This is a genomic window from Kitasatospora sp. NPDC056076 (genome assembly GCF_042266305.1).
Taxonomy (GTDB): Bacteria; Actinomycetota; Actinomycetes; order Streptomycetales; family Streptomycetaceae; genus Kitasatospora.
In genome coordinates this window covers 37,212-82,101 of sequence record NZ_JBHJWG010000042.1, presented here as the reverse complement: position 1 = coordinate 82,101, position 44,890 = coordinate 37,212, and the positions used below count along the sequence as shown (strand labels likewise).

Annotated in this window: 24 protein-coding genes; 8 read left to right on the top strand and 16 right to left on the bottom strand. The window is 76.4% G+C overall.

Annotation, left to right across the window (positions count from 1 at the left end):
- Positions 1–118: 118 nt before the first annotated feature.
- The 7 genes from ACFC1T_RS29115 to ACFC1T_RS29085 all read right to left on the bottom strand — a co-directional run bounded on the left by ACFC1T_RS29115 (position 119) and on the right by ACFC1T_RS29085 (position 9,301).
- Positions 119–826, bottom strand: a complete 708-nt coding sequence (locus ACFC1T_RS29115; RefSeq protein WP_375893206.1) for a hypothetical protein — start codon at positions 824–826, stop codon at positions 119–121.
- A gap of 236 nt (positions 827–1,062) precedes the next feature.
- Positions 1,063–3,972: an AAA family ATPase gene (locus ACFC1T_RS29110; RefSeq protein ID WP_375893204.1), complete on the bottom strand. Its 2,910-nt coding sequence runs from the start codon at positions 3,970–3,972 to the stop codon at positions 1,063–1,065.
- Between the two features lie 92 nt (positions 3,973–4,064).
- A complete protein-coding gene (locus ACFC1T_RS29105) occupies positions 4,065–4,487 on the bottom strand; it encodes a hypothetical protein (protein ID WP_375893203.1) in 423 nt (140 codons plus the stop codon).
- A gap of 164 nt (positions 4,488–4,651) precedes the next feature.
- Positions 4,652–5,953, bottom strand: a complete 1,302-nt coding sequence (locus ACFC1T_RS29100; protein WP_375893201.1) for an MFS transporter — start codon at positions 5,951–5,953, stop codon at positions 4,652–4,654.
- Positions 5,950–7,185 (bottom strand): cytochrome P450, encoded by a 1,236-nt coding sequence (locus ACFC1T_RS29095; protein WP_375893199.1) that lies wholly within the window; start codon positions 7,183–7,185, stop codon positions 5,950–5,952. The genes ACFC1T_RS29100 and ACFC1T_RS29095 overlap by 4 nt, the downstream gene beginning before the upstream one ends.
- The gene (locus ACFC1T_RS29090; protein ID WP_375893197.1) at positions 7,182–7,982 is read right to left on the bottom strand and encodes a class I SAM-dependent methyltransferase; all 801 of its coding nucleotides are present in this window, start codon (positions 7,980–7,982) and stop codon (positions 7,182–7,184) included. Before ACFC1T_RS29090 ends, ACFC1T_RS29095 begins: the two co-directional genes overlap by 4 nt.
- Positions 7,983–8,260: 278 nt before the next feature.
- Positions 8,261–9,301, bottom strand: a complete 1,041-nt coding sequence (locus ACFC1T_RS29085) for a hypothetical protein (RefSeq protein WP_375893195.1) — start codon at positions 9,299–9,301, stop codon at positions 8,261–8,263.
- Positions 9,302–9,736: 435 nt separating this feature from the next.
- Between ACFC1T_RS29085 and ACFC1T_RS29080 the strand changes: the two genes are divergently transcribed.
- Positions 9,737–10,843, top strand: a complete 1,107-nt coding sequence (locus ACFC1T_RS29080; RefSeq protein WP_375893193.1) for a response regulator transcription factor — start codon at positions 9,737–9,739, stop codon at positions 10,841–10,843.
- Between the two features lie 42 nt (positions 10,844–10,885).
- Here ACFC1T_RS29080 and ssuE read toward each other — a convergent pair whose 3' ends face one another.
- The 3 genes from ssuE to ACFC1T_RS29065 all read right to left on the bottom strand — a co-directional run bounded on the left by ssuE (position 10,886) and on the right by ACFC1T_RS29065 (position 13,676).
- Positions 10,886–11,425: an NADPH-dependent FMN reductase gene (gene ssuE / locus ACFC1T_RS29075; RefSeq protein ID WP_375893191.1), complete on the bottom strand. Its 540-nt coding sequence runs from the start codon at positions 11,423–11,425 to the stop codon at positions 10,886–10,888.
- A gap of 116 nt (positions 11,426–11,541) precedes the next feature.
- A complete protein-coding gene (locus tag ACFC1T_RS29070; RefSeq protein ID WP_375893190.1) occupies positions 11,542–11,775 on the bottom strand; it encodes a phosphopantetheine-binding protein in 234 nt (77 codons plus the stop codon).
- Complete coding sequence (locus ACFC1T_RS29065) at positions 11,772–13,676, bottom strand: HAD-IIIC family phosphatase (RefSeq protein ID WP_375893189.1); 1,905 nt, start codon at positions 13,674–13,676, stop codon at positions 11,772–11,774. Before ACFC1T_RS29065 ends, ACFC1T_RS29070 begins: the two co-directional genes overlap by 4 nt.
- A 280-nt stretch (positions 13,677–13,956) precedes the next feature.
- Here ACFC1T_RS29065 and ACFC1T_RS29060 point away from each other — a divergent pair, with 280 nt between their 5' ends.
- The gene (locus tag ACFC1T_RS29060; protein ID WP_375893188.1) at positions 13,957–14,160 is read left to right on the top strand and encodes a DUF6059 family protein; all 204 of its coding nucleotides are present in this window, start codon (positions 13,957–13,959) and stop codon (positions 14,158–14,160) included.
- A 187-nt stretch (positions 14,161–14,347) separates the two neighbouring features.
- Positions 14,348–33,754, top strand: coding sequence for an SDR family NAD(P)-dependent oxidoreductase (locus ACFC1T_RS29055; protein WP_375893187.1), 19,407 nt, complete (start codon positions 14,348–14,350; stop codon positions 33,752–33,754).
- A gap of 48 nt (positions 33,755–33,802) precedes the next feature.
- Here the strand turns inward: ACFC1T_RS29055 and ACFC1T_RS29050 are convergent, their stop codons facing one another.
- A complete protein-coding gene (locus ACFC1T_RS29050; RefSeq protein WP_375893185.1) occupies positions 33,803–34,789 on the bottom strand; it encodes a GlxA family transcriptional regulator in 987 nt (328 codons plus the stop codon).
- A 71-nt stretch (positions 34,790–34,860) separates the two neighbouring features.
- On the opposite strand from ACFC1T_RS29050, the gene ACFC1T_RS29045 reads away from it, so the two are divergent.
- Together ACFC1T_RS29045 and ACFC1T_RS29040 are read left to right on the top strand one after the other, a co-directional pair.
- Entirely contained in the window at positions 34,861–35,535 is a 675-nt protein-coding gene (locus ACFC1T_RS29045) for an HD domain-containing protein (protein WP_375893183.1), read from the top strand.
- Positions 35,536–35,583: 48 nt separating this feature from the next.
- Positions 35,584–36,006, top strand: coding sequence for a RidA family protein (locus ACFC1T_RS29040; protein ID WP_375893181.1), 423 nt, complete (start codon positions 35,584–35,586; stop codon positions 36,004–36,006).
- Positions 36,007–36,062: 56 nt separating this feature from the next.
- On the opposite strand, the gene ACFC1T_RS29035 is transcribed toward ACFC1T_RS29040, so the two are convergent.
- From ACFC1T_RS29035 to ACFC1T_RS29015, 5 genes are all read right to left on the bottom strand, one after another.
- Positions 36,063–36,848 (bottom strand): hypothetical protein, encoded by a 786-nt coding sequence (locus ACFC1T_RS29035; RefSeq protein WP_375893180.1) that lies wholly within the window; start codon positions 36,846–36,848, stop codon positions 36,063–36,065.
- Positions 36,849–37,018: 170 nt separating this feature from the next.
- Entirely contained in the window at positions 37,019–37,822 is an 804-nt protein-coding gene (locus ACFC1T_RS29030) for a thioesterase II family protein (RefSeq protein WP_375893179.1), read from the bottom strand.
- Positions 37,819–38,658 (bottom strand): BTAD domain-containing putative transcriptional regulator, encoded by an 840-nt coding sequence (locus ACFC1T_RS29025; RefSeq protein ID WP_375893178.1) that lies wholly within the window; start codon positions 38,656–38,658, stop codon positions 37,819–37,821. Before ACFC1T_RS29025 ends, ACFC1T_RS29030 begins: the two co-directional genes overlap by 4 nt.
- Positions 38,659–38,766: 108 nt before the next feature.
- Positions 38,767–39,855, bottom strand: coding sequence for an alpha/beta hydrolase (locus ACFC1T_RS29020; protein WP_375893176.1), 1,089 nt, complete (start codon positions 39,853–39,855; stop codon positions 38,767–38,769).
- Positions 39,852–40,718 carry a 2-oxo acid dehydrogenase subunit E2 gene (locus tag ACFC1T_RS29015; protein WP_375893174.1) on the bottom strand — a complete coding sequence of 289 codons (867 nt, stop codon included), beginning with the start codon at positions 40,716–40,718 and terminating at the stop codon, positions 39,852–39,854. The genes ACFC1T_RS29020 and ACFC1T_RS29015 overlap by 4 nt, the downstream gene beginning before the upstream one ends.
- Positions 40,719–41,044: 326 nt before the next feature.
- Here ACFC1T_RS29015 and ACFC1T_RS29010 point away from each other — a divergent pair, with 326 nt between their 5' ends.
- The 3 genes from ACFC1T_RS29010 (at position 41,045) to ACFC1T_RS29000 (ending at position 44,822) form a co-directional block, all read left to right on the top strand.
- The gene (locus ACFC1T_RS29010) at positions 41,045–42,751 is read left to right on the top strand and encodes an AAA family ATPase (RefSeq protein WP_375893172.1); all 1,707 of its coding nucleotides are present in this window, start codon (positions 41,045–41,047) and stop codon (positions 42,749–42,751) included.
- A gap of 155 nt (positions 42,752–42,906) precedes the next feature.
- On the top strand, positions 42,907–43,689 hold the full coding sequence (locus tag ACFC1T_RS29005) for a BTAD domain-containing putative transcriptional regulator (RefSeq protein WP_375893171.1): 783 nt from the start codon (positions 42,907–42,909) through the stop codon (positions 43,687–43,689).
- 140 nt (positions 43,690–43,829) lie between these two features.
- Positions 43,830–44,822 (top strand): aldo/keto reductase, encoded by a 993-nt coding sequence (locus tag ACFC1T_RS29000; RefSeq protein WP_375893169.1) that lies wholly within the window; start codon positions 43,830–43,832, stop codon positions 44,820–44,822.
- Positions 44,823–44,890 lie beyond the last annotated feature (68 nt).

Genomic DNA, 44,890 nt, shown 5'->3' with positions numbered 1-44,890 from the left:
GGCCGGCGGGGTGGCCCCCCCGCCCGGGGCCCCGCCGGCCGGGTTGCCCCCGCCCCCCCCGGGCCCGGTTCGTTACCGCTGTTCGTTACCGCTGTTCGTTGTTCTCGGTTCCGGTCGGTCAGTCGAGGGTGTAGCCGAGGACGCCCTCGGCGTTCTGGCCCTCGCAGTTGAGGTCGTTGGAGTCGAAGTGCTCGCCGTTGACGGTGCAGCGGCGCAGCACGCGGGTCGCCACACCGGCCGGCGGGGCGGTGTAGAGGTACCCGAGCGTGGTGACGAACTGCTGGCCCTCGCAGTTCGAGGCCAGCGAGCTGAACGTGTCCGTGCCGCCCCACGCGCGGCACTCGTACAGCGGGGTGGTGCCGGCGACCTGGCTGCCGGAGATCCAGCCGAGGCTGCCCTCCAGGTAGTAGCCCGCGGGCGCCGCCGAGGTGGTGCTCAGGTGCTCGGGGCCGTTGTACCGGTTGAGGTTGACGGTGCCGGGGGCGGGTTGGGTGGCGCACTGGAGCTGGGCGCTGCCCTCCCAGCTCGTGACCGGCCCGATGACGGCGGACTCGGCCGACTTCGCGCCGCGGGCCGCGAGTTGGTTGTTGTTCGGCCAGGCCTGGGCGGTGCCGACCTGGAGGCACTGGGTGCTGCTGAAACCGGCCGCCCGGGCCTGGGCGAGGGCGTCGTTGAGCGCGCTCTGCTTGGCCTGGGCGGACGTCGAACCGAAGCCGTCGCCCGTGTAGTTGGCCTGGGACGGGGTCGCCGAGGCGGGGATCGCGGCGGCCAGCAGCATGGTGCCGGCGGCTGCGACGATGCCCAGTGCGCGGGGGATTGCCCTCATGGTGTGGCCTTTCGTCGTGGGATCCGGTCGGGCCGGCGCGGGTGGCGGGGCCCGGAGGCGGCGGCCCGGGCCGGGGGTCGAGTTGCGGGTCCCGGCGTCCGGCCCGGCGCCGGAAGGAAAGCTAGCGAGGTCCCGGCCCGTCGTGGATCGGGGGTTTCCGCAGGCTCCCCGAGGGGGTGCCGGCCCCGGGGACTGCGGGAATCCACGATGGGCACGGACGGCGTCCGGCCGCAGGATCAGCCGTGCCGGACCGGGTCCAGGGCGCGCGCCACGGCTGCCCGGCCGCTGATCCCCAACTTCCGGTAGACCGAGGTGAGATGGGACTCCACCGTGCGGACGCTGAGGAACAGCCGGGCGGCGATGGCCTGGTTGGTGAGCCCCTGGGCGGTCAGGTCCGCGATCTCGTGCTCGCGCGCGGAGAGCGACGGCCCCTCGGGCGGGGCCGGTCGGCCCGGCGGGACGGCCGCGTCGGGCACCGTCCTGGCGCCGCTGGCCTCGGCGGCACACCGGCCGGCCCGCCAGGGCAGCTCCGCCCGGGCCAGCAGGGCGTGCGCCCCTGCCCGGCCGAACAGCCGCCGGGCCGCATCGGTCGCGCCCTCGTAGCCGGACCGGTCGCCGTGCTCGGCGGCGATCTCGGCGGCCACCAGCTGGGCCATCCCGGCCCTGACCACGAAGCCGGAGGCGGCCAGTCCGTCCGCGGCCCGGCGGGCCAGTGCCGTCGCCCGGTCCTGCTCCCCGCGCACCCGCAGCAGCCGGGCCGAGGCCAGCGACACCACGGCGCCGGCCGCCGGCAGCCCGGCGCTGCGGGCCGCCCGTCCGGCCAGTTCCACGTGCCGGGCCACCAGGGCGGTGTTGCCCTCCGCCGCGTGCACCGCGGCCATCAGGTCGTGGCCGTGGGCGGGCATCGGGTCGCGCCACCGTCCGTCGCCCAGGTTCAGCAGCCGGGCGGCCTCGGCCGCCGACGGCGGCTGCCCGCAGACCACCGAGGCCTCCACCGCGGCGTGCCGGACGACCGCGCGCCACACCGCCGTCGGCGGCTCCGGCAGGCCGAGCAGCAGCTCCAGCGCGGGGCCCGCGGCGGCCGGTCCGCCCTGCCAGGCCAGCGCCCGGAGCCGGAGCGCCGCCGCGATCGCCAGGGTCTCGGTCGCGCCGAGCTCCCGCGCCAGCTCCAGGGCCCGGTCGGCGGCGGCCCGGGCCGCGTCCAGCGGTCCCGACATCAGCAGCAACGCCGCCCGCACCGCGTGCAGTTGCGGGATGACGTAGTGGTGCTGGTGGCGTTCGGCCAGGGCGATGCCCCGCTCGATGCGCTCGGCGGTGCGCTGCCGGCGCTCCAACAGCACACCGGCCCAGCCGAGTTCGGGCAGCGCGGCGAGGGCCCGGAGCTGCCCGCGGGCGTCCAGCGAGTCGGCGAGGCGCTCGGCCGCGTCCAGCGCCCGGCGGGCGGCGGGCACCGCCCCCTGGCCGATCGCGGCGAGGCTGGTCAGGCCGTGCGCGGTCAGCCGGGTACCGGCCGAGTCGTCGCGGCGTACGGCGGCCTCGATCCGGTGCAGGCTCCGCTCCGTCCGACCGTTCATCACATCCAGTCTGGCGAGCTGGAGTTGATCGCGGGCCCGGCCGCCGCCGTCCCGGTCCAGCAGGCCGTACACCCGGTCCGTGCGGCCGCGCAGCCGTTCCGCGAGGGCGACCGGGCCGGCGGCCCGCTCCCGGTCCGGGGCCGGGCCCGACAGCAGCGGGCCCAGCGCCGCGGTGGCCTCGTCCAGCCGGCCGGTGAGGGTGAGCGCCCGGCCGAGCAGCAGCGTGGCCTCGGTGCGCAGTTCGGCGCAGTCCGCCCGCTCGGGCAGCGCCGCCAGGACGGCGCGCAGCCAGCGGGCGCTGGTCACCGGCTCGGGGTCGAGGACGGTACCGGCCGCCGCGGTGAGCCTCGCCAGCAGCCCCCGGTCCGCGCCCGGCGTGGCGTACGCGGCCTGCCCGGCCCACTCCGCGAGCGGGGCCCCGCAGCGGTCGAGGTGGTCGGCGGCCCGCCGGTGCGCCCCGGCCCGCCAGGCCGACCCGGCGAGCCGGTAGAGGGCGGCGGCCGGCAGCGGCCGGGTGAAGCGGTGGCGGCCGCCGGCCGGGGCGAGGAGGCCGTGCCCGGCCAGTTCGTCGAGTGCTCCGGCCACCGCCCCGATGGGCAGTTCGGCCACGGCCGCCACCAGCGCCGGGTCGAACTCCGGTCCGGCCACGGCGGCGGCGCGCAGCACCGTGCGGGTCCGCTCCGCCAGGGTGGCCAGTTCCCCGCGCAGCTCCGGCCCGGGCTGCCAGTCGGCAGTGGCGGGTGCCGCGGGCTGCGGCCCGAGGACGCGTGGATCGCCCGCGGCCAGCCCGGCCAGCAGGTCGGTGGGCAGTTCCGTGGGCAGTTCGGGCGGCGGCCCGGTGCACGGCCCGGCCGACGGCTCCGTGAGGGCGCGCAGGTACCGGGGGTTGCCGCCACTGGCCCGCGCCAGTAATCGGAGCCGCTCCGGTGCCGCCCCCGGCACCAGCCGGGCGATCGCGGCCGGGCCCAGGGGAGCGAGCTCGATCCACTCCGCGTCGGCATCGGCGAGGGTCCGGGTCAGCCAGGGCGGACAGCCGCCGCTGCGACAGGCCAGGACGACGGTGAACCGCCCGGTCGGCGGGCTCGCGACCAGCCGGTCGAGCAGCAGCAGCGACTCCCGGTCGGCCCACTGGACGTCGTCCAGCAGGAGGACGGGCGGGGCCCCGGCGAGTGCCTCGCGCAGTTTCCGGTGCTGCCGGTGCCCGTGTTCGGGCCCGTCGGCGTTCCCGGTTCCGGTTCCTTTCCCGGTCCCGGTCCCGGTTCCGGCTTCGGCCTGGTCGGCGAAGGCTTCGAGCAGGCTCCGGGCGCCGGTGTCCCAGAGCGCGTCCAGCAGCAGCCCGTACGGCACCGGGCGGCCGTCCCCGGTGGCCCGGGCCCGCGCCGGGGCCACCGGTCGTCCCGATCCGGCTGCCGTGCGCCGCAGTTCGGCCAGCAGGCGGCTCTTGCCGATGCCCGGCGGCCCCTCCAGCACGCCGACCGCCGGCCGTCGGTGGCCGGTCGTCAGCAGCCCGGTGAGCAGGCCCAGTTCGTGGTCACGCCCGGCCAGTACGTCATCGTCCCGAGAAGTCAGCACGAGCTGGGATGAAACCACGTCCGGGCCGCAACGCCCAGGTGTCGCACACGGAAAGCCGCCGGAGACCGCCCTGGATGGGCGGGGCCCGGCGGTCAGCAGTACGGGACGGGATCGGTCTCGCTGGTGATGTCGGTGTCCCGCACGAAGCCGACCGCGCCGTTGTCGGCCGTGGTCAGCAGCCAGCGGGTCGGGTGCGGTCCGCCGACCCAGGCCTGGTTGTCCTCCTTGCAGGAGAACCAGCTGGGGTCGGTGTTCAGGTAGCCGACGACGGTGTTCGGGTCCGGGTAGACGTGGTTGTCGCCGACGGTGCCGAAGACCGGGGCGCCGGGCACGTTGTGGCAGTACCACCGGTTGGCGTCCCCGGGCCAGCAGTTGTCGGCCGCCGAGGCGGACGGCGCGGCCACCACGCCCAGGCCCACGGCGAGGGCGGTGGCGGCGGTGGCGGCGGTGATCCTGGCGGTGATCCGGGCGGTGGCCCTGGCAGTGGTCCTGGCGGTGCGGAACGGGTTGGACATGGCGTGCTCCTGGTGCTGTGCGCGCGGGTCGGTTCGGCGCGCAGCATGCCCGGCGGCTCCGGCGTGTCACACCTCCGGTGGGCGGGGTGGCGGCAAGTGTCCGGTCTTCCGGTGTTCGTGTCCGAACCTCTCCGATTCCGATCGCGCACGCGGCCGTCGGTCGCTCAGTCCCGCCCGGTGGCGCTCCCCGGGAGCCCCGCGGCGAAGGCGGGCAGCCATCGGGAGAACAGCCCCGCGGTGGCCAGCACCAGGACGCCCATGACGGCGACGGAGCGACCGGTCGTCATCGCCTCGGCGATCAGCCCGGCCGCGACCGGGCTGAGGCCCTGGGCCGTCATCAGTCCGGTCGACTGCAGACCGAAGGCCTGCCCCCGGGAGCGCTCCGGAACCGCGGCCAGGAACGGCCGTTGCAGGCCCAGCGAGTAGCAGAACCCCACGCCCACCGCGACCAGCAGCACCCCGCCGAGCGCCACCGGGAGGCCGGGCACCGCGAAGGCCAGGAGCGGCGCGCCGAGCACGGCCAGCAACGGCAGCACCGAACGCTCCACCGTGCCGGCGCGGACGAACCGCCCCAGCACGGTGTTGCCCGCCAGCATGCCGACCGGCAGGCAGGCGAGCAGCACCCCGCCGGTGCCGGTCGACAGCCCCCGGTCCCGTACGTACGGCAGGACCAGGCTCTCCGCCCCGGTGGCGAGGGCCGGCGGGAGCCAGCGCACCAGCAGCAGCCGCCGGACCCGCCGGTCCGCCAGCAGCCGCCGGCCCTCCGCCCAGCTGCCGCCCACGGTCGAGCTCCGCCCGCCCGCGCCGGAGCTCCGCCCGCCCGCCGCGCGGGGCGCCGGATGCGGCAGCGGCAGCGGGCCGAGCCGGGCCGCCACCCACACCCCGGCCGCCAGGTGCGCGAGCGCGGTGACCAGCAGCGCGCGGCGCGCGCCCAGGCCCGCGACCGCCAGGCCGCCGCAGCCCAGCCCCAGCAACTGGGCGCCGGAGGACACCACGTTCAGCAGGGAGCGGCCGGGGACGTACGCGGTGCCCGGCAGCACCTCGGCCACCGCCCGGCCGGTGGCGCCCTGGCTCACCGGCGTGGTGGCGGCCACCGCCGCGACCAGGGCGAGCACGGCCCAGTACGGCATGGCGACCAGCACCAGGACGACGGCGGTGGCGCCCTCCAACAGGTAGCCGAGGCCGATCAGCCGGGCGGGCTGCACCCGGTCCGCGACGTTGCCGAGCAGTCCGGAGCCGATCACCTGGGGGATGAAGGAGATCCCGTAGGCGAGCGCACCGAGCACGGTGGAGCCGGTGGCCGTCAGCACCAGGACGGAGAGGGCGACCGCGCGCAGGCTCTCGGCCACCGTGCCCAGCCCGTAGCCGCACAGCAGCACCCGGTACGGGGCCACCGCCAGCAGCCGCCGGTAGCCGACGCGCTCGGCGGCCGGTGCCGTCGGGGGCGCGCCCGCGGCACGGGTCACGGCCGCGCCCCCGGCCTCCGGCCGCCCGCAGGGTCCCGTTCACCCGCGAGCTGTCGTTCGCCCGCGGGAGCCCGGTCGGCGCCCGTGACCAGCAGTTGCTGGAGGCCGCGCAGGGTCGCGCTGGGCCGCCGCACCGGCTCCCCGACGATCCGCAGCTCCTCGTACCGGTCGCCGAGCGCGTGGAACAGCGCCTGCACGATCCGGACGGCGAGGTGGTTGCCCAGGCAGGCGTGCACGCCCCGGCCGAACCCGAGGTGCGGGTTGGGGTCGCGTCCGAAGTCGGCCCGGCCGGGCTCCGGAAAGACGGCCGGGTCGTGGTCGGCGGCGCCGAACACCGCGAGCACCACCTCGCCCCGGCGCAGGCGCCGGCCGCCCAGGTCGACGTCGGTGTGGACGGCCCGGCCGGCCGCCTGCACCGGACCGTCCAGCCGGAGCAGCTCGTTGACGGTGGCGGAGTCCGTCCTGCGCAGGTCCGCGCCGCTGAGCGCGCCGTGCCGGTCCAGCCCGAGCAGGGCGTTGCCGATCAGGCTGGTGGTGGAGGTGTAGCCGGCGTGGAACAGCGCCCGCGCCGTGTTGACCAGGTGTTCAGCGGGCACCTCGCGCCGGGCGGCGGTGAGCCCGGCCATCATGCCGTCGGTGTACTCGGCCCGGAACCAGCCGTCGACGAGGTCGTTCAGCAGCACGCGGGCGGCCAGGCCCGGTTCGATCCGCTCCGGCGCGAGGCCCCCGTCCATGCTGAGGACCAGGGCGCGGGAGGCCGCGCGGAACTCGGCGTCCTGGACCGGCGGCGGGGCGCCGAACAGCAGGCAGGTGGCGGACAGCGACAGCGGTTCGGCGAGCTCGGTGATCACGTCGGCCGGTTCGTCGCCGAGCCCGGCCACCAACTCCTCGGCCGTGCGCCGGACCTGCTCGGTCCAGCGGTCCAGGTCGACCGAGCGGAGCGCGGCCAGCACCGGCTTGCGCAGCTCGGTGTGCTCGGGCGGGTCGAGGGTCTGCATGCTGAGCCGCTGCCAGGGGACGTCCCGGCCGGCCTTGCGCAGGTCGGAGCCGAAGGTCCCGGTGTCCTTGACCACCCGGAGGCAGTCCTCGTGCCGGGTGAGCACCCACACGCCGAGCTGCTCGTGCCAGTGCACCGGGTCCTCGGCGCGCAGCCGGGCGTAGACCGGGCGCGGGTCGGCCAGCATGGCGGGGCTGAGCGGGGCGAAGAGTTCCCCGCCGGGCTCCGCGGTCACCGGGCCGCCCCCGTCGGCGGACGGTCGACGGCGCCCGGGCCGCCCGAGCGCCGGGCCAGCACGAAGTCCTCCGGCAGGCCGGGCGGCGGGTCCAGGAGCGCGAAGCCCGCCTCGGCGAGCTCCCGGTGCACGGCGGGCCGCGGCACCGTGAACAGCACCCGGGAGACCGTCTCCTGCTGGACGGTCCGGCCGTCCAGGCTCGCCGTGTACTCGGCCCGGCGCCGCATGGTGGAGTCGGTGAGGGCCTCCGAGGAGGTGCGCAGCCGGTACTCGACCCCGGCCACCGTGGTCCGTGCGGCGGTCCGCAGCTCCCAGGTGCTCGGCCGGCCGTCGGTGAGCATGTCGAGGGCGAGCAGCCCGCCCGGCCGGACGGCGCCCGCCAGGTCCGCGAACAGCTTGCGCCGGTCCGGGCCGTCGAGGCACTGCAGCACCCCGGCGCACAGCGCGTAGTCCACCCCGGTGGGCAGGCCGGTCGCGCCGGCCGGGAGCAACACCGTCCGTGCGGCGAGCTCGGGCCGGGCGGACAGCTTGGCGAGGTGGACCGCGCGCATCCCGCGCGAGGGCTCGAAGCAGTGCACGGTGCAGCCGAGTTCGGCCAGCCGCAGGGCCAGGGTGCCGGTGCCGGAGCCGAAGTCGAGCACCACGTCACCGGCGCGCGCCGGCCCGGCGAACGCGTCACCGTTCGGCGAGGTCTGGTGGCCGGCGGCGGAGGCCCGGGCGAAGAGGTCGTAGTAGTAGGCCATGACGTCGTACGGATCCGGTGCGGCGAGCGCGCTGCCGCCGGTGGGCTCTTCCACTCTGCATCAGTTCCTTCGGGAATCGTGGCGGTGCGCAGGCCGGAAAAAGGTGTTGGCCGTCGGCTCATCAGCCGTCGGCCAACACTCGCGCTATTCCTGTGTTCATGGATTCAACAGGTTTACGGGTTTCAGTGGTCGTAGCTCATGTCGAGCCCCCTTTCCGCTGACGACTGCAGAAACTATCCACCGCGTCGAACCGTCGGACAACGCCGGGAATGCGGCAGCAAACTGCATGGCAGCTACTTCCGCCATTTCCGGCGCCGGGCCGACGGGCCTTGCTAGGCGAGCCAGACCGGCCCCCAGGAGAGCGGCTGCGCGCCCAGGATCGGATCCTCGACCACCCTGATGCCCAGCACCCGGAGCCGGCGGGCGGACAGGTAGCACAGCACGTCCTCGGTCAGCCGGTGCAGCGCTCCGTCGGACAGCGCCCCGAGCAGCCCGTCGGCGGACGGCCGCCCGGCCCCGCCGGCCGGCTGCGGGGCCGCCCAGGCCGACCGCTGCGCCCGGGTCACCGCCGCGGCCCGCGCATGGCGCAGGGCCCCGCAGGCGTCGGCGCCCCAGGCCGCCGTCGGCGGCGCGCCGGACGGCCGGTCGAAGAGGCGGACGATCCGCCATCCCCCGGGCAGGCCGGGCACCCGGTGGACCACGAGGCCCCGCCCGTTCCCCGGCGCCCCCGCCCCGACGGCCCGCCGGTCGGCCGCCCGCCGGGACAGCAGGGCGAGGGCGCCGTCGAGCAGCCAGTGCCGCTCGCTCGGCCCCGCCGCGCCGACGCTGGGGCCGCGGGGGGCCGGCCCGCCGCCGGGGTAGGGCGCGGGGGCCAGCGACCGCAGGCCGTCCAGGACGTGGTGGAGGTGCGGGGGCCGGTCGAGCGGGCCCCGGTGGTCCGGCGGCCGGCGGGTCGTGACGAGCAGGCCGCTCCACGGTTCGAGCAGCGGGGCCGCGCCGCGCAGCGGGTCCTCGGGGTCGGCCGGGGTGTCCGTCAGCCGGTCGCCGAGCGCGCGGATCCCGCTCCACCGCGGGCGGCCCGGGCCCGCCAGGGTGACCCGGCTGACCGAGCCGCTCGCCCGGTGCACGACCGCGGCGCTGTCGTGCGGGGAGCGGGCGAGCAGTTCCCTGAGGGTCTCGCGCAGCGCCGTTCCGGCGGTGCCCGGGCCGCCGCCGGGCGGCGCCGGCGGGCTCGGCGCTCCGCCGGCGCGGTGCCACAGCGCGACCCGTCTGACCAGTTCCTCGTGCCGCTCGCCCGGCCGGGCGCCGCCGGGGCCGAGGACGGCGAGGCCGGGCAGCACGGTGACCGGCATCGGCTGCTGCTTGTCGGGCATGCGGCGCGGGGCGTCCTTCATGAGGGGGCGGCGTGCGATCGGCCCCCGCCTCCGACGCTCCGGTGCCCCGCGGCACCGAACGGGGTGCCACGGGTACGGCTTCGACCAAGCTTCGGCCCGGCCACGGTGCCGCGTCCATCGGGGGAGCGCGGCAGGAAGCTGCACGGCAGTCTTGCCCGCGCGGACGGCGGACGGCGGACGGCGGTGGGGGCCGGTGAGGGTGTCCGCGGGTGGGGCGAATTCCCGTACGGCCTGTGGGGGAATGCCGCGCACGGGACCACCGAATCATCAATTTCGGTATCGGCATTCCGTTTCCGTCCGGGCCGGTCCGGAAACGGGTGGCCGGTTTTCCATGCTCATGACGACAGTGCGGGCTAGGGTGTCCCGTGAAGCGTCGCTGTTGTCCGACGGTGAGGCGTGTGGATTGCGGTGGAAATGTCCCAAAAGGATATGACGTACCTGGACGACACCAGTTCCGCGAAGACCGGTTCCGTGCAGCTGAGCCCGATCGCCGTATCGATCTACGGCGCGGCCCTGCGGCGCGGCCGGATCTCCGAGGCGGACCAGCCCGAGCTGCTCGAAGAACTGCGCGCCACCCCCGCCGAGGTCGAGCTCGGGCTCGCCGTCCTCAGGGAGTTGAGGCTGCTCACCCCGGCCCTCGACGACCCCGGCGCACTGACCCCGGCCAGTCCCGACTCGGCCGCCGCCGAACTGGTCACCCCCATCAAGCAGGAGATCGCCGGCCTGGAGCAGTTGGCGTCGGACCTCGAATCCCGGGTGCTCTCGCTCAAGTCGCTCTACTTCGAGAGCCGTCAGCGGCGCAACCGCCGGGAGGCCGTCGACGTCATCGACGGCACGGGCCGCGTCCGCTCGGTGCTGGGCGAGGCCTTCCGCCGCTGCGCGGTCGAGGTCCTCGGCGCCCACCCCGGCGTCATCTCCGAGCAGGACATCGAGGGTTCACTGCCCGAGCAACTGGAGCTGCTGGCCCGCGGCGTCCGCCTGCGCCTGCTCTTCCAGCACCCGGTCAGGACGAGCGCCCGCCGGCGCGAACTGCTCGAACGGCTCACCCGGGCCGGCGGCCGGATCCGCACCTGCGAGGAGATCGCCGACCGGATCGTCATCCTCGACCGCGAGACCGCGTTCATCCCCACCTGCTCCGGCCCCGACGGCGCGGTCGTCCTGCGCGAGCCCTCCACCGTCGACTTCCTCTACCGCTCCCTCGAACAGGCCTGGTCCGCCGCCCTGCCCTTCGAGCCCGACGGCCCGGGCGGTCCCGGCGGCCCCGGCGCGCCCCGCCGTGGCATCGCGGGCGAGGAGATCAAGCGCGCGATCCTGCGGATGCTCGCCGCGGGCGCCAAGGACGACCTGATCTCCCGCCGCCTGAGCATCTCGGTCCGGACCTGCCGCCGCCACATCGCCGAGATGATGGACGAACTGGAGGTCTCCAGCCGCTTCCAGGCCGGGGTCAAGGCGATCGAGGCGGGCCTGATCCGCTGCTCGACGGCCCCGGGCGACCCGGCGTCCCGGGAGGCGGCCTGCTGACCGGTGGTGCGGGTCGGCGCTGCCGGTCGGAGAGCCGGCGGGTCAGCCCACCGGGGTCGGCAGGGCGTCGGCGAACCGGTCGACCACCTCCTCCAGAGCGGTGGCGGCGCCGGGGGAGAGCGCGGTGCTGCCGTCCGGCGCGGTCAGGATGTCGCGGTCGAGGACGAACCAGCCCTGGGTGACGTGCGCGGCCCCCATGCTGGTGAGCACCGGCCGCAGGGCGTAGTCCACCGCCAGGACGTGGGCCGGTGAGCCGCCGGTGGCCAGCGGCAGCACGGTCCGGCCCGCCAGGGCGTACTGCGGCAGCAGGTCCAGCAGGCACTTGAGCAGGCCCGAGTAGGCGGCCTTGTAGACGGGCGTGCCCACCACGACGCCGTCGGACCGCCGCAGCAGCTCGGCGACCTCGACGACGGCGGGGTGGGCGACGTCCGCGCCGGTGAGCACCTCCGCGGGCAGCCGGCGTACCTCCAGCGCGGTGACGTGGTGGCCGCGGGCTTCGAGGCGGTGGGCGGCCGCCCCGAGCAGGCGGGTGGTGCGGGAGACGGGGGACGGGCTGCCGGAGAGGGTGAGGATGCGGGCCATGGGAACCTCGATCGGGCGGTGCGGTGGGCGGGTGGGTCGTGACGCGACGTGCGGGCGGGTCGTCGTACGGCCTGCGGACCTGCGGGCCTGCGGGCCTGCGGGCCTGCGGGCCGGTGTCAGGCGGTGGCGATCCGGTGGATCTCGGCGAGGGTGCGGGCGTCCAGCAGGTCGGGCAGCGACAGCCGGCGGCCGCTGAGGCGTTCCAGGGCGGTGAGCAGGCTCAGCAGGTGGAGCGAGTCCCAGCCGGGGAGGTCGTCGAAGTCGACCTCGGCGTCCTCGGGGCCGAGCGGCAGGCCCAGTTCGGTGGCGGCCACGGTGATCAGTTCGGCGAGGCCGTCGGGGGCGGTCATGCGGGGTGTCCTTCCAGGAGGCCGGCCAGCTCGGCGTCGAGCCGCAGGTGGCCGGGCGGGGGCAGTTCGGTGGCGAGGTCGTGTCGGAAGGCGAGGCCGCCGGCCGCGGCTGCCGGGTCGTCGGCGGGGGCGAAGCCGTACCGGGGGAGGAGGTCCTTGACCGTGCCGTTGCGCGGGCCGGGCCGGTAGTGGCCGGTGACCGCGCGCAGGCCGGTGCCGGCGGCCAGGCCGAGGACGGCGGAGAGCACCGCCTGCTCGATGCCGCGGGAGAACACCCGGCAGCTCAGCAGGAAGTTGTCGATCCGCAGCGCCTCGCCCTCCCGGGTCAGGAAGACCGCGCCGACCAGGCCGTTGTCGCCGAAGCGGTCGGCGGAGCGCACGGTGAGCACCCCGGAGCCCTCGGCGGCCGCGAAGGCCGCCACCTCGGCGGGCTGGAGGCGGCGGGTGGTCAGGTTGAACTGGTTCGTCCGCAGGGTGAGTTGGGAGACCCGGGGGAGTTCCTCGGCGGCCAGCGGGCGCAGCCTGACCTCGACGCCCAGCTCGTCCAGGTACTCGGCGAGCGAGTCGAACCCCTGGAGGAAGTCGCTGCGGGCGACCTCGCCCCGGTAGAGCGCGGCGCGCTCGCGGTCCTCACCGGTCAGCCGGCGGACGTCGAACCAGCCGTCGGACAGCAGCCGTTCGACGTGCAGCGCCGGTTCCTCGTCCAGCGCCACCACCGCGACCTCGGGCAACTCCCGCCTGACCAGGCCGCGTTCGTAGGGCGAGTCGTCGACGAAGACGAAGCCGGAGGTGCCCAGGTTGAGCGCCTCGGCGAGGTCGGTGATCCCGGCCGGCTTGGGGAGCCAGTCGGCCGTCACCCGGACGAAGTCCGCCTCGCGCAGCGTCATCTCCGGGTGGTCCCGCAGGACGGCCAGGACCGGCTCGGGGTCGTTCTTGCTGACGGCGGCGAGCAGCACGCCCTGGGAGCCGAGCTGTTTGACCACCCGCTGGAACCCGCGGAACGCCTCGCCGCGCGGCGTCCCGCCCGCCTCGACGCCCTCCGGGCCGTCGTCGCCGAGGATGCCGCCCCACAGCGTCTGGTCCAGGTCCAGGACGAGCACCTTGCGGGTCAGCCCGGCCAGGTGGCGGGCCAGGTGCCCGGTCTCGCGGGCGTAGGCGGCGAGCAGCGGCTCGGAGAGGTGGGCCTTCGCGTAGACGTCGAGCCGGGCGTCGGTGACCGGGACGCCCTCGGCGAGCAGCGGGTCGAGGTCGAGGACCACCACCGAGGGGTTCTCCTCGCCCAGCCGCAGCAGCCGGGCGTTGGCCTCCCGCCAGAGCGCGCCGAGCCGGGCGCGGGACTGGTGGTCGACCAGCTGGTGGGTCCAACGCCGGGGCAGGGGAATGGTGTTGAGGACCAGGACGCCGCGGGCCGAGGCCGCGAAGCGGGCCGACAGCGCGGTGATCAGCTCGACCTTGCCGTCCAGCACCCGGGCCGCGTCCTCCGGCCGCCAGGGCAGCGGGACCTCGTCGAAGACCACGGCCGGGTCGAGCAGGCAGAGCGTCAGGTCCGGATCGGCGGCGTAGAGCGGGCTGCCGGGGTCGGACAGCTCGAACACCCAGCTGTCGAAGTCGCCCCGGTACGGGCGCAACAGCAGTCCGTGCCGGGCTAGTTCGCCGGTCAGCGGGGCGATCAGCGGGGCCACGGTGCCGTGCCCGAGGACGGCGACGGTGAGCACGGGGGTGTCCGGGTGGGCGGCCAGCACCTCCGCCGGGTCCAGCCCGGCCAGGATCCGGCCCGCGTGCGCCGTCCGGGCCGGGTCGGCCTCGGCGAGCAGGGCCCGGACACCGGGGTACCCGGCGGCGAGGCGGCCCTGACGGCGGAGGTCGAGCAGGGCGTGGGCCGGGTCGGCGGTCGTGTCCATCGGGGGCTCTCCGATCGGTCTTCTCCGGGGCGTGGGGCCGTGGAGCGGTGCCGGGCCATCGTGGCCGGGCGGGCTGAACCGGGCCTGAATCCCGGCCGGGCGAGCGCCGGTTCAGGGCCGGTTCAGGGCCGTTTTCGCGGCACCCCGGAGAGTGGGTGGCTCCCTGCGACCCCGAGACCCCGGGAGGTACCGGGTTGGACGTCCTGCATCCCCGGTCGGCGCGCCGCCGCCGGGCCGCCGCCGGGCCGCCGCCTGGGCACTGCGCCGGATCCTGCTGCCGATGAGGTGGTTCGCCGTCGGCTGGGCGCCGCTGCCGGGCTGCGACGGCTCGGAGTGGGCCGGTCCGTCGGCGCGGCCCCATCCGCAGTCGCCGCCGTTGCCGCCGGTCGGCCCGCCGGCCGGGCACCCCGAGCGGCTGCTGGTCGGGGTGCCGCCCACGCCCGTCGAGCGCGAGCTGTGGGCGGGCCTGACCCGGCCGAGCTGACCGCGCGACGTTCAGGGGTGGTTTAGCCGCCCCGCCGAGCATGACCGCCGGTGCCTCCGCTGCCCCGGCCCGGCGCGTGGCCACCGGCCCTGCCCGTGGCCCAGCCGCCACTCCGTCACCACGCCACCCCCCCTGCTGCAACGCCCCGACGCCCCGCAACGCCTCGACGAGGAGCACACACCCCGCGATGACCGCCAAGCCCGAGACCCCTGCCGCCGTTGCCGCCCGCACCGCCGCCCCCGCCGTCGAGGTGTCGCCCGCCGGCGAGGTGCCGCCCGGCGCCGTCGCCGTGGTGGGCCTGGCCTGCCGGCTCCCCGGTGCGCCCGACCCGGCGGCGTTCTGGGAACTGCTGCGCGAGGGCCGGGACGCCGTCGGCGAGCCCCCCGCCGACCGCTGGCCGGCGGACACCCCCGGTGTGCCGCGCGCGGGCGCCTTCCTGGAGCGGATCGACACCTTCGACGCCGCCTTCTTCGGGATCTCGCCGCGTGAGGCGGCGGCGATGGACCCGCAGCAGCGGCTGGTGCTGGAACTCGGCTGGGAGGTGCTGGAGGACGCCGGCCGGCTGCCCGCCCGGCTGCGCGACAGCCGTACCGGGGTGTTCGTCGGCGCCTTCCTGGACGACTACGCGGCACTGGTGCACCGGCAGGGCCCGGGCTCGGTGGACCGGCACACGCTGACCGGCCTCAACCGGGGCATGATCGCCAACCGGCTCTCCTACCAGCTGGGCCTGCGCGGCCCGAGCCTGACCGTGGACACCGCGCAGTCCTCCTCCCTGGCCGCCGTCCACCTGGCCGCCGAGAGCCTGCGCCGCGGCGAGTCCGACCTCGCCCTCGTCCTCGGGGTGAACCTGATCGCCGCGCCGGACAGCACGCTCGGCGCGGCCCGCTTCGGCGGCCTGTCCCCGCACGGCCGCAGCCGTCCGCTCGACGCGGCCGCCGACGGGTACGCGCGCGGCGAGGGCGGTGTCGCGGTGCTGCTCAGGCCGCTGGCCGCGGCGCTGGCGGACGGCGACCCGGTGTACGGCGTGCTGCTGGGCAGCGCCCTCGGCAACGACGGCGCCACCGACGGCCTGACCGTGCCCGGCGCCGACGGCCAGGCCGAGGTGCTGGCGGCCGCCTACCGCCGGGCCGGGGTGGACCCGGCCGCCGTCCAGTACGTCGAGCTGCACGGCACCGGCACGGCCGTCGGCGACCCGGTGGAGGCCACCGCGCTCGGCCGGGTGCTGGGGGCCGGCCGGGCCGCGGACGCCCCGCTGCTGGTCGGTTCGGCCAAGAGCAACGTCGGCCACCTGGAAGGGGCGGCCGGCCTGGTCGGCCTGGTGAAGACGGTGCTCGCGCTGCACCACGGCGAGCTGCCGCCGACTCTGCACCACCGCACCCCCAACCCGGCCGTCGACCTGACGGAGCTGCGGCTGCGGGTCGCCACCGAGCGCACCCCCTGGCCCGGCGCCGCGACGGCGGCCCGGCTGGCCGGGGTCAGCTCCTTCGGCATGGGCGGCACGGACGTCCACGTCGTGCTGACCGGCGCCCCGCCGGTGCCCGCGCCCGCCCCCCGCCCGGCGCCCCTGCCCGCGCCGGTACTGCTCTCCGGCCGCGGCCGCCCGGCGCTGCGCGGACAGGCCGCCGCCCTGCGCGCGCACCTGGCCGCGCACCCCGCGCTCGGCCCGGCCGAACTCGCCGGCCCGCTCGCCCTCGCCCGGACCTCCTTCGAGGACCGCGCCGTCCTGGTGGCCGAGGACCGGGCCGGGCTGCTCGCCGCGCTGGACGCGCTGGCCGCCGGGCGGGAGGCCCCCGGGGCGGTCACCGGCACAGCGGGCACCGTCGGCGGCACCGCCTTCCTGTTCCCCGGCCAGGGCAGCCAGCGCCCCGGCGTCGGACGCGGACTGTACGCGCGCTTCCCGGCCTTCGCGGCCGCCCTGGACGAGACCCTGGCTGCCCTCGACCCGCACCTCGACCGGCCGCTCGGCAGCCTCCTGTTCGCTGAACCCGGAAGCCCCGAGGGCGAGTTGCTGGACCGCACCGAGTACACCCAGCCGGCGCTGTTCGCGCTCGGCAACGCGCTGCACGCCCTGCTGCGCTCCTGGGGGGTGACCCCGGACGCCGTGGCCGGGCACTCCATCGGCGAGATCGCCGCCGCCCACGCCGCCGGGGTGCTCACCCTGGCCGACGCCGCCGTCCTGATCACCGCCCGGGGCCGGCTGATGGCCGAACTGCCCACGGGCGGTGCGATGGTGGCGGTGGAGGCCGCCGAGGAGGAGGTGCTGGACCGGCTGTCCGGCCGGGAGGGCGAGGTGGGCATCGCCGCCGTCAACGGCCCGCGCGCCGTCGTCCTGTCCGGGGCCGAAGCGGCCGTCCTCGCGGTGGCCGCCGAGCTCGCCGCGCTCGGGCGGCGCACCCGCCGACTGCGGGTCAGTCATGCCTTCCACTCCCCGCTGATGGACCCGGCGCTGGAGCGCTTCCGCGCGGTCGCCGCCCGGCTGTCGTACGCACCGCCCCGGCTGCCGCTGGTCTCCACCCTCACCGGCCGCCCGGTCGCGGCGGACACCCTGGCCGACCCCGAGCACTGGGTGCGGCACGCCCGCGAGGCCGTCCGCTTCGCCGACGCGGTGCGCGCCCTGCACGGCCTCGGCGTGCGCACCCACCTCGAACTCGGCCCGGACGCGGTGCTCACCGCGCTCGTCCGGTCCACGGCGGCGGCCGACGGGCCGGGCGCCGAGGTCGCGGGCGCCGCGCTGCTGCGGCGGGGGCGGTCGGAGCCGGCGAGTGTGCTCGGCGCGGTCGGGCTGCTGCACGCCCGGGGCGGTGAGGTCGACTGGGCGCGGTACTTCGGTCCGGGCGAGGGCGAGGGCGCGGGTGCTGAGGCGGCCCGGGCGGTCGCGCTGCCGACGTACGCGTTCCAGCGGGAGCGGTACTGGCTGGCGGGGGCGGACGCCCTCCCGGGCGGACCGGGCGCGGGCGCCGAGCCCGAGCCCGTGACCGCCGCCGAGCCCGAGCCCGCCGCCGAGCCCGAGCCCGTTCCGGCGGCGCCGGTGCGGCGGCCGGACGGCGAGCTGCTGGACCTCGTCCGGGCCCAGGCCGCCGTGGTGCTGGGCCACCCCACCCCGCACACCCTGGACGGCCGACGGACCTTCAAGGACCTCGGCCTGGACTCGCTGGGCGCCGTCGAACTGGCCGACCGCCTGACCGCCGCCACCGGGTTCGCGCTGTCCGCGTCCGCCGTCTACGACCACCCGACCCCGGAGGCCCTGGCCCGGCACCTGCGTGGTGACGAGCGGGAGGTGTCGGTGGTGCGGGCGGTGGTGGTGGACGAGCCGGTGGCGATCGTGGGGATGGCGTGCCGGTATCCGGGTGGGGTGGGTTCGCCGGAGGAGTTGTGGCGGTTGGTGGTGGAGGGGCGGGATGCGATCTCGTCGTTCCCCTCGGACCGGGGCTGGGACCTCGACGCGCTCTACGACCCGGACCCCGACCACCCGGGCACCAGCTACGCCCGGCACGGCGGATTCCTCACCGGCGCGGGCGGGTTCGACGCGGAGTTCTTCGGGATCTCGCCGCGTGAGGCGGCGGCGATGGACCCGCAGCAGCGGCTGGTCCTGGAGTCGTCCTGGGAGGCGCTGGAGTCGGCCGGGATCGACCCGGCCGACCTGCGCGGCAGCCGCACCGGCGTCTACGTCGGCGCCACCGCGATGGAGTACGGTCCGCGCCTCTCCGAAGGCTCCGACGGCGCGGACGGCTTCGTGCTCACCGGCAGTACGACCAGCGTGATCTCCGGCCGGGTCGCGTACGCCTTCGGCCTGGAGGGTCCGGCGGTGACGGTGGACACCGCGTGCTCCTCCTCGCTGGTCGCACTGCACCAGGCCGCCGCCGCGCTGCGCACCGGGGACTGCGACCTGGCCCTCGCCGGTGGCGTGACGGTGATGTCGAGCCCCGGCATGTTCGTGGAGTTCAGTCGGCAGCGGGGGTTGTCGGTCGATGGTCGGTGCCGGTCGTTCGCGGCGGGTGCGGACGGGACGGGGTGGAGTGAGGGGGTGGGGGTGCTGGTGGTGGAGCGTTTGTCGGATGCGGTGCGTCACGGGCATCGGGTGTTGGCGGTGGTGCGGGGTTCGGCGGTGAATCAGGACGGTGCGTCGAACGGTTTGACGGCGCCGAACGGGCCTTCGCAGGAGCGGGTGATCCGGGCGGCATTGTCGGCGGCCGGGTTGGGTGCGGGGGATGTGGATGTGGTGGAGGCGCACGGGACGGGGACCCGGTTGGGTGATCCGATCGAGGCGCAGGCGTTGCTGGCGACGTACGGTCGGGACCGTTCTGCTGAGCGGCCGTTGTGGTTGGGGTCGTTGAAGTCGAACATCGGGCATGCGCAGGCGGCTGCGGGTGTGGGTGGTGTGATCAAGATGGTGCGGGCTCTGGCGGAGGGGGTGTTGCCGGGGTCGTTGTATGCGGGGGAGCCGTCGCCGTTGGTGGACTGGGCTTCGGGTGGGGTGGAACTGCTGGCTGAGGCGCGGGAGTGGCCGGAGGTGGGGCGTGTGCGTCGGGCGGGGGTGTCCTCGTTCGGGATCAGTGGGACGAACGCGCATGTGATCCTGGAGCAGGCGCCGGAGGTCGCGCTGTCTTCGGAGGAGGTGGTGGAGCCGTCGGCGGTGGTGGCCTGGCCGGTGTCGGCGCGCACCGACACGGCGCTGCGCGCCCAGGCCGTACGACTGCTGGCCTACACCGAGCGGCACCCGGACGTGGACCCGGGTGTGTTGGGTCGGGCCCTGGTCTCCACCCGCTCCGCCTTCGAGCGGCGGGCGGTGGTGCTGGGCTCGGAGCGCTCCGAACTGCTGGACGGCCTCCGGGCGTTGGCGACCGGTACGGATGCCTCCGGCGACTCCGGGCCGGTCACCGGCTCTGCCCGTGACGGTGGTCGTACGGCGTTCGTGTTCACGGGGCAGGGTAGTCAATGGTCGGGTATGGGGCGTGGGTTGTACGGGGCGTTCCCGGTGTTCGCGGCGGCGTTCGACGAGGTGTGCGCGGCGTTCGACCCGTTGCTGGGGCGGTCGTTGCGGAAGGTGGTGTTCGAGGGCGGAGAGCTGCTGGACCGTACGGAGTTCACTCAGCCGGCGTTGTTCGCGGTGGAGGTGGCGCTGTACCGGTTGGTGGTGTCGGCGGGTGTGTCGGCGGATGTGGTGGCCGGGCATTCGATCGGCGGGGTGGTGGCGGCGTTCGTGGCGGGTGCGTTCTCGTTGCACGACGCTGCGGTGTTGGTGGTGGCCCGGGGCCGGTTGATGGGGTCGGCGCGTTCGGGTGGGGCGATGGTGGCGGTGGAGGCCGCGGAGGAGGAGGTGCTGGCCGAACTGGTGGGCCTGGAGGGGTCGGTGTCGTTGGCGGCGGTGAACGGGCCGCGTTCGGTGGTGCTCTCCGGGGACGACGGCGCGGTGTTGGAGGTGGCCGGGCGGTGGCGTGAACGTGGTCGCCGGGTCAAGCAGTTGACGGTCAGTCATGCGTTCCATTCGCCGCACATGGACGGCGTGTTGGAGGAGTTCACGCGGGTGGCGGGCGGGGTGGTGTTCGCGGAGCCGTTGCTGCCGGTGGTCTCCGATCTGACCGGCGCTCTCGCCACGGCGGAGGAACTCGCCGAACCGGCTTACTGGGCGCGGCACATCCGTTCGGCGGTGCGCTTCCACGACGTCGTGCAGACGCTGCACGAGCAGGGCGTCACCCGCTACCTGGAACTGGGCCCCGACGCCGTCCTCACCCCACTCGTCCGGGAGGCGCTGGACCAGGACGCCGACCCCGTCGCCGTCCTCCCGCTCGCCCGTCGCGGCCGTCCGGAGGTCCGCGTCCTGGCGGACGCGCTGGCCCGGCTGTACGCCGCCGGCGCCCCGGCCGAGGTGCTGCGGCCGCTGCTGCCCGGCCCGGCGGTCCCACTGGACCTGCCCACCTACCCGTTCCAGCACACCCACTACTGGTCGGCGCCCCGCCCGGCCACCGACGCCGCCGCCCTCGGGCTGGCCGAGGCCGGCCACCCCCTGCTGGCCGCCGCCGTCGGGACCGCCGAGGACGGCGGACTGCTGCTCACCGGCCGGATCTCCTCGGCCGGGCAGGCCTGGCTCGCGGAGCACGAGATCCTCGGCACCCCGCTGCTGCCCGGCACCGCCTTCCTGGAACTGGCGCTGGCCGCCGCCGCCCGCATCGGTGCCGACGGCGTGGAGGAGCTGACCCTGCACGCGCCGCTGCCGCTGCCCGCCGGCGGCGCCGTCCAACTCCAGCTCGCGGTCGGCCCGTCGGACGGGAACGGGCGTCGGACCCTGGCCGTCCACGCCCGCCCCCAGCGCCCCGGCCAGGAGGACGGCGAGGGCTGGACCAGGCACGCCGAGGGCCTGCTCGCCGAGGGCTCGCTCGCCGACGACTCGCTCACCGAGGCCCTTCCGGGGGCGGCCCCGGCGGCCGCGCCGGAGCTCGCCGCCTGGCCGCCGCCCGGCGCCGAACCGCTGGACCCGGACGCCCTGTACGCCCGGCTGCTCGCCCGGGGGTACGCGTACGGCCCCGCCTTCCAGGGCGTGCGCGCGGCCTGGCGGCTCGGCCCGGAGCTGTTCGCCGAACTCGCGCTGGGCGACGAACAGGCGCTCTCCGCCGAGGCGTTCGGCATCCATCCGGCCCTGCTGGACGCCGCCCTGCACCCGCTGGTGGACGCCGAGAGCGCTGACCGGGCCGCCGGGGGCGGCCTGCCGCTGCCGTTCTCCTTCGGTGTCGTCCGGCTGCACGCCCAGGGAGCGGCCCTGCTGCGGGTCCGCTGGACACCGGGCGCCGAAGGGGCCGCCCTCGCGGCCTTCGACGTCGAGGGCCGGCCCGTGCTGTCCGTCGGCTCGCTCGCCCTGCGCACCGCGACACCCACCGACGCCGCCGACCGGTCCGCCGAGCGCGGGGCGCTGCACCGCCTCGACTGGATCCCCGTGCCGGTCGACGCCCGGCCCGCCCCCGGGCGGACCCTGCTGCTCGGGCCCGCACCGCAGGGCCTGTCCGCGCTGCCCGCCCTCCCGGACCCGGCCGCACTGCGCGCCGCCCTCGACGCGGGGCAGCCCGCCCCCGGGACCGTCCTCGCCGTCCTGCCGGACACCGGCGCCGACCGGCCCGCCGCAGCGCGCGAGCTCACCCGCGAAGCGCTGCGGCTCGCCCAGGACTGGCTGGCCGACGAGCGCTTGGCGGACACCGTCCTCGCCGTCCTCACCCGGCACGCGGTCGCCGCCACCGCCGCCACGGGCGCCACCGCCGCCACGGCCGACGGTCCCGCGCCCGACCCAGCCGCGGCCGCCGTCTGGGGGCTGCTGCGCAGCGCCCAGAGCGAGCACCCCGACCGCTTCCGGCTCGTCGACCTGGACGACGACCCGGCCTCGGCCGCCGCGCTCCCGGCCGCCCTGGCCACCGGCCTGCCCCAACTCGCCCTGCGCGCGGGCGCGGTACTCCGACCAGTGCTCCAGCCCGTGCCGTCACCCCGCCCGGGCCGACCGGCCGACGGCGTCGCGACGGGCCGGACCGACGGCGCTGCACCGGCCCCGACCGACGTCCCCGCGCCGGACCTGACCGGGGGCACCGTCCTGATCACCGGCGGCACCGGCGGCCTGGGCGGCCTGCTCGCCCGCCACCTGGTGGAGCGGCACGGCGTCCGACGGCTGCTGCTGGTCAGCCGCCGTGGCCCGGCGGCCCCCGGAGCGGCCGAGACCGCCGCCGAACTGACCGCCCTGGGCGCGGAGGTGGTCCTCGCCGCCGCCGACACCGGAGACCGGGCCGCGCTGGCCGCCCTCCTCGCCGACCTGCCGACCGACCGTCCGCTGCGCGCGGTCCTCCACCTCGCCGGAATCGTGGACGACGCCACCCTCACCGGACTCGACGCCGACCGGATCGCCCGGGTGCTGCGGCCCAAGGCGGACGCCGCCTGGCACCTGCACGAGCTCACCGCCGACCTCGACCTGGCCGCCTTCGTCCTGTTCTCCTCCGTCTCGGGCATCACCGGCACCGCCGGCCAGGGCGGCTACGCGGCCGCCAACAGCTTCCTGGACGCGCTCGCCCAGCACCGCCGGACACTCGGCCTGCCCGCCCTCTCGCTGGCCTGGTCGCTCTGGGCCGACCAGGACGGCATGGCAGGCGCCCTGGACGCGGAGGCCCTCCGCCGTTGGAGCCGCAGCGGGCTGCCGCCGCTGGACACCACGGCCGCACTGGAGCTGTTCGACGCGGCGCTCGCCGGAACCGCCCCGTTCGCTGGAGCGGAGGCCCTCGCCGAATCCGACCGGTTCGCCGGAGCCGACCCGCTGCTGGTACCGGCCAGGATCGACCGGGCCGCACTGCGCGCCCGCGCCGCCGACGGGCCGCTGCCGGCCCCGCTGCGCGGCCTGGTCCGCACCCCGCTGCGCCGCAGTGCCGCCGCGCGCGCCGGAGGACCGGCGGGCGGCACCGGCTGGGCCGAGCGCACCGCCGCCCTCCCCGAGGCCGAACGCGCCCGGACGGCCGAGGAGTTGGTGCGCGGAGCGGTGGCCGCCGTGCTCGGGCACAGCGGCACGGACACCGTCGACCCGGACCGTGCCTTCAAGGACCTCGGCCTGGACTCGCTGACCGCCGTGGAACTGCGCAACCGCCTCAACACCGCGACGGGCCTGCGACTGCCCGCCACCGTCGTCTTCGACCAGCCCTCCCCGGCCGCCCTGGCCCGGCGCCTGCTCGCCGAGCTGGACGGCACCCGGACCGTGGACCGGGAGGTGTCGGTGGTGCGGGCGGTGGTGGTGGACGAGCCGGTGGCGATCGTGGGGATGGCGTGCCGGTATCCGGGTGGGGTGGGTTCGCCGGAGGAGCTGTGGCGGTTGGTGGTGGAGGGTCGGGATGCGATCTCGTCGTTCCCCTCGGACCGGGGCTGGGACCTCGACGCGCTCTACCACCCCGACCCCGACCACCACGGCACCTCCTACGCCCGCGAGGGCGGCTTCCTGCACCGAGCGGCCGACTTCGACGCGGAGTTCTTCGGGATCTCGCCGCGTGAGGCGGCGGCGATGGACCCGCAGCAGCGGCTGCTGCTGGAGTCGTCCTGGGAGGCGCTGGAGTCGGCCGGGATCGACCCGGCCGACCTGCGCGGCAGCCGGACCGGCGTCTTCGCCGGGGTGATGTACAACGACTACGGCTCCCGGCTCCAGCGCGCCCCCGAGGGCTACGAGGGGTACCTGCTGACCGGCAACACCTCCAGCGTGATCTCCGGCCGGATCGCCTACACCTTCGGGCTGGAGGGCCCGGCGGTGACGGTGGACACGGCCTGCTCCTCCTCGCTGGTCGCGCTCCACCTGGCCGCCCAGGCCCTGCGCAGCGGCGAGGCGGACCTCGCGCTGGCCGGCGGCGTCACCGTGATGGCCCGGCCGGACACCTTCGTGGAGTTCAGTCGGCAGCGGGGGTTGTCGGTGGACGGTCGGTGCCGGTCGTTCGCGGCGGGTGCGGACGGGACGGGGTGGAGTGAGGGGGTGGGGGTGCTGGTGGTGGAGCGTTTGTCGGATGCGTTGCGTCACGGGCATCGTGTGTTGGCGGTGGTGCGGGGTTCGGCGGTGAATCAGGACGGTGCGTCGAACGGTCTGACGGCGCCGAACGGGCCTTCGCAGGAGCGGGTGATCCGGGCGGCGTTGTCGGCTGCGGGGTTGGGTGCGGGGGATGTGGATGTGGTGGAGGCGCACGGGACGGGGACCCGGCTCGGGGATCCGATCGAGGCGCAGGCGCTGCTCGCCACCTACGGTCAGGACCGTTCTGTTGAGCGGCCTTTGTGGTTGGGGTCGTTGAAGTCGAACATCGGGCATGCGCAGGCGGCTGCGGGTGTGGGTGGTGTGATCAAGATGGTGCGGGCACTGGCGGAGGGGGTGTTGCCGGGGTCGTTGTACGCGGGGGAGCCGTCGCCGTTGGTGGACTGGGCTTCGGGTGGGGTGGAGTTGCTGGCTGAGGCGCGAGAGTGGCCGGAGGTGGGGCGTGTGCGTCGGGCGGGGGTGTCCTCGTTCGGGATCAGTGGGACGAACGCGCACGTGATCCTGGAGCAGGCGCCGGAGGTCGCGCCGTCTTCGGAGGAGGTGGTGGAGCCGTCGGGGGTGGTGGCCTGGCCGGTGTCGGCGCGCACCGACACGGCGCTGCGCGCCCAGGCCGTACGACTGCTGGCCTTCGCCCAGGACCGCCCGGAACTGCACCCGGCCCGCCTGGGCCTCGCGCTCGCCCGAACGCGTGGTGCGCTGGAGCGCCGGGCCGTCCTGCTCGGCGCCGACCGTGCCGAACTCCTCGACGCACTGGCGACGTTCGCCTCGGGCGAGGAGAGCGCGGCCGTGCTGCACGGCCGGGTCGCACCCGGTGGTCGTACGGCGTTCGTGTTCACGGGGCAGGGTAGTCAGTGGTCGGGTATGGGGCGTGGGTTGTACGGGGCGTTCCCGGTGTTCGCGGCGGCGTTCGACGAGGTGTGCGCGGCGTTCGACCCGTTGCTGGGGCGGTCGTTGCGGGAGGTGGTGTTCGAGGGCGGGGAGCTGCTGGACCGTACGGAGTTCACTCAGCCGGCGTTGTTCGCGGTGGAGGTGGCGCTGTACCGGTTGGTGGTGTCGGCGGGTGTGTCGGCGGATGTGGTGGCCGGGCATTCGATCGGCGGGGTGGTGGCGGCGTTCGTGGCGGGTGCGTTCTCGCTGCAGGACGCTGCGGTGTTGGTGGTGGCCCGGGGCCGGTTGATGGGGTCGGCGCGTTCGGGTGGGGCGATGGTGGCGGTGGAGGCCGCGGAGGGGGAGGTGCTGGCCGAACTGGTGGGCCTGGAGGGGTCGGTGTCGTTGGCGGCGGTGAACGGTCCGCGTTCGGTGGTGCTCTCCGGTGACGAGGACGCGGTGCTGGAGGTGGCCGGGTGGTGGCGTGAACGGGGGCGCCGGATCAAGCAGTTGACGGTCAGTCATGCGTTCCATTCGCCGCACATGGACGGCGTGTTGGAGGAGTTCACGCGGGTGGCGGGCGGGGTGGTGTTCGCGGAGCCGTTGCTGCCGGTGGTCTCCGATCTGACCGGCGCTCTCGCCACGGCGGAGGAGTTCGCGGACCCGGCTTACTGGGCGCGGCACATCCGTTCGGCGGTGCGCTTCCACGACGTCGTGCAGACGCTGCACGAGCAGGGCGTCACCCGCTACCTGGAACTGGGCCCCGACGCCGTCCTCACCCCGCTGGTCGAGGCGGCCCTCGGCGCGGACGCACCCGTGGCCGCTGCGGCCGCCCTGCGCCGGGACCGACCCGAAGCGCGGGCCGTGGCGACCGCCCTGGCCCGGCTGGCCGTCACCGGGACCGCCGTCGACTGGCCGGCCCTGACCGGGGTGACCGGCCGCATCGCCGACGCGCCGGAGCTGCCCGGCTATCCGTTCGAGCACCGGCGCTACTGGCTCGATGCCGACGCCACCCCGGCGGACCCGCGCGAGGTGGGCCTCGACCAGGCCGACCATCCGCTGCTCGGCGCGGAACTGCAACTCCCGGACAGCGGTGGCCTGGTGCTCACCGGCCGGCTGTCCCCGGCCGCGCTGCCCTGGCTCGCCGACCACGAGATCCTCGGCACCCCACTGCTGCCCGGAGCCGCCCTGGTCGAGCTCGCGCTCCGGGCGGGGCAGCGCGTCGGCGCCCCGCACCTGGCCGAACTGACCCTGGAGTCCCCGCTGCCGCTGCCCGCCGAGGGCGCCCTGCAACTCCAGCTCGCGGTCGGTCCGTCCGAGCCGTCCGACCCGAACGGCCTGCGCGCGCTGGCCGTGCACACCCGGCCGGCCGGGGACGGGGACGCCCCCTGGACCAGGCACGCCACCGGAACCCTCGCCCCGGAGGCCCAGGGAGCAGCAGGGTTCGCCGACTCCGCCGACTTCGCCGCCGTCCGGGTCTGGCCCCCGGTCGGCGCCGCACCCCTGGACACGGACGCCCTGTACCCGGAGCTCGCCGCCGACGGCTACCGCTACGGCCCCGCCTTCCAGGGCCTGCGCTCCGCCTGGCGGGCCGCGGACGGCACGCTCTTCGCGGAGGTCGCGCTGCCCGAGGGCCCGGCGGCCGAGGCCGGTGCGTACGGGCTGCACCCGGCGCTGCTGGACGCCGCCCTCCACCTGCTCGCCCGGTACGGCCGCGCCGCGGGCGCGGAGTCCGCACTGCTGCTGCCCTTCGCCTGGCACGGCGTCTCCGTGCACGCCACGGGCGCCACCACGGCCCGGGTCGCGCTGCGGCCGACCGACGGCGGCTACCGGCTGGTCCTCGCCGACGCCCAGGGCGCGCCGCTGGCCGAGGTCGCCCGGCTCGACCTGCGCCCGGTCACCCGGGAGGCGCTGGCCCGCAGCCTGCGGACCGTCGCCGACCGCTCGCTGTACGCGCTCTCCTGGGAGCCCGTGCCTCCGCCGCCGTCCGTACCGCCCGTCCCGTTCACGGACCCCGCCGCCGCCGCGGTCGCCGTCCTCGTCCCGGCCGGGCAGCGGCCGGACCTCGACCTGCTGCCCGCCGCGACCCCGGTGACCGCGCTCGCCGAGCTCCCGGAGCCGGTGCCGTCGACCGTCCTGCTCCCGTACGCCACCCCGGCCGACGCCGGGTCCCCGGCGGAGGCCGCCCACGCCGCCGTCCGGCTCCTGCTGCCGGTGCTCCAGGAGTGGCTGGCCGAGCCGCGCACCGCCGGCTCCCGGCTGGTCCTGCTCACCCGGGGCGCCGTCACGACCGGCGCCGACGACCCGGTGCGCGACCTGGCCGCCGCCTCGGTGCGGGGCCTGTTCCGTTCGGCGGCGGCCGAACACCCGGGCCGGGTGGCGCTGTTGGACGCCGGGGAGGGCGAACGGGTGACGCCGGACCTCCTCCGGTTCGACGAGGAGCCCGAGCTGACGATCCGTCAGGAAAGGATGCTTCGCCCCAGGCTGACCGGGGCCGAAACCTCCGACCGGCAACCGGACCTCGGGGCGGGAACCGTCCTGCTCACCGGGGCCTCCGGGGCGCTCGGTGCGACGGTGGCCCGCCACCTGGTGCACTCCCACGGCGTCCGGGGCCTGCTCCTGCTCAGCCGCCGCGGCAGCGTGGAGCCGGGCCTGGTCGAGGAGTTGACGGCGGCCGGGGCCGCCGTGGCGACCGTCGCCGCCGACGTCGCCGACCCCCGGGCCGTACGGGCCGCGCTGGACCGGTCGCCGGACGGGCTGCCGGTCACCGCCGTGCTGCACGCGGCCGGCGTGGTCGACGACGGCGTGACCGAGGGCCTCACGGCGGAGCGGGTCGCCGCCGTGCTGCGGCCCAAGGCCGACGGCGCCTGGGCGCTGCACGAGGCGACCGGGGAACTGCCGCTGCACGCCTTCGTGCTGTTCTCCTCGGTCGCCGGACTGCTCGGCACCGCAGGCCAGGGCCCGTACGCGGCCGCCAACTCCTTCCTCGACGCGCTCGCCGCCCACCGGCGCGAACTCGGCCTGCCCGGGCTCTCCTTGGCCTGGGGGCTGTGGGACGGCGACGGCATGGGGAGCCGGCTGTCCACCGCCGACCTGGCCCGGCTGGCCCGGACCGGTATCGCCCCGCTGCCCCCGGCCGAGGCGCTCGCCCTGCTGGACGACGCGCTCGGCTCGCCGCAGCCGCTGCTCGCCCCGGTCCGGCTGGACCTCGCCACGGCCACGGCGAGCGGCACCGTCCTGCCCGCGCCGCTGCGCGGCCTGGCCCGCCCGGACCGCCCGGCCCCGCGCCGCGCGGCGCTCGCCCCGGCGGCAGCCGGGCCGGCCGCGACCCCGCTCGCGGACCGGCTCGCGGCCCTGCCGGAGTCCGAACGCGCCCTGCTGCTGGTCGAGTTGGTCCGTACCGCCACCGCCGCGGTGCTCGGGCACGGCGGACCGCAGGCCGTCGAGCAGGACCGCTCCTTCACCGAGCAGGGCTTCGACTCGCTGGCCGCCGTCGACCTGCGCAACCGGCTGAACGCGACCACCGGCCTGGCACTCTCCAGCACCCTGGTCTTCGACCACCCGAGCCCGGCGGCGCTGGCCGCCCACCTGGGCGACGTGCTGCTGCCGTCGGTCCCCGGCGTCGGCGAGGACCGGCCGGAGGAGTGGGCGGCGAACCGGTCGGCGAACCGGGCGGCGGAGCCGCCGGTCGAGGCCGCCGACGACCCGATCGCCATCGTCGGCATCGGCTGCCGCTACCCCGGCGGGGTGCGCTCCGCCGAGGAGCTGTGGCAGCTGGTCGCCGACCGGGTCGACGCGGTCGGCCCGTTCCCCGAGGACCGGGGCTGGCGCCTGGACCGGCTCTTCCACCCGGACCAGGAGCGGCCCGGCACGTCCGCCGCCCGCGAGGGCGGGTTCCTCTACGACGCCGCCGACTTCGACCCCGCCTTCTTCGGCATGAGCCCGCGCGAGGCGCTGGCCACCGACCCGCAGCAGCGGATCCTGCTGGAGACCGCCTGGGAGGCCGTCGAGCGGGCCGGCATCGACCCGGGGGCGCTGCGCGGCAGCCGGACCGGTGTCTTCGTCGGCGTGATGTACGACGACTACGGCTCCCGGCTCAGCCAGGCGCCCGAGGCGCCGGAGGGCTACGAGGGCTACCTGGTCAGCGGCAGTGCCGGCAGCGTCGCCTCCGGCCGGGTCTCCTACGCGCTCGGACTGGAGGGCCCGGCCGTCACGGTGGACACCGCCTGCTCCTCCTCGCTGGTCGCGCTGCACCTGGCCGCCCAGGCCCTGCGCAGCGGCGAGGCCACCCTCGCCCTGGCCGGCGGCGTCACCGTGATGGCCACCCCCGCCACCTTCGTCGAGTTCAGCCGCCAGCGCGGGCTGGCCCCGGACGGGCGCTGCAAGCCCTTCGCGGCCGGAGCCGACGGCACCGGCTGGGCCGAGGGCGCGGGCGTGCTCGTCCTGGAACGCCTCTCCGACGCCCGTCGCAACGGGCATCCGGTGCTGGCCCTGGTGCGGGGCACGGCCGTCAACCAGGACGGCGCGTCGAACGGCCTGACGGCGCCGAACGGCCCCGCCCAGCAGCGGGTGATCCGGGCCGCGCTGGCCGCCGCCCGGCTGACGGCGGACGGCGTGGACGCGGTCGAGGCGCACGGGACGGGCACCCGCCTCGGCGACCCGATCGAGGCCCAGGCCCTGCTGGCGACGTACGGGCAGGGGCGCCCGGCCGGGCACCCGCTGTGGCTGGGCTCGATCAAGTCGAACATCGGCCACAGCCAGGCGGCGGCGGGCGTGGCGGGCGTGATCAAGATGGTCGAGGCCATCCGGCACGGCCGGCTGCCCGCGACCCTGCACCTGGACGCGCCCTCGCCGCACGTGGACTGGACGGCCGGCGCGGTGGAACTGCTCGCCGAGGCACGGGAGTGGCCGGAGCTCGACCGGCCGCGCCGGGCGGGCGTGTCCTCCTTCGGGATCAGCGGCACCAACGCGCACGTGATCCTGGAGCAGGCGCCGGACGCCACCGCGCCGGCTGGGACCACTGCTACCGCTGCGACCGAGCCCGCCGCGCCGGTGGCCTGGCCGGTGTCGGCGCGCACCGAACCGGCGCTGCGCGACCAGGCGCAGCGGCTGCTGGCCTTCGCCGCCGACCTGCCCGAGGAGCAACTCGCCGCTGCGGGCGCCGCCTTGGCCGCCACCCGGACGGCCTTCGAGCAGCGCGCGGCGGTGGTCGGCGGCTCCCGCGCCGAACTGCTCGACGGGCTGCGGGCGCTGGCCGCCGGGACGGACTCCCCGGGCCTGCTGCGCGGCTCCGCCCAGGGTGGCCGGACGGCCTTCATCTTCACCGGCCAGGGCAGCCAACGCGTGGGCATGGCAGCGGAGTTGTACGCGACCCACGCGGAGTTCGCGGCCGCCCTCGACGAGGTGTGCGCGGCCTTCACCCCGCACCTGGAACGGCCGCTGCGGGAGGTCCTGTTCGAGGACACCGGCCTGCTGGACCGCACCGCCTACACCCAACCCGCACTGTTCGCGGTGGAGTTCGCCCTGGTGCGGCTGCTCGCCCACTGGGGGGTGCGGCCGGACGCCGTACTCGGGCACTCGATCGGTGCCGTCGCCGCGGCCCACACCGCGGGGGTGCTCACCCTGGCGGACGCCGTCGCCCTGGTCGCCGCGCGCAGCCGGCTGATGGACGCGCTGCCCGCTGAGGGCGCCATGCTCTCCTTCCGGGCCGCCGAGCCGGAGGTCCTCGCCGCGCTGGAGGGGTACACCGACCGGGTCTCGGTGGCCGCCGTCAACGGTCCGCGGGCCACCGTCGTCTCCGGCGAGGAGGACGCCGTGCTCGCGGTCGCCGCCCGGCTCGTCGCCGCGGGCGCCAAGGCCCGCCGGCTGACCGTCAGCCACGCCTTCCACTCCCCGCTGATGGACCCGATGCTGGACGACTTCCGGGCCGCCCTCGGCGGTCTCGCCTTCGGCCGTCCGACCGTCCCGTTCGTCTCCGACCTGACCGGCCGCCCGGCTGGTCCGGAGGAGACCGCCTCGCCCGACTACTGGGCCCGCCACGTGCGCGGGACCGTCCGGTTCGCCGACGGCGTCCGGGCGCTGCGCGGGCTCGGCACCGTGCGCTACCTGGAGATCGGGCCGGACACCCTGCTGACCGCCCTGGTCGAGGACGTGCTGGCCGACGGGCCGCAGGCCCCGGAGAGCCCTCGGGATCCGCAGCACCGGCAGGACCCGCAGGACCCGCCCGCCGTGACGGCGGCGGTGCTGCGGCGCGGGCGCGGCGAGGCGGCCACCCTGCTGCGGGCCGTCGCCGCCGTGCACACCGCGGGCGGCAGCGTCGACTGGCCCGCCGTGCTGGGCGCGGCCGGGGCCCCGCACCCCGGCCTGCCGACCTACCCCTTCCAACGCACCCGGCACTGGCTCGACGCCCCGGCCCCTGCCGGCGACGTGCGGGCCGCCGGGCTCAGCACCGCCGGTCACCCCTTCCTCGGCGCCGCTGTCGACCTCGCCGACGGCACCGGGACGGTCCTCACCGGCCGCCTGGACCGGCGCGAGCACCCCTGGCTCGCCGGGCACACCGTGGCCGGCGCGACCGTGCTGCCCGCGACCGCCCTGCTCGACCTCGCCCTGCACGCGGGCCGCACCGCCGGGCTGCCCGTGGTCGCCGCCCTCGACCTGGAGGCCCCGCTGCTGCTGCCGGCCGACGGAGCGCTGCGGCTCCAGGTCGCGCTGGACCGGGCGGACGACGCCGGCGAGCGGGCCGTGCGCATCCACGCCCGGCCCGACGGCGCCGCCGAGGAGCCCTGGACCAGGTACGCCACCGGCGTGCTCGCGCCCGCCCCGACGGCGCCCGCCCCGACGGCGCCGGTTCCGCCCGCGGGCAGCTGGCCGCCGCCCGGCGCCCGGCCGGTCGGCGCCGAGGAGCTGTACGCCGCCCTCGACGCCCACGGCCTCGGCTACGGCGGCGCCTTCCGCACCGTCACCGCCGCCTGGCAGCAGCCCGACGGCACCCTGTGGGCCGCACTCGCGGGCCCCGCCGAAGGAGCCAGGGACGGCGACCGGCGCTTCGCCGTGCCGCCCGCCGCCCTGGACGCCGCCCTCCACCCCTGGGCCCACGCCGGACTGCCGTCCGACGGGCGCACCACCCTGCGACTGCCCGCCGCCTGGCGCGAGGTCCGTTCGTACCGGGCCGTCCCCGCCGGAGCGCTGCGGGCCCGGATCGCGCCGGACGGGGAGCACCGCGCCGCCGTGACCCTCTACGACGCCGACGGCGCCCCGCTGCTGCACGCGGCCGCCCTCGAACTCGCCGAGGTCCCGGCCGGGCGGTTCGGTGCCGCCCGCCCCGCCGACCCGCTGCTCGTCCCCGGCACCCGCCCGCTCGCCCTCCCGGCGGCCCCGCGCCCGGCGGCCCTGGTGGAGAGCCCGGCCGACCTGACCGGCCCGGTGCCGCCGGTCGTCCTGCTGCCCCTGCCGCCGCTCCCGGCGGACCGTCCCGTGCCCGAGCAGGTGGCCCACGCCACCGGCTGGGCCCTGACCGCCCTGCGGACCTGGCTGACCGGGCGCCGGTACGAGGCCTCGCGCCTCGTCGTCGTCCTGCCCGCCGCGGCCGCGGGCGGCCCGGCGGCGCTCGCCGCGGCGGCGGCCGGCGGGCTGGTCCGCTCCGCCGCGGCCGAACACCCCGGCCGCGTCCTGCTGGTGGACACCGACCTCCCGGCCGACCGCCTCGCGGACCTCCCCGCCGTGGCCTGGCCCGAGGACGAACCGCACCTCCTGCTGCGGGCCGGGCGGATCCTGGCCCCGCGCCTGACAGCGGCGGCTGCTGGAGCCGCAGAGGTCGGCGCGACCGGCGCGACCAGCGCGACCAGCGCGACCGGGGCGTTCGGTCCCGGGAGCGTCCTGGTCACCGGCGCGTCCGGCGCGCTGGCGGCGGTCCTGGTGCGGCACCTGGTGGCGGCCCACGGGGTGCGCGGGCTGGTGCTGATGAGCCGGAGCGGGCGGGTGGCGCCCGGGCTGGCGGAGGAACTGGCGGCCCTGGGGGCCGTGGCGGTCCCGGTCGCGGGCGACGTGGCCGATCCGCAGGCCGTACGGGCCGCGCTGGCGCAGGCGCCGGATGGCCTTCCGGTCACCGGGCTGGTGCACGCCGCCGGCGTCCTGGACGACGGGCTGGTCGAGGGCCTGACGGCGGAGCGGGTCGCCGCCGTGCTGCGGCCGAAGGTCGACGGCGCCTGGGCGCTGCACGAGGCGACCGGGGAACTGCCGCTGCACGCCTTCGTGCTGTTCTCCTCGGTCGCCGGAGTGCTCGGGACGGCCGGGCAGGGCTCGTACGCCGCCGCGAACTCCTTCCTCGACGCCCTCGCCGGGCACCGCCACGAACTCGGCCTGCCCGCGCTGTCCCTCCCGTGGGGCCTGTGGGAGGGCGAGGGCATGGGGGAGGCCCTGAGCGCGGCCGACCGGGCCCGGATCGCCCGGACCGGGATCGCCCCGCTGCCCGCCGCGAGCGCCCTCGGGCTGCTGGACGAGGCCCTGGCGGCCGGCCGTCCGGTGGCGGTCGCGGCCCGGCTGGCGGCACCCGGGGCCGGCGGGCCCGGCACCGGACCGGCGGCCGCCCTGCGCGAGCTGCTCGGCTCCCGGCCGACGGGCGCCGCCCCGGGGGCGGACCCCGCCCTTCCGGCTCCCGCCCTTCCGGCTCCCGCCCTGCCGGAAGGCCGGGACGTGCTCGCCGGGCTCCCCCCGCAGGAACGCGGACGGGCCGTCCTGGACCTGGTGCGCCGTTCGGTCGGCGAGGTCCTGGGCCACGCCGACCCGGCCGCCGTACCGGTGGAGCGGGGGCTGCTGGACCTGGGCCTGGACTCGCTGACCGCGGTGGAACTGCGCGGCCGCCTGGGCACCCTGCTCGGGCTGCGACTGCCCAGCACGCTGCTGTTCGACCACCCCACCGCCGCCGCCCTGGCCCGCCACCTCACCGCTCTGGTGGCCCCGGCGGAGGACCGCACCGGGCCGGCCGGTCTCGACCAGGTCGAAGCGACCCTGGCCGAACTGACGGCCGGGGCGGCGGGAGCAGCCGGAGCAGGCGAACTGGACCAGCTGGCGGCCCGGCTCCAAGCAGCCCTCGACCAGGTCCGTGCCGCCCGCGCGGCGAAGCCGGACGCCGACTTCACCGACCGACTGGAGGAGGCCGACGGCGACGCCCTGTTCGACCTGATCGACCGTCAACTCGGCCTGTAGTCAAAGGGGAAGGGCCCGGCGCCGGCCGGCGCCGGGCCCTTCCCGCTCTCATCCCGCAGTCGCGCACGGGGCCGCCGGTGAACCGGCCGGACCGTGCGGGGTCGAGCGGGTGAAGGTGCGGCGGTAGGCGGTGGGGGTGGTGTCCAGGGCGCGCCGGAAGTGCAGCCGCAGGTTGGCCGCCGTGCCCAGCCCGCAGTCCCGCGCCACCTGGTCCATCGAGCGTTCCGTGGTCTCCAGCATTTCCCGTGCCCGGCCGATCCGGGCGTTGAGCAGCCACTGCAACGGGGTCGTGCCCGTCTCCTCGGTGAACCGGCGCATGAAGGTGCGCTGCGAGAGGCCCGCGTGCCGGGCGAGCACGCGCAGCGTGAGCGGCTCGCCGAGCCGGTGCAGGGCCCAGCCCCGGGTGCCGGAGAGCGAGGCCTCACCGGCCACCGCGACGGGAGCCGGCACGTACTGGGCCTGCCCGCCGTCCCGGTGGGGGGCGGCGACCAGAGCGCGGGCGATCCGGTTGGCCGCCTCCGCGCCCAGGTCGCGGCGCACGATGTGCAGGCACAGGTCGATGCCGCAGCACACCCCGGCCGAGGTGAGCACGTCGCCCTCGTCGACGTAGAGCACGTCGCGGTCGACCGTGACGGCCGGGAAGCCCCGTTCGAACTCGTCGATGTGCTTCCAGTGGGTGGTGGCGTGCAGCCCGTCCAGGATGCCCGCCGCGGCCAGTGCGAAGGCGCCCGTGCAGATCGACACCACGCGCCTGCCCCGGCCGCGGGCTTCGGCCAGGACGTCGAGCACGGCGTCCGGCAACGGGAGGAGCGGTTCGAATCCCGGCACGACCACGGTGTCGGCGGCCCGCACCTGCTCCAGACCCCCGTCGGCGACCAGGGCGAAGCCCGCACTGGTGGCCACCCGCGCGGTGGGCGCGCACAGGGTCATCTCGTAGGGGGTCTCCGGCCGGCTGGAGAAGATCTGCGCCGGGATCGCCAGGTCGAGCGGGGTGACCCCGTCCAGCGCCAGGACCGCGACTCGATGCACCGTCATGGCAGGATCCTAGCGAAGTATGGAAATTTTGCCTCTCACCAGGTCAGGGGCGTCGCGGCCAGGCTGAGTCCATGACCGGACCCACCCACGAGGCGACCGCCGACCTGATCACGCTGCCCGGCACACCGCTCGCCGACGCCGTCGTGAACCTCATCCGGCCGGTGGAAACGCCGTCCGTCTTCAACCACAGCATCCGCAGCTACCTGTTCGCCCGGCTGGTGGCCGACCGCCTCGGCCTGGCCGCCGGCCACGACTACCAGGACGACCTGTTGTTCGCCGCGTGCGCGATGCACGACCTCGGCGTGGCGGCGGACGGCCCGCACAGTCAGCGGTTCGAGGTCGAAGGCGCCGACCGGGCCGCCGCCTTCCTGACCGACCGCGGGGTCCCCGCCGCCGAAGCCGACCAGGTCTGGCAGGCCATCGCCCTGCACACCTCCCCGGGCATCGCGGAACGCCGCGGCACGCTGTGCCTGCTCGTCCGCGAGGGCGTCGCCCTCGACTTCGGCCGCTCACCGGGCACCGAGCACCTCGACGCCGTCACCGACGAGCAGGCCGACGCCGTGCACGCCGCCTACCCGCGGCTGGACATGATCCGTGCCCTCACCGACGCGATCGTCGCGCAGGCCGCGAAGGACCCCGGGAACGCACCCTGGTACACGATCCCCGGCGAACTCCTGCGCGAACGCGAGACCTTCGGCCGGACCCGGCTGGAGCACACCGGCCGCTCGTCCCGCTGGCGCGACTGACCCCACCGGACCCACCACCCCCGTCACCGAGGAAAGGCAAGCACCGCCATGACCGTCCACACCGTCGAGGTCCCCGAGGACAACGCAGTCTTCGGGCAGACCACCAGCGCGTTCGCGAGCTTCGGCTACTCCGCCGCGGTCCGCGCCCACGGCCTCCTGTTCATCGCCGGAACGATCGGCCGCCGCGCCGACGGAACCATTCCGGACGGCATCGAGGAGCAGACCGGGATCGCCCTCCGGAAGATCGAGGAGATCCTCCGGCTGGAGGGCCTCGACATGTCCGCCCTCGTCGACGTCACCAGCTACCACGTCGACATCCACCAGCACCTGCCCGGCTTCGTCGAGGCCAAGCGGCGCCTCGTCGAAGCCCCCTACCCGACCTGGACGATCATCGGGGTCAGCGGCCTCGCCAGCCCGGGACTCCTCGTCGAGATCCGCGCGACCGCCGCGTACCCCGCCGCACCCCGGTAGCCCCGCACTCCTGGGCCCGCTCCCGGGCCCAGGAGCCCGCCACCGGCGGAGAGCCCCTATTCCCGGCGTGCTGCCTCCCCGGCCCCGCCCGCGGTCCGAGCGCGTCGTCGACGGTCGGGCCAGGGGTAGCCGAGCTGGTCGGCGAACGCCTTCGAACCTCCGCAGACCTCGGCAGCCTCGCGGGGATCCTCGGCCGTGAGACGCCCCTCAAGGCGTTCGGCCTGGTCGGCCGGGTCGTCTCCGGAGACCGCAACGGTCATCCTGAACTGGAGCCAGGGGCGGCCCTCCCTGATCGCGGACCGGCCGGGATGGAACAGGAAGACGGTGATCCGGTCGGGTTCCCAGGGCCAGGCGGAGACGCCGTCCAGCTCGCAGTCCCACGCCGCCGGCCAGTCGGTGTGCTCCCGGAGCCGCTCTTCCAGCAGTCGGGCGACCGTTCGGGCCGGCCACTCCCAGCTGCGGTCCGTCGTGGCCCGGTGGATCTCCGCCTCGTACTGATCGGCGTCGAAGCGGAACTCCGGGAGATCGACCTCCTCGGCGACCGGGTTGCGCCAGCCGCTCCAGACCACGTGCTGCCCTTCGCGCCTGATCGTCACGTAGACCGCACCGCAGCACCCTTCGGTGCACCCGGCCTCGGCCAGCCGAACCTCACGAGGGACGTCGGTCGCATGCAGCGGCGCGCTCGGGCCCACCAGGTAGCGAGGATCCTCTGCGGGCCCCTCGTCGAACACGTCGGTCAGGACGTCCCGCCCGTCGACGACCGGTCGGCATTCGGCGCCGGCCCTGGTTCCGAGTGGTGGCACGACGATGCGGAGGGACAGCCGATGCGGTTCTGTGGTCATCGCCTGATGGTCGCGGAGTCATCAGCGGTTGTCAGCCGGGTTTCTGCTCGGGGAGAAGCCTCCGGCTCCTGGCTCCCGGCTCCTGGCTCCCGGCTCTGGCGGGAAGGGCGGAAGCCGGAGTGGGAAGTCGGAGGGGTCGACTTCCCACTCCGGCGGGGCGCGGTGGGCGGTCAGCGGCGGGCCGTGGTGAGGCGGTCGTCGAGGAGGGCGAGCAGTTCCTGCCGGCGTCCGTCGAGGTAGAAGTGGCCGCCGGGGTGGATCCCGAGCTCGAAGGCGGCCGTGGTGTGGCGCTGCCAGGCGGCGGCCTCGGTGGGGGTGACCCAGGGGTCGGCGTCGCCGATCAGGGCGAGGACCGGGGTTGCGACGGTGACCTCCGGGCCGGCGAAGTAGCCGCCCACGGCGGCGAGATCGGCGCGGACGGCCGGCAGGATCATCTGGAGGGCCTCCTCGTCCGCGAGCAGCCGCGGGTCGGTTCCGCTGAGGTCCCGCAGGTGGGCGGCGAGGGAGCGGTCGTCGGTGAGGTGGGCGTACTCGCCGTCGCGCCGGGTGGAGGGGGCGCGGCGGCCGGAGACGGTGAGCAACTCCGGGGCGCGGCCGTCGCGTTCCAGTCGGCGGGTGAGTTCGAAGGCCAGCAGGGCGCCCATGCTGTGGCCGAACAGGGCGTAGCGGCCGTCGCCCACGGCGGCCCGGACGGCGGGCGCGGCCAGGTCGGCGAGCCGGGTGAGGTCCGCGACGGCGGGCTCCCGGTAGCGGTCCTGACGGCCCGGGTACTGCAGGGCCAGCACCTCGACGTCCGGCCCGGCCGCGGCGGCCCAGGGCCGGAAGACCGAGGCCGAGCCGCCGGCGTGCGGCAGGCAGAGCAGGCGCAACGGCGGGTCGGCCGAGCCGGCCGGGTCGGGGGTGCGAGGGGTGCCGGGGGCACTGAACCGGCGTACCCACAGGGAACTGTCGACGGAAGCGGCCGCGGCGCTCACGCCGCCGCCCGCCGTTCGGTCCGGTCGGCCTGGTCGCCCGGCTCGGCGGGCCCGGAGCGCTCGCCCCACTGCGGGCGGAGCAGGTCGAGCCGCCGGTCGGACAGCAGGATCGCCCGCTGTACCTCGCGCAGCGCCCGTCCGGGCTCGATGCCGAGTTCGGCGGTGATGGTGCGGTGGGCCGCGCGGTACACCCGCAGGGCGTCGGCCTGCCGCTCGGAGCGGTAGAGGGCGATCATCAGCTGCCGGTGGAAGGCCTCGTGCAGCGGGTGCTCGGCGACCAAGGAGTAGAGCCGGCCGATGAGTTCGCGGTGGCGCCCGGTGGCGAGGCCGGTCTCGACGTGCATGCCGACGCACTCCAGCCGGGCCTCCTCGGCCCAGGTGGTGAAGCCCTCCAGGACCGGCCCGGAGCGCAGGTCGCCGAGCGCGGGGCCGCGCCACAGGGCGAGGGCCTCCTCGAAGGCGGCGGCGGCCTGTTCGGTGCGGCCGTCCCGGGCGGCGGCCCGTCCGGTCTGCATCAGGTGCTGGAAGTCGTCGGAGTCCAGCCGGTCCTCCGGGCCGAGGCGCAGCACGTACCCGGGGGACTGGGTGACGATGGCGCTCTCCGGGCGGCCGTCGGCGAGCAGCTTGCGCAGCCGCGAGATGTAGACGTGGATCGCCGCCAGGTGGCGTCGGGGCGGGGCGTCCCCCCAGATCTCGAAGCCGAGTTGCGGGACGGGCACCACCTCGTTGGCGCGGACCAGCAGGGTCGCGAGCAGCACCTCCATGTTCCGGGCCTTGACGGCCGAGGTGCCGTGCTCCGTGGTGACGTGCAGGCTTCCGAGCAACTGGTATCTCACCGTGGGCCTCCTGAGGGCGTGTCGTCCGGCTCAGGGTGTCCCACGGGGGCCGTCCGCGCATCAGCGGAACTACGTACGTACGGACGGCCCCGTTCCCGGCCGTCCCCGCTAGCGCCGGTCCAGCGCGCGCAGTTCGGCGCCGAGGGCGAGCCGGCGGTCCAGCGGGCCGCCGCTCATCCGCAGCACCGTGAGCAGCGTCCACAGCCGGGTCTGCGGGAAGAACCGGGGCGAGCCGTGCACGTCGTCGTGCACCCGCAGGCGCAGGCTGCGCAGCGAGCGCCGCAGCCGGTCGGTGTCGGAGGGCGGGATGATCTCGTCCCGGGCGCTGGCGACCAGGGCGACCGGGACGTCGACGGCGCTCAGCCGGCCCGGGTCCAGGGCGAGCGGGGCGAGGGCGTCGAACACCGAGCCGGCGTCGGTGCGGGCGAGGTGGGCGAGGGTGTCCACGGTGACCCGGGGAACGGTGGCGTGCCACGCCCGGTCGGTGAAGAAGTCGTGCACCGGCAGGCCGGCGCCGACCACGCCGCGGATGCGAGGGTCGCCGAGCGCGGCGTGCAGCGCCAGGTTGCCGCTGAAACTGAGCGCCAGCGCGTACGTCCGTGCGGTGTCGGCGCGGTCGGCGACGGCGTCCAGGACGGCGGGCAGCAGGGCGGGCGCCGTCAGGTCGTACGGCAGCGGGTTCTCGCCGACGCCCGGCATCTCGGTGACCACCCCGGCCAGGCCGAACTCGGCCAGCTGGAGCAGGACCGGCGCCCACTGCTCCTTGAGGCTGATGATCCCGCCGGACATCAGCAGCAGCGGTCGCGGCTGCTCCGCCGACAGCCCGCCCGCCCAGGCGGCGACCGGGCCGGCCGGGGTGGGCACCTCGATCCGTTCGATGCCGGGGAAGTCGGCGGCCCAGCGGGCGAACACGTCCCGGGCGCGCTCCTCGGCCTCCCGGCGGGCCGAGCCGGACGGGTAGGGGAAGCGGGCCATCGTGTAGTAGCGGCCGGCCTCCAGCAGCCTGCCCTCGCGTTCCAGCCGGTCGCCCGCCTCGGTCCAGCGGCGCACCCAGGAGCCGGGGCCGCCGTCGCCGTCGTCCACGACACCGTCCAGCACGGCCCCGTACCGGTCGGGGGTGATGCCCTGGGAGGTCGCCTGGGCCACCACGAACTGCTTGAGTTCGGCGAGGTCGTTCGCCGGGGGGCGGCCGGTCATGCCGTCGCCTCCGAAGTGACGGGCGTGCCGGCCTGACCGGCTGTCGCTTCGCCCGTCGCCCCGCCAGGCGCTCCGTCGTCCCCGGGAGCGGGCCACTCCTCCAGTGCGGCCCGGATCTCGGTCAGGACGTCCGCCGCCTCCGCGCCGTCGATGACCCGGTGGTCGAAGGCCAGGCTGAGCCGGAACACCGGCGCGGCGACGATCGCGCCGTCCCGGACCACGGGGCGCTCGACGATCCGGCCGACGCCCAGGGTGACGGTGGTGCCGCCCACCGAGTGGAAGCCGTCGACCGGCCGGTGGCCGAGCGAGGTGACCGCGAAGGTGCCGGTGATCAGCGGGCGCAGCCGCAGGTCGCGGGCCGCGCGGGCGAACCGCAGGCGGCCGCGCAGCCAGGACAGCCGGTGCAGGGCGCGGATGCCGGCGAACTCGGGGAGCTCGGCCGGGTCGCCGTCCAGCACCCGGTCCAGCCGGCGCTGCACCTCGGCGAGGCCGGCGGTGTGCGGCTCGGGGACGACGGTGGACAGCACCACCCGGGTGCCGCCCAGGGTGCGGTCCAGGGTGACCTTGCCGGACACCGTCGGGAACGCGGCCACCCGGGGACGCGGGCCGCCCCGGTAGGCGGAGTTGGCCGCCGGGTGGCGGGCCAGCACTCCGCCGGCGGCCACCAGCAGGTAGCCGACCACCGAGCGGCGCTGTCCGGCCGCGCGGGCCGCGGCCCGGTCGGCGAGTAGCCGGGTGGCGTCCACCTCGGTGTCCAGGAAGACCGGGGAGAAGTCCCGGATCGCCTCCAGGAAGTACAGGGTGTGCCGCCGTTCGCGCGGCGGCGGTGCGAGCCGCGGATCGGCTCCGGTCGGACTGGTCATGACGGGCCCCTCGGGTCGGATCGGTCCGGTCGGTCGGTGGTCACGGGCCGGACCGGTGGAGGGGCCGAGCCTGGCGCACGGCGCCAAACAGGTTCTGAAACGCGAGCTCCGCAGCGGTCGCCGGAGCGGTCGCGGGAATCGTGAAATCCTTGTTTCGTCCGGCCAGTTGATCGGTGTTCGAAGCTACGATCGACCGAGGTTGGGGGGATCCGCCAGTTCCGCCCGCCACGGGGGAGGGGGAAGGGGCAGCAACCGTGATCGCAGTCCAGCAGGCCCGAGACATCCGCGAAGCCCGAGACGATCGAGAGGCCCGAGAGACCCGCGTCGTGACCCGTGACCGTGCCCGCACGGACACCGTCAGACGCGCCGAACTGAACCAACTCCAGTCCGTTCTCGACGAAGTGGCCAACGGCCGGCAGCAGGTGGTGGAGCTCGCCGGAGACCCGGGCAGCGGCAAGTCCCGCCTGCTCACCGCGCTCGCCGAGGAGGCCGCCGCCCGCGGCTTCACCGTGCTGCGCGCCCTGGCCGACCCGGCCGAACAGGGCATGGCCGGCAGCCTGTTCGTGCAGGTCCTGCGCGCCTGGATCGGCCTCGCCGACCGGGCCGGGCTGCGCGACGAACTGCTCGCGGTGATGCGCCGGATCGCCGGGTCGGTGGACCCGGCGGGCGGCTGCCCGGTCCCGGAGCGCCTCTGCGCGCTGCTCGAACAGCACACCTGCCGGGGCCTGTTGATCGTGCTGGACGACGTCCACGCGGCCGACCCCGGCTCGCTCGCGCTGCTCGACCGGCTGATCCGCTGGCCGGTGCGCGCCCCGCTCGCGCTGGTGGTCGCCCACCGGCCCCGGCAGGCCCCGCAGGGGCTGCTCGCGGGCCTGGCCCGCGGCAGCCAGCTCGGCACCACCCGCCGGATCGAGCTCGGCCGGCTCGACCTGGCCCGGGCCGCCGAACTGCTCGACCTGCCCGCCACCGACCCCCGGACGCGCGCCCTGCACCGGGACGCCCACGGGAACCCGCTCTACCTGCTGGCCCTCGCCAGGGTCTGCCCGGGCCGGCTCTCCGGCCGCCCCGAGGGCTCGCTCGCGGACCTGCGGGGCCTGCCGCCGGACGCCGCCCTGCCCGACCGGCTGGCCCGCCACCTGGTGACCGAACTCGCCGTCCTCGGCCCGCGCCAGCGGCTCGTCCTCGCGGCCGCCGCGGTGCTCGGCACCGAGCTGGACCCGCACGGGGTCGCCGCGGTCGCCGGCACCACCCAGGACGAGGCCTGCCGGATCCTCGACGAACTGCGCCGGCTCGACCTGCTGCGACCGCTCGCCGGCAGCCCGCACAGCGGGTTCCGGCACCCGCTGGTGCGCTGGCTGGTCTACGACGGCGCCGACAGCTGCTGGCGCGCCGACGCCCACCGCCGGGCCATCGAGCTCCTCACGGCCCGCGGCGCCCCCGCCGACCGGCTCGCCCCGCACATCGAACGGGCCACCCCCGGGCTGGACCCGCGGGACGCGGCCGTGCTCACCGCGGCCACCCGTACGGCGCTGCGCACCGGGGACACCGAACTGGCCGGGCACTGGCTCGGCGCGGCCCTCACCGCGCTCGGCCGCGGGGGCCCGGCCGACGACCGGGTGGCCGGCCAACTGCTGGCCGCGGCGGACGAGATGGCGGCCCGCACCGGATCGCGCGCCCTGCTCACCGAGGCCACCGTGCGGCTGGGCTGCGAGGACCGCCCCGACGGGGCCGACCGGGCCGGGTCCGGCCGTCCGCCGGGCGGCGCCCCGCCGCCCGCGACCGGCGGGCCGACCGGCGGGCCGACCGGGGCCGGTCCGTACGGCAGCCCGACCCTGGACCTGCTCACCGGACGGGAACGGGAGATCGCCGAACTCGCCGGCACGGGGCTGCGCAGCCGCGAGATCGCCGACCGGCTCGGGCTGAGCGCCCGTACCGTCGAGGTGCACATCGCCCGCACCTACCGGAAGTTGGGCATCGGCTCCCGCGCGGCGCTGGTCCGCCTGGTGGTCGAGGAGCACCGCCGGGCGTCGTGACCGGGCCGGTCCGGGCCCGCCCGGGCCCGGACCGGCCTCCGGGAATAGCCGTCCACCAGGGGCTGTTGAGGCGCTGGACGGCCGCCGGCCGCGGTCGCGCCGGTGCGCACGGCGCGGAGGGCGGTGGGCAGGGTGAGCGCGGAGGAGGAGCACCGGTGAGGTACGAGGTACTCGGCCCGCTCAGGGTCAGCGACCCGGACGGCCAGGTCGTCATCACGTCCCGCAAGACCGAGACGGTGCTGGCCGTCCTGCTCGCCCGGATGGGCCAGGTGGTCTCGGTGGACGACCTGGTGCGCGAGCTGTGGCCCGCCGATCCGCCGCAGCGCGCCCGGGACGCCGTCTACGTGTACGTCTCGCAGCTGCGCAAGCTGCTGACCCGCCCCGGCGAGCCCGATCCGGTCATCACCCGCGCGCCCGGCTACGTCCTGTGGACGCCGCCGCGGGCCGTCGACTTCCAGGCCCTCCAGGAGCAGCTGCCGACCGCCCGGGCGATGATGCGCGAGCGGCGGTACGAGGAGGCCTGCGAGCTGCTGGAGCGGATCGTCGCCCTGTGGCGCGGCCCGGTGCTGGCCGGGCTGCAGGCCGGTCCGGTGGTCAACACCTTCGCGGCCTGGCTCCAGGAGCTCCAACTGGAGTGCAGCGAACTGCTGGTGGAGTCCAAGCTGATGCTCTCCCGGGACCGCGAGGTGGTCTCCCAGCTGCGCTGCCTGATCCGCGAGCACCCGTTGCAGGAGAGCTTCTACGCCCAGCTGATGCTGGCCCTGTGGCGCTCGGGCCGGCAGGCCGAGGCCCTGGGCGTCTACCACTCCGCCCGCGACACGCTCAACCGGGAGCTCGGCCTGGAGCCGGGCTGCTGGCTGCGCAACCTCCAGCGCACCATCCTGGAGGTGCGCGGCGAGGGCCCCGCCCGGCGGACGCCCGCGGCCGTACGGGCCTGACACCGCTCCGCCATCGGCACCGGTACCGCCACGCCGCCGACACCGCTCCGCCGCCAACGCCGTTTGGGTGTGGTTTAGCCCCCTTCGGCACGCTTGGGGGAGGCAGTACCGGAACCCCGAGCGATGACGGAGCGATTCGAGTGAACGATGTCCCCACCCGCCGCCTGGGCGGTCTGGAAGTCGGTGCCCAGGGGCTCGGCGCCCTCGGCCTGAGCGAGTTCTACGGCCCGACCGACCCCGAGCAGGCCGTCGCCACCATCCGTCGGGCGCTCGACCTGGGGGTCACCCTGATCGACACCGCCGACGTCTACGGGCACGGCCTGAGCGAGGAGTTGGTCGGCCGGGCGGTGGCCGGCCGGCGCGACGAGGCGGTGGTGGCCACCAAGTTCGGGGTGCTGCGCACCGGCGACGGGATCGGGCAGGCGGTGCGCGGCGACGCCGCCTACGTGCGACAGGCCGCTGACGCCTCGCTGGAGCGGCTCGGGCTGGACCACATCGACCTCTTCTACCCGGCCCGGATCGACCCCTCGGTGCCGATCGAGGAGACGGTCGGCGCGCTGGCCGAGCTCGTCCGGGCCGGGAAGGTGCGGTACATCGGGCTCTCCGAGGCGGCCCCGGAGACCATCCGCCGCGCCCACGCCGTGCACCCGCTGGCCGCGGTGCAGACCGAGTGGTCGCTGTTCTCCCGCGAGCTGGAGAACGAAGTCGTGCCACTGGCGCGTGAGTTGGGCATCGGCATCGTGCCGAACGCGCCGCTCGGCCGGGGCCTGCTCACCGGGCGCTACCGGGCCGCCGAGGTGTTCGGACCGACCGACTTCCGGACGGTCGCCCAGCCGAGGTTCACCCCGGAGAACTTCCCGGGCAACCTCGCGCTGGTCGACCGGCTGGAGCCGCTCTCCATCGAACTCGGCGTATCCGTAGGTCAGTTGGCGCTGGCCTGGGTGCACCACCGGGGCGAGGACGTGGTCCCGATCCCGGGCACCCGGCGGATCGACCACCTGGAGGAGAACCTCGCCGCCGCGACGCTCGCCCTCGGTGCCGAGGAGCTGGCGGCGATCGAGGCCGCGGTGCCCGCCGGGCAGGTCGCCGGTGACCGGCTCACCGAGTTCAGCCGGCAGTTCGTCGACCGCTGACCGGCTGCCCGAGCACCCGCACCGCACGAACCCGCGCGCACCGGACGGACCCTCGGGCCCGTCCGGTG

Coding starts and splice junctions, on each gene's coding strand:
- ACFC1T_RS29020 (WP_375893176.1), bottom strand. CDS start 39,855: ATGACCGGCCGCCCCCCGGCGAACGACCTCGCCGAACTCAAGCAGTTC.
- ACFC1T_RS29070 (WP_375893190.1), bottom strand. CDS start 11,775: ATGACCGCCCCCGACGGCCTCGCCGAACTGATCACCGTGGCCGCCACC.
- ssuE (WP_375893191.1), bottom strand. CDS start 11,425: ATGGCCCGCATCCTCACCCTCTCCGGCAGCCCGTCCCCCGTCTCCCGC.
- ACFC1T_RS29060 (WP_375893188.1), top strand. CDS start 13,957: ATGAGGTGGTTCGCCGTCGGCTGGGCGCCGCTGCCGGGCTGCGACGGC.
- ACFC1T_RS29115 (WP_375893206.1), bottom strand. CDS start 826: ATGAGGGCAATCCCCCGCGCACTGGGCATCGTCGCAGCCGCCGGCACC.
- ACFC1T_RS29055 (WP_375893187.1), top strand. CDS start 14,348: ATGACCGCCAAGCCCGAGACCCCTGCCGCCGTTGCCGCCCGCACCGCC.
- ACFC1T_RS29015 (WP_375893174.1), bottom strand. CDS start 40,718: ATGACCAGTCCGACCGGAGCCGATCCGCGGCTCGCACCGCCGCCGCGC.
- ACFC1T_RS29085 (WP_375893195.1), bottom strand. CDS start 9,301: ATGCCCGACAAGCAGCAGCCGATGCCGGTCACCGTGCTGCCCGGCCTC.
- ACFC1T_RS29035 (WP_375893180.1), bottom strand. CDS start 36,848: ATGACCACAGAACCGCATCGGCTGTCCCTCCGCATCGTCGTGCCACCA.
- ACFC1T_RS29105 (WP_375893203.1), bottom strand. CDS start 4,487: ATGTCCAACCCGTTCCGCACCGCCAGGACCACTGCCAGGGCCACCGCC.
- ACFC1T_RS29040 (WP_375893181.1), top strand. CDS start 35,584: ATGACCGTCCACACCGTCGAGGTCCCCGAGGACAACGCAGTCTTCGGG.
- ACFC1T_RS29045 (WP_375893183.1), top strand. CDS start 34,861: ATGACCGGACCCACCCACGAGGCGACCGCCGACCTGATCACGCTGCCC.
- ACFC1T_RS29065 (WP_375893189.1), bottom strand. CDS start 13,676: ATGGACACGACCGCCGACCCGGCCCACGCCCTGCTCGACCTCCGCCGT.
- ACFC1T_RS29050 (WP_375893185.1), bottom strand. CDS start 34,789: ATGACGGTGCATCGAGTCGCGGTCCTGGCGCTGGACGGGGTCACCCCG.
- ACFC1T_RS29080 (WP_375893193.1), top strand. CDS start 9,737: ATGTCCCAAAAGGATATGACGTACCTGGACGACACCAGTTCCGCGAAG.